This window comes from Roseibium porphyridii, assembly GCF_026191725.2.
GTDB lineage: Bacteria > Pseudomonadota > Alphaproteobacteria > Rhizobiales > Stappiaceae > Roseibium > Roseibium porphyridii.
The window spans coordinates 3,552,502-3,610,172 of sequence record NZ_CP120863.1 but is presented as its reverse complement, the minus strand read 5'-3'; the positions used below and the strand labels follow the sequence as shown (position 1 = coordinate 3,610,172).

47 protein-coding genes and 1 tRNA gene (2 of these 48 only partly in view) are annotated in these 57,671 nt (G+C 54.4%); 30 read left to right on the top strand and 18 right to left on the bottom strand.

Translation table 11 applies throughout. The features are described 5' to 3' along the window. Positions 1 to 432 carry the 5' portion of a pyridoxamine 5'-phosphate oxidase family protein gene (locus tag K1718_RS16775; protein ID WP_265681483.1) on the bottom strand. It extends 177 nt beyond the left edge of the window, so the window shows 432 of its 609 coding nt (coding positions 1-432); it begins with the start codon at positions 430 to 432; its stop codon lies off the left edge, out of view. Positions 433 to 921: 489 nt separating this feature from the next. Here K1718_RS16775 and K1718_RS16770 point away from each other — a divergent pair, with 489 nt between their 5' ends. From K1718_RS16770 to lhpI, 7 genes are all read left to right on the top strand, one after another. Beyond that, positions 922 to 2,277, top strand: coding sequence for a substrate-binding protein (locus K1718_RS16770; protein ID WP_152502043.1), 1,356 nt, complete (start codon positions 922 to 924; stop codon positions 2,275 to 2,277). 106 nt (positions 2,278 to 2,383) lie between these two features. Continuing rightward, on the top strand, positions 2,384 to 3,415 hold the full coding sequence (locus K1718_RS16765; RefSeq protein WP_152502042.1) for a branched-chain amino acid ABC transporter permease: 1,032 nt from the start codon (positions 2,384 to 2,386) through the stop codon (positions 3,413 to 3,415). A gap of 3 nt (positions 3,416 to 3,418) precedes the next feature. After that, positions 3,419 to 4,627 carry a branched-chain amino acid ABC transporter permease gene (locus K1718_RS16760; RefSeq protein ID WP_265681484.1) on the top strand — a complete coding sequence of 403 codons (1,209 nt, stop codon included), beginning with the start codon at positions 3,419 to 3,421 and terminating at the stop codon, positions 4,625 to 4,627. 11 nt (positions 4,628 to 4,638) lie between these two features. Next, positions 4,639 to 5,394, top strand: coding sequence for an ABC transporter ATP-binding protein (locus tag K1718_RS16755; protein WP_152502040.1), 756 nt, complete (start codon positions 4,639 to 4,641; stop codon positions 5,392 to 5,394). After that, positions 5,391 to 6,170, top strand: coding sequence for an ABC transporter ATP-binding protein (locus tag K1718_RS16750; RefSeq protein ID WP_152502039.1), 780 nt, complete (start codon positions 5,391 to 5,393; stop codon positions 6,168 to 6,170). Before K1718_RS16755 ends, K1718_RS16750 begins: the two co-directional genes overlap by 4 nt. Positions 6,171 to 6,332: 162 nt before the next feature. Beyond that, positions 6,333 to 7,415 (top strand): calcium:cation antiporter, encoded by a 1,083-nt coding sequence (locus K1718_RS16745; RefSeq protein WP_265681485.1) that lies wholly within the window; start codon positions 6,333 to 6,335, stop codon positions 7,413 to 7,415. A gap of 100 nt (positions 7,416 to 7,515) precedes the next feature. Next, positions 7,516 to 8,460, top strand: a complete 945-nt coding sequence (gene lhpI / locus K1718_RS16740) for a bifunctional Delta(1)-pyrroline-2-carboxylate/Delta(1)-piperideine-2-carboxylate reductase (RefSeq protein WP_265681486.1) — start codon at positions 7,516 to 7,518, stop codon at positions 8,458 to 8,460. Positions 8,461 to 8,486: 26 nt separating this feature from the next. On the opposite strand, the gene K1718_RS16735 is transcribed toward lhpI, so the two are convergent. Beyond that, positions 8,487 to 9,338 (bottom strand): GNAT family N-acetyltransferase, encoded by an 852-nt coding sequence (locus K1718_RS16735; RefSeq protein WP_265681487.1) that lies wholly within the window; start codon positions 9,336 to 9,338, stop codon positions 8,487 to 8,489. A 280-nt stretch (positions 9,339 to 9,618) separates the two neighbouring features. Between K1718_RS16735 and K1718_RS16730 the strand changes: the two genes are divergently transcribed. The 6 genes from K1718_RS16730 to K1718_RS16705 all read left to right on the top strand — a co-directional run bounded on the left by K1718_RS16730 (position 9,619) and on the right by K1718_RS16705 (position 19,255). Further along, entirely contained in the window at positions 9,619 to 12,330 is a 2,712-nt protein-coding gene (locus K1718_RS16730) for a caspase family protein (protein WP_265681488.1), read from the top strand. A 117-nt stretch (positions 12,331 to 12,447) separates the two neighbouring features. Next, a complete protein-coding gene (locus K1718_RS16725) occupies positions 12,448 to 12,732 on the top strand; it encodes a hypothetical protein (protein ID WP_152502035.1) in 285 nt (94 codons plus the stop codon). A 68-nt stretch (positions 12,733 to 12,800) separates the two neighbouring features. Next, positions 12,801 to 14,372 (top strand): caspase family protein, encoded by a 1,572-nt coding sequence (locus K1718_RS16720; RefSeq protein WP_265681489.1) that lies wholly within the window; start codon positions 12,801 to 12,803, stop codon positions 14,370 to 14,372. A 202-nt stretch (positions 14,373 to 14,574) separates the two neighbouring features. Continuing rightward, the gene (locus tag K1718_RS16715) at positions 14,575 to 15,222 is read left to right on the top strand and encodes a hypothetical protein (RefSeq protein ID WP_265681490.1); all 648 of its coding nucleotides are present in this window, start codon (positions 14,575 to 14,577) and stop codon (positions 15,220 to 15,222) included. Beyond that, positions 15,219 to 17,150: an adenylate/guanylate cyclase domain-containing protein gene (locus K1718_RS16710; RefSeq protein ID WP_265681491.1), complete on the top strand. Its 1,932-nt coding sequence runs from the start codon at positions 15,219 to 15,221 to the stop codon at positions 17,148 to 17,150. Before K1718_RS16715 ends, K1718_RS16710 begins: the two co-directional genes overlap by 4 nt. Positions 17,151 to 17,251: 101 nt before the next feature. Next, positions 17,252 to 19,255, top strand: a complete 2,004-nt coding sequence (locus K1718_RS16705; protein WP_265681492.1) for a M23 family metallopeptidase — start codon at positions 17,252 to 17,254, stop codon at positions 19,253 to 19,255. A gap of 229 nt (positions 19,256 to 19,484) precedes the next feature. On the opposite strand, the gene tssH is transcribed toward K1718_RS16705, so the two are convergent. The 9 genes from tssH to K1718_RS16660 form a co-directional block, all read right to left on the bottom strand. Then, complete coding sequence (gene tssH / locus K1718_RS16700) at positions 19,485 to 22,292, bottom strand: type VI secretion system ATPase TssH (protein WP_152502031.1); 2,808 nt, start codon at positions 22,290 to 22,292, stop codon at positions 19,485 to 19,487. A gap of 25 nt (positions 22,293 to 22,317) precedes the next feature. Beyond that, positions 22,318 to 23,958 carry a type VI secretion system baseplate subunit TssG gene (gene tssG, locus K1718_RS16695; RefSeq protein WP_265681493.1) on the bottom strand — a complete coding sequence of 547 codons (1,641 nt, stop codon included), beginning with the start codon at positions 23,956 to 23,958 and terminating at the stop codon, positions 22,318 to 22,320. Then, positions 23,955 to 25,952: a type VI secretion system baseplate subunit TssF gene (gene tssF, locus K1718_RS16690; protein ID WP_152502029.1), complete on the bottom strand. Its 1,998-nt coding sequence runs from the start codon at positions 25,950 to 25,952 to the stop codon at positions 23,955 to 23,957. The genes tssG and tssF overlap by 4 nt, the downstream gene beginning before the upstream one ends. Then, a complete protein-coding gene (gene tssE, locus K1718_RS16685) occupies positions 25,949 to 26,500 on the bottom strand; it encodes a type VI secretion system baseplate subunit TssE (protein WP_152502028.1) in 552 nt (183 codons plus the stop codon). The genes tssF and tssE overlap by 4 nt, the downstream gene beginning before the upstream one ends. A gap of 144 nt (positions 26,501 to 26,644) precedes the next feature. Continuing rightward, positions 26,645 to 27,130, bottom strand: coding sequence for an Hcp family type VI secretion system effector (locus tag K1718_RS16680; RefSeq protein ID WP_152502027.1), 486 nt, complete (start codon positions 27,128 to 27,130; stop codon positions 26,645 to 26,647). Positions 27,131 to 27,337: 207 nt separating this feature from the next. Then, entirely contained in the window at positions 27,338 to 28,861 is a 1,524-nt protein-coding gene (tssC, locus tag K1718_RS16675) for a type VI secretion system contractile sheath large subunit (RefSeq protein WP_152502026.1), read from the bottom strand. Further along, positions 28,862 to 29,416, bottom strand: a complete 555-nt coding sequence (gene tssB, locus K1718_RS16670) for a type VI secretion system contractile sheath small subunit (protein WP_152502025.1) — start codon at positions 29,414 to 29,416, stop codon at positions 28,862 to 28,864. It lies immediately after the preceding gene. A 274-nt stretch (positions 29,417 to 29,690) separates the two neighbouring features. Then, positions 29,691 to 30,974 (bottom strand): type VI secretion system protein TssA, encoded by a 1,284-nt coding sequence (locus K1718_RS16665; protein WP_152502024.1) that lies wholly within the window; start codon positions 30,972 to 30,974, stop codon positions 29,691 to 29,693. A 79-nt stretch (positions 30,975 to 31,053) separates the two neighbouring features. After that, positions 31,054 to 31,749: an OmpA family protein gene (locus K1718_RS16660; RefSeq protein WP_209006597.1), complete on the bottom strand. Its 696-nt coding sequence runs from the start codon at positions 31,747 to 31,749 to the stop codon at positions 31,054 to 31,056. A 423-nt stretch (positions 31,750 to 32,172) separates the two neighbouring features. Between K1718_RS16660 and K1718_RS16655 the strand changes: the two genes are divergently transcribed. The 11 genes from K1718_RS16655 to K1718_RS16605 all read left to right on the top strand — a co-directional run bounded on the left by K1718_RS16655 (position 32,173) and on the right by K1718_RS16605 (position 48,673). After that, on the top strand, positions 32,173 to 33,966 hold the full coding sequence (locus tag K1718_RS16655; RefSeq protein ID WP_265681494.1) for a type VI secretion system Vgr family protein: 1,794 nt from the start codon (positions 32,173 to 32,175) through the stop codon (positions 33,964 to 33,966). 42 nt (positions 33,967 to 34,008) lie between these two features. Further along, positions 34,009 to 34,599 carry a DUF6931 family protein gene (locus K1718_RS16650; RefSeq protein ID WP_265681495.1) on the top strand — a complete coding sequence of 197 codons (591 nt, stop codon included), beginning with the start codon at positions 34,009 to 34,011 and terminating at the stop codon, positions 34,597 to 34,599. Positions 34,600 to 34,623: 24 nt separating this feature from the next. After that, the gene (tagH, locus tag K1718_RS16645; RefSeq protein WP_265681496.1) at positions 34,624 to 36,378 is read left to right on the top strand and encodes a type VI secretion system-associated FHA domain protein TagH; all 1,755 of its coding nucleotides are present in this window, start codon (positions 34,624 to 34,626) and stop codon (positions 36,376 to 36,378) included. A 68-nt stretch (positions 36,379 to 36,446) separates the two neighbouring features. Beyond that, positions 36,447 to 37,781 (top strand): type VI secretion system baseplate subunit TssK, encoded by a 1,335-nt coding sequence (gene tssK, locus K1718_RS16640; protein WP_152502019.1) that lies wholly within the window; start codon positions 36,447 to 36,449, stop codon positions 37,779 to 37,781. Next, entirely contained in the window at positions 37,781 to 39,391 is a 1,611-nt protein-coding gene (icmH, locus tag K1718_RS16635; protein WP_152502018.1) for a type IVB secretion system protein IcmH/DotU, read from the top strand. The genes tssK and icmH overlap by 1 nt, the downstream gene beginning before the upstream one ends. Before the next feature lie 33 nt (positions 39,392 to 39,424). Further along, on the top strand, positions 39,425 to 43,078 hold the full coding sequence (gene tssM / locus K1718_RS16630) for a type VI secretion system membrane subunit TssM (protein WP_265681497.1): 3,654 nt from the start codon (positions 39,425 to 39,427) through the stop codon (positions 43,076 to 43,078). Between the two features lie 4 nt (positions 43,079 to 43,082). Further along, positions 43,083 to 43,760, top strand: a complete 678-nt coding sequence (gene tagF / locus K1718_RS16625) for a type VI secretion system-associated protein TagF (RefSeq protein ID WP_265681498.1) — start codon at positions 43,083 to 43,085, stop codon at positions 43,758 to 43,760. Continuing rightward, positions 43,757 to 44,506 (top strand): PP2C family protein-serine/threonine phosphatase, encoded by a 750-nt coding sequence (locus tag K1718_RS16620; protein WP_173006040.1) that lies wholly within the window; start codon positions 43,757 to 43,759, stop codon positions 44,504 to 44,506. The genes tagF and K1718_RS16620 overlap by 4 nt, the downstream gene beginning before the upstream one ends. Positions 44,507 to 44,519: 13 nt before the next feature. Next, positions 44,520 to 46,427: a serine/threonine-protein kinase gene (locus K1718_RS16615; protein ID WP_265681499.1), complete on the top strand. Its 1,908-nt coding sequence runs from the start codon at positions 44,520 to 44,522 to the stop codon at positions 46,425 to 46,427. Between the two features lie 30 nt (positions 46,428 to 46,457). Further along, positions 46,458 to 46,880: an ExbD/TolR family protein gene (locus K1718_RS16610; protein ID WP_265681500.1), complete on the top strand. Its 423-nt coding sequence runs from the start codon at positions 46,458 to 46,460 to the stop codon at positions 46,878 to 46,880. Next, on the top strand, positions 46,877 to 48,673 hold the full coding sequence (locus tag K1718_RS16605; RefSeq protein ID WP_265681501.1) for a hypothetical protein: 1,797 nt from the start codon (positions 46,877 to 46,879) through the stop codon (positions 48,671 to 48,673). The genes K1718_RS16610 and K1718_RS16605 overlap by 4 nt, the downstream gene beginning before the upstream one ends. Here K1718_RS16605 and K1718_RS16600 read toward each other — a convergent pair. From K1718_RS16600 to K1718_RS16590, 3 genes are read right to left on the bottom strand one after another with little or no spacing between them, the layout of a single operon-like run. After that, complete coding sequence (locus K1718_RS16600) at positions 48,665 to 49,336, bottom strand: MotA/TolQ/ExbB proton channel family protein (protein WP_152502011.1); 672 nt, start codon at positions 49,334 to 49,336, stop codon at positions 48,665 to 48,667. The genes K1718_RS16605 and K1718_RS16600 overlap by 9 nt on opposite strands. Positions 49,337 to 49,371: 35 nt before the next feature. Further along, positions 49,372 to 49,869, bottom strand: coding sequence for a hypothetical protein (locus K1718_RS16595; protein WP_265681502.1), 498 nt, complete (start codon positions 49,867 to 49,869; stop codon positions 49,372 to 49,374). Further along, positions 49,870 to 50,322 carry a DUF1036 domain-containing protein gene (locus K1718_RS16590; protein WP_265681503.1) on the bottom strand — a complete coding sequence of 151 codons (453 nt, stop codon included), beginning with the start codon at positions 50,320 to 50,322 and terminating at the stop codon, positions 49,870 to 49,872. 137 nt (positions 50,323 to 50,459) lie between these two features. Here K1718_RS16590 and K1718_RS16585 point away from each other — a divergent pair, with 137 nt between their 5' ends. Beyond that, positions 50,460 to 50,885 (top strand): ExbD/TolR family protein, encoded by a 426-nt coding sequence (locus K1718_RS16585; protein ID WP_265681504.1) that lies wholly within the window; start codon positions 50,460 to 50,462, stop codon positions 50,883 to 50,885. A gap of 82 nt (positions 50,886 to 50,967) precedes the next feature. Here the strand turns inward: K1718_RS16585 and K1718_RS16580 are convergent, their stop codons facing one another. Next, positions 50,968 to 52,521, bottom strand: a complete 1,554-nt coding sequence (locus tag K1718_RS16580) for a caspase family protein (protein WP_265681505.1) — start codon at positions 52,519 to 52,521, stop codon at positions 50,968 to 50,970. Positions 52,522 to 53,000: 479 nt separating this feature from the next. On the opposite strand from K1718_RS16580, the gene K1718_RS16575 reads away from it, so the two are divergent. Further along, positions 53,001 to 53,855, top strand: coding sequence for a hypothetical protein (locus K1718_RS16575; RefSeq protein WP_152502006.1), 855 nt, complete (start codon positions 53,001 to 53,003; stop codon positions 53,853 to 53,855). Between the two features lie 43 nt (positions 53,856 to 53,898). Here the strand turns inward: K1718_RS16575 and K1718_RS16570 are convergent. Both K1718_RS16570 and K1718_RS16565 read right to left on the bottom strand, forming a co-directional pair. Then, positions 53,899 to 53,974, bottom strand: a tRNA-Glu gene (locus K1718_RS16570). A gap of 125 nt (positions 53,975 to 54,099) precedes the next feature. Further along, the gene (locus K1718_RS16565; protein WP_152502005.1) at positions 54,100 to 54,540 is read right to left on the bottom strand and encodes a VOC family protein; all 441 of its coding nucleotides are present in this window, start codon (positions 54,538 to 54,540) and stop codon (positions 54,100 to 54,102) included. Positions 54,541 to 54,594: 54 nt separating this feature from the next. On the opposite strand from K1718_RS16565, the gene K1718_RS16560 reads away from it, so the two are divergent. The 3 genes from K1718_RS16560 (at position 54,595) to K1718_RS16550 (ending at position 56,695) form a co-directional block, all read left to right on the top strand. Next, the gene (locus K1718_RS16560; protein ID WP_265681506.1) at positions 54,595 to 55,359 is read left to right on the top strand and encodes an SIR2 family NAD-dependent protein deacylase; all 765 of its coding nucleotides are present in this window, start codon (positions 54,595 to 54,597) and stop codon (positions 55,357 to 55,359) included. Between the two features lie 151 nt (positions 55,360 to 55,510). Then, positions 55,511 to 56,092, top strand: a complete 582-nt coding sequence (locus K1718_RS16555) for a cold-shock protein (RefSeq protein ID WP_274706378.1) — start codon at positions 55,511 to 55,513, stop codon at positions 56,090 to 56,092. A gap of 117 nt (positions 56,093 to 56,209) precedes the next feature. Next, positions 56,210 to 56,695, top strand: coding sequence for a DUF192 domain-containing protein (locus tag K1718_RS16550; RefSeq protein ID WP_265681507.1), 486 nt, complete (start codon positions 56,210 to 56,212; stop codon positions 56,693 to 56,695). A gap of 134 nt (positions 56,696 to 56,829) precedes the next feature. Here K1718_RS16550 and K1718_RS16545 read toward each other — a convergent pair whose 3' ends face one another. Further along, a complete protein-coding gene (locus K1718_RS16545; RefSeq protein WP_265681508.1) occupies positions 56,830 to 57,306 on the bottom strand; it encodes a hypothetical protein in 477 nt (158 codons plus the stop codon). 256 nt (positions 57,307 to 57,562) lie between these two features. Between K1718_RS16545 and K1718_RS16540 the strand changes: the two genes are divergently transcribed. Continuing rightward, on the top strand, positions 57,563 to 57,671 hold the 5' portion of the coding sequence (locus K1718_RS16540) for a hypothetical protein (protein ID WP_152502000.1). It continues 449 nt past the right edge of the window; only the first 109 of its 558 coding nucleotides appear in the window; its start codon is at positions 57,563 to 57,565; its stop codon lies off the right edge, out of view.

Below are 57,671 nucleotides of genomic sequence, written 5' to 3'. Positions count from 1 at the left end.
TGTTTCAATGGTCACAACGATGACTGACCTTGGTTGTTTGTTTTCCTTTTCAAAGGAAGCCAACAGGGTCGCGTCAACTGAAATGGCGGCGCGCCCGTTTACGCGAAGCACATTGTTCCAACCGGGAATCATGAACATCAGCGAGACCCGAGGGTCTCGTATGATATTTCGGAGAGAATCGATGCGATTGTTTCCGCGCCGGTCAGGTAAATGCAGTGTTCTCTCGTCTTCCACCCGAACAACATTTCCCTCATCTCCACGCGGAGAACAATCCAGACCCTCGGGACCACAGGTTGTCAGGGCGCAAAAAGGTGAGACTTCGATGATGTGTCGGTAGGCAGGGCTTAGGTGATCTATTTCTTTGACAAGCGATGCTTCTCCTACGGTTCCGTAGTGCTCGTGAAGCGCGTCCAGAGACGTCAGAAGGGTCATCTTGATGCTGTCCTGATAGGTCGATTCGAAGAATTCAGTGTGCGTTCGGACCTTATCGATTGTGTGGCTTTTCCGTCAAATTCACGTTGCTGACCGAGATCTTGGTTTTGCATCTAAAACTTTGGTCTAACTCCTTGAGTGAATGGTGAGATTGACCATTACGTCAAAGTAATATTGCGGTGCCAAATATTTTCTCAGAAAATCTATGGAATTGCTTTGTAAAAGGGATGTTGCAATGCAATATAAAAGTTCTCTATTTCCCGCATGAAAGTGCGATTACTTCGAAAGTCTAATGACTTAACTGACAGGCACGCGTCGATAGTCGTATTGCTGACCGGTATTGGACTTTTCTACAGTTGCGCCAGCTTGCAGTTTTGGCGCAGTGGATCCGGAATTCCGGACGGGGAACGGGCCAGGATTGCTTGCCGCTGTACAGCTATTCGCAGGCGTATCCGAGGTGGGTGCGCCGTGCCTTTCTGGGAGGAAAGTATGAGCTTTATTCGTAAACCGCTTAACCGCCGTTCTATCCTGCGCGCAGGCGCATTGGGTGGCGCTGCGTTGGCAACCCCGACAATTTTTACCAGCAGAGCCTGGTCTGCCGGCTATCTGAATGAGCCGACCGGTTCGACTGTCACACTTGGTTTCAACGTACCGCAAACAGGCCCCTATGCAGACGAGGGCGCTGATGAATTGCGTGCCTATCAGCTGGCCGTCGAGCATCTGAACGGTGAGGGTGATGGCGGTATGCTGCCCACGTTCTCGTCCAAGGCGCTTAAAGGCAACGGTATCCTGGGCAAGAAAGTGGAATTCGTCACCGGTGACACGCAGACAAAGTCTGATGCTGCCCGCGCGTCGGCGAAGTCGATGATCGAAAAAGACGGCGCCATCATGATTACGGGTGGTTCTTCTTCCGGCGTTGCCGTTGCCGTGCAGGCACTTTGTCAGGAAGCCGGCGTTATCTTCATGGCCGGTCTCACCCACTCAAACGATACAACGGGTAAGGACAAGCGGGCTAACGGCTTCCGGCACTTCTTCAACTCTTATATGTCAGGTGCCGCACTGGCTCCGGTGTTGAAAAATGCCTATGGCGCTGACCGTAAGGCCTATCACCTGACGGCAGACTACAACTGGGGTTACACCACAGAGCAGGCCGTCAAGGAATCGACCGAGGCTCTGGGTTGGGAAACGGTTGAAACCGTCAAGACGCCATTGGCTGCGACCGACTTCTCCGCCTACATCACACCGGTTCTTCAGTCTGATGCTGACGTGCTCGTGTTGAACCACTATGGCGGCAACATGGTGAACTCGCTGACAAACGCGGTTCAGTTCGGCCTGCGCGACAAACTCGTCAACGGAAAGAACTTTGAAATCATTGTTCCGTTGTACTCGCGCCTGATGGCGAAAGGTGCCGGTGCGAACGTTAAAGGCATCTTCGGGTCCACGAACTGGCACTGGTCGCTTCAGGATGAGGGTTCCAAGGCTTTCGTTAAATCCTTCGGCCAGAAGTACGGCTTCCCGCCAAGTCAGGCAGCGCACACAACATACGTGCAGGCAATCCTTTACGCTGATGCATGTGAGCGTGCTGGAACGTTCAATCCTTGCGGCGTTGTCGAAGCCCTGGAAGGCTTTGAGTTTGATGGTCTTGGAAACGGTAAGACTCTCTACCGCGCTGAAGACCACCAGTGCTTCAAGGACGTTCTCGTCGTGAAGGGTAAAGAAAACCCGACTTCCGAGTTCGACCTTCTTGAAATCGTCGAAGTTACCCCGGTCGAGCAGGTCACTTACGCACCTGATCATCCGCAGTTCGCGGGCGGTGCTCTCGGCACTTGTAACCCGGGCGCTTAATACACCAAAAACTGACAGGCAGGGCGGTGCACCGCCCTGCCTGATCCTTTAAACACCGCGCGGTTGGGGGCAGGTCCACACGCGCTTAGGATCCGAGCGAAGAGCGATGGACGCGATACTTCTTCAAATTCTGAACGGGCTCGACAAAGGCTCAGCCTATGCGCTGATTGCGCTGGGGCTGACGCTGATTTTCGGCACCCTTGGCGTGGTCAACTTTGCGCATGGTGCCCTTTTCATGATCGGGGCTTTCTGTGCTGTAACACTCAATCGTCTGCTGAGCCTCTCGTTCACGACTGTCGATCCGGACAGAACCGATTTTCTCGGCAATCCACTGAAAGTGGAAACGCCTTACGTGGAAGCCTGGTTTGGACCCGAGACGGGGGCTGCCATTATTGACTGGTCGGTGCCACTCGCGATCCTCTTCTCAATACCAATCATGGCCCTTGTCGGACTGTTCATGGAACGTGGTCTGATCAAGTATTTCTACAAGCGCCCGCACGCTGACCAGATCCTCGTGACGTTCGGCCTTGCGATTGTTCTCCAGGAAATCATCAAGTATTTTTACGGCGCCAACCCGATCCCGACGCCAGCTCCGGAAGCTTTTTCCGGAAGCTTCGACTTCGGTGTCTTGATTGGCCTCGATCCGAACCTGATCATTTATCCTTACTGGCGGATCGTTTATTTCCTCTTCGCCGCCGGCATCATCAGCGCTGTTTTCGCCTTTCTGCAGTTCACGACGTTCGGAATGGTCGTCAGGGCAGGAATGGCAGACCGTCAGACAGTCGGCCTTCTGGGGATCAACATCGACAAGCGCTTTACCTTCATGTTTGCGCTGGCCGCGGTTGTCGCCGGCCTTGCAGGCGTCATGTACGCTCCAATCAATTCGCCCAACTATCACATGGGCATGGACTTCCTGGTCCTGAGTTTTGTCGTGGTTGTTGTCGGAGGCATGGGGTCGTTGCCAGGCGCTGTCCTGGCCGGGTTCCTCCTCGGCATTCTGGAAAGCTTTGCGTCAATGGCCCAGGTCGTCGCGCTGCTTCCAGGCATCAACCAGATCATCATCTATCTCGTCGCCATCGTAATCCTTCTGACCCGTCCTCGTGGTCTGATGGGGCGCAAAGGCGTCATGGAGAGCTAAGTCATGTTGGGATTGAATAAAAAAGACACCTACATGTTCCTGCTTGTCCTGGCTCTCGTGGTTTTTGCACCTTTCTTGCTGAACCCGTTTCCAGAGAACTCGGAACTGGCCCAGTTTAATGCCGGATATCCTGATCTGATGCAGCGTTTCCTGATCTTTGGGATCTTCGCAATCGGCTTCAATATTCTCTTTGGTTTGACTGGCTATCTCAGCTTTGGCCATGCAGCATTCCTCGGCGTCGGCTCCTATGCCGGTGTCTGGATGATGAAACTGCTCACGATGAACGTCATTCCGGCAATCTTCATGTCTGTTGTTTTTGCCGGACTGTTCTCTTTGCTCGTTGGCTACATCTCGCTCCGGCGTTCGGGGATCTATTTCTCGATCTTGACGCTGGCCTTCGCTCAGATGTCGTTCTCGCTGGCTTATTCCGTGCTGACGCCAATTACGAATGGTGAAACCGGCCTCCAGCTGGCACTGGACGATCCACGGGTCATCGGTGTCAGTCAGGTTGACGGCTCAATCCCGCCTGCGAACTTCTTCGGGATGCCGATGCGGGAAAGCATTGAAATGTCGATGGGCGGGTGGCTCTTCACATTCAACGCTGGGTACTACCTGTGCGCCGTTGTCATGATGATTGCCTTCTATATAGCAATCCGGATCTTCCGTTCACCGTTCGGCATGATGCTGCGCGCCGTGAAGTCTAACCAACAGCGGATGAATTTCACCGGTTTGAACAGCAAGCCGTACACTTTGGCAGCGTTCGTGATTTCAGGCATGTATGCCGGTCTGGCCGGCGGATTGATGGTCGCGATGGATCCACTCGCAGGCGCAGAGCGCATGCAATGGACAGCCTCGGGTGAAGTTGTGCTTATGACGATCCTTGGCGGGGCAGGTACCTTGATCGGACCAGTGCTCGGAGCAGGTTTCATCAAGTATTGTGAAAACATCTTCTCCAAGATCAACGACAACATCCTCTATGACTGGTTTGCAGCGCTGCCGGACGGGTTGGCAGATGTTCTGGTGTTCATCATCCATCCGTTCATTGGTAAGGGCTGGCACCTGACTCTCGGCATCATGTTCATGCTGATCGTGATTTTCCTGCCGGGTGGCATCATGGAAGGCTTGGAGCGTATAGGACGTCTTTTCAAACGGCGGAAGCCGCCCTCACAAGACAAGTCTGCGCCTCAGGCATCCGCGGCCCCTGCAGAATAAGGTGAACTGATATGGAAATCCTACGCGTCGAGGGTGTGAACAAGTCGTTCGGCGGACTGCGGGCCCTCAACAATGTGAACTTCTCCGTAGAAGAAGGGACAGTTCACGCCATTATCGGCCCGAACGGGGCCGGCAAGTCGACCTTTCTGAACTGTATGATCGGACGGCTCGCCCCGGATACCGGAACCGTGATGTTCGGCGACGTTTCTCTTACCGGAATGAAGCCGCATGAAATCAACCAGATCGGCGTTTCGCGTGTTTTTCAGACACCGGAAATTTTCGATGACCTGACATTGCTCGAAAACATCATGATCCCGGCGCTTGCAAAACGCGATGGTGAATTCGCCCTACATGCGTTCGCCCGTGTCGATCAAGACGCGGAGATACATGACAGGGCAATGCACATGCTTGAGGATGTCGGTCTTCAGGACAAGAAGGGAGTGACCGCGAGCTCTTTGTCACGCGGTGACAAACGCCGTCTGGAATTGGCAATGTGCCTTTCTCAAGATCCAAAGCTCCTTTTGCTTGACGAACCAACCGCCGGAATGTCGCGTGCGGATACCAACAACACCATTGATCTTCTCAAACGCATCGGTGATCGCGGCATCACCAAGGTGGTGATCGAGCACGACATGCACGTTGTTTTTTCGCTGGCAGAAAAGGTAACGGTTCTCGCTCAGGGCACTATTATTGCCGAAGGAAAACCTGAAGACATCAAGGGTGATCCACGCGTTCAGGAAGCCTATCTCGGAGGAGCGCATCTGTGACCCTACTTGAAGATCAATTTGCCGGAAAACAAGCGCCAGGGATCAAACCCAAAAAAGCGACAGGCGCTGCACCAGCCTATTTCTCAGCATGGGATTTGCACGCCTACTACGGCGAGAGCTACATCGTGCAGGGTGTCGGGTTCGATGTCCGCGAGGGCGAGATCCTGGCTCTTCTTGGCCGCAACGGCGCGGGAAAAACGTCTACCTTGCGGACAATTGCCCGCATGGACGATCCGCAGCTGACACATGGTGAGGTATGGCTCGATCACAAACCTCTGCACGAAATGAAAAGTTTCGAGGCAGCACGTTGCGGTGTGGGGCTCGTTCCTGAAGACCGGCGCATCATTCCCGGATTGACTGTTCAGGAAAATCTGGAACTTTCTCAGATTGCCGAGCCCAAGGGCTGGTCTATCGAGCGGATTTACGAGCACTTCCCGCGACTTGCCGAGCGGCGGTCGCAGGAGGCCGTAACAATGTCGGGTGGGGAGCAGCAAATGCTTGCTGTGGCCCGTATTCTCGCACGGGACATCAAACTGCTTCTTCTTGATGAACCTTACGAAGGGCTCGCCCCGGTGATTGTTCAAGAAATTGAGCGGATCCTGGAGGGCGTGAAAGAGCTTGGCATGACGACGATCATCGTCGAACAAAACGCAATCGCGGCTCTTCATTTGGCGGATCGTGCCGTCATCCTCGATATGGGTGAAGTGGTGTTTGACGGATCTGCTCAGGAAGTACTCGACAACGCGGAACTGCGTCAGGAATATCTCGCTATTTGATGGCTTCATCATCGAACTGCAAAACCGGCGCTATGCGTCGGTTTTTTTGTATGAACAAACTCAGCTCGTTCTAGCGTATTGCAGCTGACAATGTGAGCAGCCTATAGTTGATTGCAGTTTCCAATCTCTGGTCCCGGGGGCGTGACCTTGCTGAAGTCCGAAATGCCAAGTCTGGCCGGGTTTCTCCTTTTTGCTGCATTTGCGTATCTGGGAGGGTTTTTAAAACCTGACGACATCGGCGTTGGTTCGTCGCTGCTGCTGTTGGCGCTGATCTTTGTCGTTGTCATGTGGTGCGCCTTTTCAGTTGTACGGCATGCGGAATGCCTCGCCACATTGCTTGGCGAGCCTTTTGGTACACTGATACTAACCCTGGCTGTCATCGGCATTGAGGTCGCGCTTATCGTTGCGATCATGTTGTCGGGCGATGCTGCACCGACCATGGCACGAGACACAATGTTTTCAGTCGTGATGATCGTTCTGAATGGATTGATCGGAATTTGTCTTCTTGTCGGCGGATTGCAACACCAAAACCAATCCTACAACCTGGAAGGTGCGAAGGCATTCTTATCGGTTCTCGTGCCACTTGCCATTTTTGCGCTTGTGCTACCGCGCTTCACGCATTCAGCCCCAGGAGGTGAGCTTTCGCCACTCCAGGCGGGTTTTGAAGTGGTCATGTCATTGATGCTGTATGGCGTGTTTCTGGCGATCCAGACCGTCACTCACAGCGATATTTTTCGTCAACCGGACGCAGCCGAAGACGACGACCACGGCCATCATGGCATTGTCGTTCGCTCGATGCCCTTTCATATTGTTGGTCTTCTAGGGGCATTGCTGCCGATAATACTGCTGTCCAAGAAACTGGCGCTTTATGTTGAATTTGGGATTGACGGTCTTGGCGCACCAATTGCGCTGAGTGGATTTATCGTTGCAGCTCTTGTGTTGATGCCGGAAGGGCTCAGTGCATTGCAGGCGGCGAAGGAAAACAAGCTGCAGCGCGCCGTCAATATTTGCCTCGGTTCCGCCGTGGCGACAATCGGGCTGACTGTCCCGGCGGTTCTTTTTGTTGGGTTCTATACCGGGCACACGGTTGAGCTCGGCCTGGAGCCACCAGAGATCGTACTCCTCGCACTGACATTATTCGTCAGTTTGCTGACATTCGGCAGTCGAACCACGAATTATCTACTCGGCGCGGTTCATCTTGCACTCTTTGCAGCTTATGTGATGATGATCTTCGATTTATCCTGAGAAGTTCCCGCTTTTATCTATTGAAAAGATAGTTCTTGGTCCGGGTCGGCGAATATGATTTGTTCCAGCAAGTATTAACAACACTATTGATTGACAAAAGATGCTGCTCCTGAACGAAGACCAGACACGTGATGCGCTTCCATTCCCGGACTTGATAGACGCTCTTGCAGAAATGTTTCGAACCGGGTGCATGATGCCGACGCGACATCATCATGACATGGAGATACCGGGTGAACCAGACGCAACGCTCTTGTTGATGCCTGCCTGGCTGCCAGGCAAATACGCCGGCGTGAAAGTTGCGACAGTTGTACCAGGCAATTCTGAGCGGTCGCTGCCGGCAGTTTCAGCTCAGTACCTGCTCTCCGATGCAGGGACGGGTGAAATGCTGGCCTTGATCGATGGTGGTGAGCTCACAGCGCGGCGAACCGCAGCGGCTTCCGCGTTGGCTGCGCGCTATCTGGCACGTTCAGATGCTCGCCACTTGCTATTGCTTGGGACGGGGCGACTTGTACCGAATTTGATAGCGGCTCACATGGCCATACGCTCGATCGAGGAAGTCACGATTTGGGGGCGCTCAAAGGCGAAAGCGAATGAGCTTGCAACGGAATTGCAGTCTGTTTTTCCCATCACGATCAACTCAGCTGATAGCCTGACGGAAGCGCTTGGACAGGCTGATATTATCAGTGCCGCGACCCTTTCTTCAGAACCTTTGATCAAGGGAAAGGCCCTGAAACCTGGAGCACATGTTGATCTCGTCGGGGCTTTCAAGCCAACAATGCGGGAAAGCGATGATGACCTTATCAAAAGAGCGGAAATTTTTGTCGACACAAGGGACGGATGTCTGACTGAAGGTGGTGATATCGTCCAACCTCTCAAGGCCGGGCTGATATCGCGCGATGACATTCGCGCAGATCTTTATGATCTTTGTCGGACCGATCATCCGGGTCGACAGTCAGACGACGCGATTACGATGTTCAAGTCTGTCGGTGCGGCTCTGGAAGATTTGGCCGGTGCCATGCTTGCATATCGAAATGTCGAACACTGAGTTTGCCCTCAATGCTCTAAAGACGGCTAGCCTAGTTCGAATGTGGTAATTCCGAACATTTGGTCCAGTGGCAGCTCGGGCGCTTTTCCCCGATACATGCGAAAGGTTTCGAATTCGGGAGACAATTCGTATTTCTCTGCAAGCAGAAGTGCCGCTGCATTGGGTTCGGGCGTATCCAGTATCACAAATTGCCCTTTAACCTGACCTGCCAGGGCCCTGAACAAGGTGTCCGCAATCTCTGGAGTGTCGGCGAAAAGGGGACCGATTTTGAAACCTTCATGGCATTGGCGGATCACACCGTAGCCCATCACGATACCGTCTTCGACAAAGGCGAAGCCTTTTCGGGTTTCGCTCATGGGATCTGTCCACCGCTTCAGAAAGTCTTCGCGTTCTGCGGGAAAAAAGCGTTGGTCGTAGTCCCTGATCGACGGGAATATGCCTCGTCCAAGAGGTGCAATGCGCGGATCCATGGGTGTGTCACACGTGGATGTGCCGATTTGCCGGATGTTCCGGTAGATGGACTTGAAGCCGTGCTCTGCGTAACTGGCGGTCTGTTCGTTGACAGCATCAAGACCTATGACGCGCGTTCCCAGATATGACATTGCATGATGCCATATTTGATGGCCGTAGCCTTTTGTCCTGAATTCACGTTTGCAAATATAAAGCCCGATAAAACCATACCCGTTTCCATAACGCACACCTGAGATAACGTTGACGAGCTTGCCATCGATTTCTCCGGCGAAATAGCCAGTTGGATCTGCTGAAAAGAATGCCGGTCCATCCTCCAAACCCGGATTCCATCCTTCCTCCATGGCCATTGAAAGAGGGACGTGGATTTCGTTTTCGGTCAACTGGCGGACTTGGAGCTCGGTGGTCATGGATAATCCGGGTGTCCTGATGTGTGGGTTGTCGAATCTTAGAATGACTCGGTTTGATTGAAAATCTGCGGGTCAACAATTGAAATGGAAAAATGAAAACAGCTTTTGCACCCTAGGCTTGGCTTGCTTCCACGCGGCAAGTGTGCATCACTTTACGCTAGGGCATACTATCGCGGGGCGCTGATCGTATCGGCAAGATCGATCTCCTTGTGAGGTTTGTCACAGTCTGACATCTGCTTGAGCGCTAAAGTATCGTCGAGGTTACAGCGCTGAGGACGTAATGCAAAATCGGAAATCGCATCCAATCGTGCTCCGGTCCGCCGGACCAAAAGCTCCAAAACCACTTGCCAGGCTTCGCAGGGCTGTACGGATCGGATTGATCAGTCTGCCGCTTAGCCTTGCTTTACCCGGCCAATACGCACTTGCGGCACCCACACCGGAAGACGGGCGAAGAGTGGCACTGGTCATCGGTAACCAGGACTATGAGTATGTCGAGCCTTTGGTAAATCCGATCAACGACACGCTGGCAATTTCAAAGGTGCTGCGTGAGGCTGATTTTGATGTCACGATCGGTAAGAACCTTAGCAAGAAAGAGCTTGAGAAAGTCGTTCGGAGGTTTCTTCGTGAACTGAAAGACGGTGATACGGCATTGTTTTATTATTCCGGTCACGCGCTTCAGGTTGGAGAATCCAATTTCATCTTGCCGGTCGATGCGAAATTGACGTCCGAATATGATCTGGAATTTGAAAGTTTGAAGGTTTCGCACCTGCTCGACTACATGAAGGCTGCTTCCAGCCTGCAAATCGTGATGCTGGATGCCTGCCGCGACAATCCGTTTGAAATCGGCAGCTTGTTCTGGGGTGAGGAGGAGTATTCCCTCGGAAAGACCCGTGGGCTCAGACGTATCCCCAATAAGCTCGGCGCATTCATTTCATACGCAACGCGGCCGGGTCAGGTAGCTTTTGACGGCGAGGGGCCCATGAGCCCTTTCACCACGTCTGTGGTTGGCCATGCTCTCAATCCTGCGCTAGAGATCAAGGATCTCATGACCAAGGTGCGCGATGAGGTTGTCAAAAAAACAGGCGGCCAGCAGATCCCTTATGAGGACTCTACGCTCGTCACAAATTTTTACTTTGTTCCGCCAAAGCCGGAACCGATTGTGACAGCCCATCACCGGGTAACGGTTTCCGCCGGTGAGGAAGCAGTGCCGCTCAGAATACCTGAACCTGTGCAACCCGAAGGTGGCAGTCTACAGGCGACTTTGACGCTTTCTCCTGAAAAAGGTGAGTTGCGTTTGCCGGGTGGAGCTGTCGTTTCTGAAGGCGACATCATTGGCGCATCTGAATTGGCCAGTCTGGAATTTGTGCCTGCGCAGTCCGGTACGGGAGACGTCGAGCTGATCGGATATGAGGTCAAGGACCAGTGGGGTGGCACGGCCAACGCAATCGCCTCAATCACGGTTGCCCAGGCAGCAGAGCCTGTTGACGACAACAAGGACCAGGAAGACCGCGCCAAGCGCCTCCAGGACTTGTTGGCCTGGCTGACGGATCAGGCCACCTCCGGTGCCGTTGATGCGGATATCGGAGTTGGACCGGTTCCCGTTTATCCGGAAGCGCCAGCAGACGGCCTGCCGGCAACCAGCGACTGGCTGAAGGTTGTTTCCGTTGATCCGGATCTACAGCTTTCATCAGAAGGAAGGCTTCTTCAAAGTGGCGACCGGTTTCCGGTATCGGCTCTGCCGACGCTGACTGTGCGTCCCCAGATCGGCAGTGAGACCGAGGCCGGAAAGTTCTCGCTCGAATTGCCTGCGGCCGCCGGTCAGTCAGCGACACTCACACAGATTGTCCAGCCGCGTGTCACACAGTGTGATCAGTTGGCGACACAGCCTTTCGATCTCCAGGCCGTTACCGAGGGCCGGTTGGCCAACGACCTGGATCCGGAGGCCGTGGACAAGGCTTGTGCCGCTGCCATGGCTGCCTATCCCGAATTTGGCAGGTTTGTTTTCCAGCGAGGGCGCGGCGCATTTGCCGCCGGAGATCTGGAACAGGCGAGCGCTTATTTTGAGCAGGCCTACCAAATGGGTCATGTCCGAGCAGGTCAGGTTCTGGGACGCATGTATTATCTCGGTGCCGGTATCGATCGGAACCGTGAAAAGGCGGTTGAGCTTTACCGCAAGGCTGCCGAACGTGGTGATGCCTATGCGCTTCATTCTCTCGGCATGGCTGAGATCAGAGGGGAAGGCACTGCCCAAAATGAAGAAGCGGGTCTGGAAAAGCTTCTGCAATCCGTAGAGGCCGGACACACATTTTCTTACAATGCGATCGGCGGATTTTATCTTCGCGGCCAACACGTTGGCGAGAATGTCGATAGGGCTGTCTACTATTACAACAGATCTGCATCTCGCGATGACATCTACGGCTTCCTGAACATGGGGACCCTTTACCGAGAAGGAAAAGGTGTTCCGCAGGACTTTGAAGCCTCTCTCGGTTGGTTCATGAAAGCGCATGACGGTGGTCATCCGGCAGCGGGAACTGCGATTGGACTGCTGTATTTCAACGGCCAAGGCGTGGAAAAAAGTCCCGAAGAGGCAACCAAATGGTTCCGGGAAAGCGCACAACGCGGTGATGCCTGGGGTGCGTTCAACACGGCATTCATGCTCGGCAAGCAGTCCGGTGAGGGTGCTGCACGTGATCGCATCAGGATGCTTGCAATGGCCGTCGCTGTCGATCCCTCTTCGCAAGCAGCCGACAAGGCCACCGGATCGCTGAAAGATGCGGACAAGAGGTTGAAAGCCAAAGTGTTGCAGCAAGCATTGACGGATTTGGGTTTTGCGCCCGGGCCCGTGGATGGTCAGCCTGGCAGGAAAACCCGCGAGGCGCTGGCAGCCTTCTTTGAGGCGAGTGGCCGTGAACCGGTTCAGGGTGACGAGGCCGTCATTTCATTGGTTAAACATCAGTGGGAACAGAGCCGTCCACGTTACGATCTGTTCTAAATTTTCGATTTTCCCAAGTCTATTTGGGAAGGTTTTTGGGTTGATCGACGTTTTTGAGTTGGAGCATTCGGTCAGTTTTTACCGGAGTAATATTTCCGGGGGCTAAGGAGAAAGACGATGAATTCACTACTGCGTTTAATACCTCTGGCTGGGATGGCCGCACTTCTGGTCGCGGGCTGCCAGACGCAGCAGAACCCGAATCCAAACCCGGTTGCACAGCCAGCCGCGGCGAATGCCTCCACCACAACAAGATCGACAACCCGTCCGGTTGTTGACCCGATCAATGACCCGTCACTTCGCGACAGTTCGAACGACAGCGGCGGCGGCGGCGGTGGCAATGACAGCGGCGGCGGCGGTGGCAATGACAGTCCTGGCGGCGGCGGCGGCGGCTCCTGGGGCTAACGCAGTCCTTTTGCGAGTATGACATGAGATCAGCGATCCGACATTTGGGCCGGTTGGGGTTCCAACATATGGCCGCATCTATGCTGTGTCTGTTTGCATTCGCTGCAACAGCCACCGCAGGTGAATGGCGGGCGCTGGTAATCGGTATTGATGCCTATCGTCACGTTTCACCGCTCAAGGGAGCGGTGAACGACGCAAGGGATATTGCCGAGACTCTGACCGCAGCCGGCGTTCAAGATCTGACAACGCTTTTTGATGACGACGCGTCGCGCGCCGCCATTCTAACGTCTTGGCAGGAACTGGTTGCCCGTTCAGGACCCGATGATGTGCTGGTCTTGTCTTATGCAGGTCATGGAGCGCAAGAGGCGGAGTGGCTCGAAGGTTCTGAAGAAGACGGCCTGGACGAGGTTTTTTTGCTCGCAGGGTTTGATGTGTCGGCACCTGGCAACGGAGAACGCCTGAGGGACGACGACATCGCGGCCATGTTGCGTGCGGCCGGACAGCGCAGAGTCATGGTTATTGCCGATAGCTGCCATTCCGGAACAATGACCCGCTCGATTGACCCGCGTGTCACACGGCTGGGAACAAGGCTCATCGGCTTACCGCCATTTGAGAATGACGTCTTGCGCTCCGCACCTGTTCATCCAGTGCTGGTCGAGACCAATTCTGAAGATCTTCAGGAACTGCCCAATGTCATCTATGTTGGGGCGACTGTCGACGGTCAGGTTATTCCCGAATTGATGATTGGTGGCGAACCGCGAGGAGCTTTGAGCTGGGCTTTTGCGCGCGGTGTTGAAGGACGTGCCGATCTCGACCGGGATGGTGGCATCTCAATGGCCGAGCTGAGCCGGTTCTTGCAGGAGACGGTTCGTGTTGCAACCGAAGGCAGGCAATCCCCAAGCCTCAGTGTTGGCGGTGACAGCCGCGCAGCCGTCCTGCCGCGCGTGGAAGACACTTTTCTGGAAGGTCGCGTCTACGAGCTGACACTTTCTGCCAGTGCCGATGCCGCACGTCCGATCCTTGAAAACCTGGCAACGCTTCATTCTGGAAGACTGAAGATTGCAGGCAGTGAAAATGCAGATCTTTTCTGGGACGTTGAAGAGGGAGACGTTCTGACCAAGTTTGGCGACGTTGTTCTTCGCGGTCAGGCACAAAATGCAGATCGATTTGCAAATGTGGTCACAAAATGGGTGCTGCTTTCCGATCTTTATGCGCTTTCTAGGGACGTGCAGCCCATTGAAGGAAAATTGCAGCCTTCCGTTGGTCATATCCCGGAAGGAGCTGCCTTCAAGGTTGGTTTGACGTCCGACGAAGGTGGTTACATGACGGTGTTCGCATTGGAAGCTGACGGGACCATGCGGTTGCTGGCGCCGGACAAGAGAGCAGACCCCTTGGGTAAGGATTCGCTGCTTGATGCAGACAAACCCTATGGCCTCAACTTGCGCGCAGCTTTGCCATTTGGCGCGGATCACATCATTTTGGTGCGGTCGAACAAACCGATGGTGCAGCTTGTTGGCGTTCTGTCTGCGCTTGACGGAAAAGCGCTCAGTCCTGAGCTCCTGCCAAGTCTACTGAAACTGATCAGGACCGCTGCGAGCGGTATCGGGATCGCCGGGGTCTACACTCAGCCAGCTGGATAGATGCGCATCATCTGCACGGTGTTTGCTTGATTTGGCGCGAAAAACTCCTTTGTGTGACCATAGCCACACTCAAATTGCCACACTCTGATATAACTTGTTTCACAAGAACGGCTTTGGCACCTTGTCGCCGACTGCCGAACAGCACTTAACTTGGGAGACCGAGATGACGTATTCATTCAAAAATATTCCTTTGGGACGATGTATGAAGGCTGCCGCTATCGGATCCGTGTTTTCTGTCGGGCTGGTCGCTTCCGTGAGCACTGCCTTTGCTGATCCTGTTGCGCTTGTTCTGGACAAGTCGGAAGGCATTGGTGTTTCCGCATTTGAAGAACTGATGCCGGGTGACGTGATTGATCTTGGCAAGTCTGGCCATATCGATTTGCTCAGCTACGGTGCCTGTCAGGAAGTGCGCTTGATGGCTGGCGTCGTGAATGTTTCTTCAGACGGCTACACTCTTGATGGCGGCGAAGAAAAGCTGCTCAGAGCAGGCAATTGTCTCCAGGCTGAAAGTGGCTCAGGTGATGAGAAGGCCGACAAGGGATTGACGGTAACCCTTCGGGGTCTGACCCTTGAGAACAAGAAAGCGGCGTCCCTGATGCTGCGTTTCGACAACAAGCTGCGTGAAGAATACGACAAGGTTTTCGTTTCCTTCGGCGGTGGTGCTCCCAAGCGGTTTGACGTGCTCGATAACATTCTGACCGAAATGCCGGATCGTGTCGAAGAAGACGAATCCGTCGAAGTCGAACTGTTTCTACAAGGCAAAGCGCCGGACTACGGCGTTGTCATGCGAAAGATCACCATTGATCCCGTTCAGGTTGGACGAGAAACTGCGGTAGTCATCGTGAAATGACCTTTGCGGGCCGGATTGCAGACGCAGCATTCGGCCGGAAACAGCTCATCGTGCTCATTGCATGTGTTGCGATGGCCATCGGTGTTATCGCCGGCCTGTCTGCGAAAAAGGCTATTTGGGAAGGTTGGTTCACTGACCGGCTTTTTCAGATCAGAGCCATTATGGGTGGTGCGCAACCTTCTGCATCAGCACCAGTTGCCGTGATCGGATTGGATCAGACGGCGCTCGATTCAGACCGACTTTCACCCTATCCGCGGGTCTTGATGACACCGGTTTTGGCTGAAACCGGTCAGGCGATACTTGATTCTGGTGCTGTCGCGCTCGGTTTTGATTTTGTTTTCGCCTACAGCGCGGATTCCTTTGTTTATCCCGAGACTGGAGAAGAAAGCCTGCGCGGCTTCGATCTTCCGTTTCAGCGCTTTCTTTTTGCCAATCGCGGCAGGGTTTTTATCGCGCATACCGAGGTCGGTGTGCCGCACAGACGGTTCACTGCCGCAGCTGGCAGTGGTGGTGTCCGCTCCGTTATCATTTCTACCGACAGCGATGGCGTTGTGCGCAGTCACACGCCTCAGCTGCCGCTCGCACAGTCGCCATACTTGATTGATGCCTTGTTGGGGGCGGCAAGGTCTTCAATGTCGGAAACCTACACGGCAATTCCCGATGCCCGACTGTCCTCCTCAATACCCTATCTTTCCATGATCGATGTGTTGACCATGATGGAAAGCGAGGAGGGGCGCGAAAAACTTAAGGAGTTTGCCCGAGGACGGATCATCCTGATCGGTAGTTTGATCCCGTTCGAAGACGAGCATCTATATTCGGACCGTTTCTTGCCGGTTGCCGCGGCCGATCAGGTTGAAACTGGGCAGAGCGGACGGCCCAGAGTACAGGCGCAAACGGCAGGTGTTTTCATCCTGGCCGACCTTGTGGGGGCGGCCCTAACTGGCCGTGTCGCGCTTGAACCGCCAACTGGTCTGCTATGGGGCCTTGCCATCGCATTTGCGATCGCCGGAGCATTTGCCGGTCTCATGTTACCCCTGATGACTTTGCCATTGGTCGCAATTGGAGGGATCGCAGCTGCGCTGGGGATCAGCCTGGCGGGGTTGGAGTTTGGTTTTCTGATCGCACCGGGCGTAGCACCTGTTGCCTGCATCGTGGCGATGGTTGTCGCGGCATCTGGCAAGGTTGCGGTATTACAACGCAAACAGAGATCTTTGGTCAGACTTTTCAGCCACTATCTGGCGCCTGATGTGATCCGGCAGATGGCGCATTCGGAGCAACTTCCGGAATTGGGTGGGGATACGAGAACGGTTGTTGTCGCCTTTATCGACATTGCGGGCTTCACCAAGATGTCCGACAGTCTTGCCGACGGAGAAGTGGTCAAGATGGTCAATACCTGTTTTGACGAGATCGGACGTGTGATAACGGCGCATCACGGCTACATCGACAAATATATCGGTGACGCAATCATGGCAGTCTGGAACGCGCCCAACACGGTTGCCAACCCGGAACAGGCTGCTGTCGACGCATCGCGAGAGATTGTCGGCCTGCTTGATGACCTGCGCCGGAAAACTGGCCAATCCATTCTCGATCTGCGGGTGGCATTGAACGCTGGTCCTGTTCTGGTCGGTGATATCGGTGGGGAGTTCCGCCGGTCCTTCACTGTCATGGGAACGACGGTCAATACGGCCAGCCGAATAGAATCTGTCGCCAAGGACAAGAAGGTTCGTTTGGCTTTTAGCCAATCCGTCGCTCAAAACCTGGCCAGCACATACCCGGTCAAGGAGATCTGGTCAGGCCAGCTGCGAGGCCTGAGCAAGGACATTTCTGTGTTCACTCTGGACATCGCTGAAATGTACATGGAAGACGATTTTTCGACGAAAGACAAATCCAAGCAACAACAGCCGAAGTTGCTTAAGTTCCCGCGTTGACGACTATTTTCAGCCTTTGCATCCTAACTTGCGATCCGGCATGATCAAACTGTTCAGACTTGGTGGTTCCAATGGAACCATGAGGGAGCAAGGAAGGCGGTATGGCCCAATGGCCTGACAATCGAAATCAGGGTGGCAACAGGCCCGAATTCGACCGGACCATCATCCGGCCGGCGGGAAAGCCACAAGCTGCGCAGAGAGCCGAACCCGCGAAGGCTACTCAGGAAGCACCGCGGCAGAAAACACCGCCACGACAAAGCAAATCCTCGCCCAAGCTCGTTTACGCCGGTCTTGCCGTTGGTTTTCTCCTGTTCGGAGGAGTTGTCGGAGGTTTGACGCATTTGTTCACTTCGGGCTCCATTTCGTTTTCTCCGCCGGAAAATTTGCCAGGAAACGATGTTGCCGAACTATCCGACGGTGTTGAGGCGCCAGTCCAGGGCGACACAGATGGCCAAAATGTTCAAGTGACGGAAACTGATAACAAACCGATAGAACTGCCCGCCCCAGAAACAGTGGTTGCAAGCGACGACGAACTGGATGTTCCGGCAGATCCGTTTTTCGATATGGCGTTGTCGGCAGTTATTCCGCTTGCAGGAGACCCGGTGTTGCTCGGCAGTGGAGCTTCAAGCAGGCGCATAGAACTCTCTGAGCGGCCCGTCCCAACAAATGCGAATACCGGCAAAGTTGCGGTCCCCACGCTGACGGCCTTCGTTCTCGACAGTCAGATGCTGGATGCTGACGGGAATCTCGTGATCCGTGCACCAGGCAGTGAAGCCGATTTTCAGTTCGGCAATTTTGGTGGTGGCGAAGATACGGAGGGACTGGTTGTTGAAGAAGATCAGATCAGCGATGGCGGTACGGATCTTCCGGTTTTCCTGAAACCACCCACTGACACATTGGATCTCTTTTTGACAGAGCGTCCGATCGGGCAGGGGCCGAGCAGAATTGAAGTCCGGGAGCGGATCGAAAAGGCAACCTCTCTGACGGACTATTTAAAAGCCAAGGGATTCGATGAAGATGTCTTGAAGCCCTTGCAGGAATTCGCCCAATCAGAATTCAAGAAAGGCGATTTGATCGCGGGCGATGCAATCGCCGTACGTGGTGTGCGAATGCCAAATAAGGTTGGGCGGATCGGTGACTATTACCGTCCTGTGCAGATATCTTTTCATTCCGAGGATGGATACCTTGGAACTGCGGCGTTTTCTCTGAGCCGGGATGGAGACAGCTATGTCCATGGAGCTGACCCCTGGTTCGGGAAAACCATCGTTGAAGAAAAGATCGCGAGCGATAAAGGCGCTGGCGATGGTGGGGCATCTGCCGGCAAGACGCATCGATTGATAGACGGTCTTTATGCAACAGCTGTCCGCAATGCGGTGCCGGCCTCAATCGTGGGTGAAGCCATCGCCTATCTGGCTCCAACGACAGATCTGAAACGGGCGATCAAACCGGATGAACGATTTACCCTTGTGTTCACTGATGCACCAAGAGACGAAAAACGAGGCGGTGGCCGCGTTCTGTTTGCCGGAGTACGCCGAGGCGATGACTGGTCAGTGCGTTGTTATGTGCTCAAGGCTCCTGGGAACAGAGGATTTGCCTGTGTCAGTGAAGGCGGAAAGGTTAGCCTGTCAGGCGCCATGCTTGTTCCGGTAAAAGGGGTTTTGACCTCAAAATTCGGCATGCGTTTTCACCCGATCAAGAAGACGGAGAGACTGCATGCGGGTGTTGACTGGGCTGCACCGACGGGAACACCAATTCGAGCTGCGTTTTCTGGAAAGGTAACTTACCGCGACGTACGTGGAGGGTACGGTAATTTCATCGAGCTCACACACAAGGATGGAATTACGACCAGATATGCTCATATGCACGAATATGGGGATGGCATCGAAAAAGGGACGGTCGTCCAGGCCGGAGATCTGATCGGCTATGTTGGCACGACAGGACTGTCTACCGGTCCGCACCTGCATTTTGAGATCCGGCAACGCGGTGAACCGACCGACCCGCTCGCATTCGAAATGGAAACCGGATCAGACGCACCGCAATCCGTTGCGAGTAAGGATCTCAAAGACTATCGCTCTGTTGTCGGCGAAATCTTGAGCGTACAATAGACACGTATTCAATCAGTTCTTGAAAGACACAGAGCTTCAACTCTGATGTGGATTGTGTTCCCCGGAAGCTGAACTGAACAATCCAGCTTTCCGCTCTAGTTTCGAGGCCCCAAGAGATATGCGAGATCAAGTTTCCCATGTCTCGCATATCCGTGAACCATTCTTCCTGGCGTCGATCATCCAAAAACCAAAAGCTGAGCGCAGGGTGAAATTGAGTTCTTGGTTCAACTCAGTCTGTCGTGACGCTCAGCTCTCCATCAGATGCGTGCACTGTTGCCGTCTTGATTTCCTGACCATTCATCTGGGCTGTCAGGAAGGCTCTGGAGAGTTTCGGCAGCAGGTCGTTGGTCAGAATGTTATCGATCATACGCCCACCGCTGTCAGGATCGCGGCAAAGAGACACGATATGCGCGACCACGTCGTCTCCATAGACAAGTTCCGCATTTTGGTTCTGTTTTACACGCTTTACGACGCGGTTAAGCTGCAACCTGATGATGAAGCCGAGCACAGATGGCGACAGCGGGAAATAGGGGATCGTAACAATACGGCCAAGCAGAGCAGGTGGGAAAACGTCCAGCAAAGCAGGCCGTAGGTCTTCAGCAAGTTTTTCCGGATCAGGCGCATTTGGGTCAACCGCTGCAACAGTCGGATCGTCAGAAATCGGCTGGTCAAGTATGTGGCCCGCAGCATCCATGATCTGATCCGTGCCCACGTTTGACGTCAACAGGATCAGTGTGTTGCGGAAGTCGATCTTCCGGCCCATTCCATCTTCCATCCAGCCCTTGTCGAAGACCTGGAAGAATATTTCATGCACGTCCGGGTGCGCTTTTTCCACCTCGTCCAGCAGCACCACGGAATAGGGCTTACGGCGCACGGCCTCTGTCAGCCGGCCACCTTCGCCATATCCGACATATCCGGGAGGCGCCCCTTTCAGGCCGGACACTGAATGCGCTTCCTGAAATTCCGACATGTTGATCGTGATCAGGTTGTCTTCGCCGCCGTAGAGAGCTTCAGCGAGTGCAATCGCCGTTTCGGTCTTGCCGACACCGGATGGGCCGCAAAGCATGAAGACGCCGATCGGTTTGTCCGGATTGCCCAGTTGAGCGCGACTGGTTTCAATCCTTTTGGAAATCATGCCAAGTCCATGTGCCTGCCCAATCACGCGCTTGTTCAGTGTGTCGGAGAGACTGAGGATCGTCTCCATTTCATCCTGAACCATGCGACCAACAGGAATGCCGGTCCAGTCGGCTATGATCGTGGCGACTGCATCGTCATCGACATAGGCAAAGACCATCCGGTCTTCTTCGGGGATCTCCGCAAGTGCTTCCCGATTTTCCTTGAGAGCTGTCCGGATCGCTTCTTCGTCCTCAAGATCGACATCAAGGTCGAGATCCAGGTCGTCGATTGGAACAAGGGCAGGCGCGTCGCCGTTCTCAGCTTCTTCAGGAGCACTTTCCGGCATGGGGGCCGGTTCACCGTTCTTCAGCCGGGCAAGCGCGGCATTCAGGCTGCGGATGCTGGCCACCAATTTGCGCTCTTTCTCCCATGCTTCCTGAACCTCTCCGATGGCTGTTTCCGTGTCCGCAATCGCTTCATCGATTGCTTCGAGTTGCTCAGCACCGTCGTGGCCAAGTTCGGCATCGTTCAGGAGGGCCTGTTTTTCCGTTTCCAGAAAACCCTTCTTGGCGACAAGGTCAGAAAGGCGAGCAGGATGAGCTGCTTGCGAAATGTTGACCTTGGCGGAGGCCGTATCCAGGACGCTGACTGCTTTGTCAGGCAATTGTCGGGCAGGGATGTAGCGGCGAGACAGGGAAACCGCAGCTTTCACTGCGCTGTCAAGAATGCGCACCTGATGATGGTCTTCCATCGGGCCGAGTAGACCACGCACCATGGTAAAACACTTCTCTTCGTCCGGCTCATCCACCTGTACCGGCTGGAAGCGACGTGTCAGTGCGGGGTCTTTTTCAAAATGCTGCCGGTATTCGGACCAGGTGGTGGCTGCCACTGTCCGCAGTGTCCCGCGGGCAAGCGCGGGTTTCAACAAGTTGGCAGCATCGCCTGTTCCTGCTGCACCGCCCGCACCAACAAGTGTATGCGCTTCGTCAATGAAGAGGATGGTTGGCACAATGGAGGCATGAACGGCATCGATGACCGCGCGCAGGCGTTTTTCGAATTCACCCTTCATGGAGGCCCCGGCCTGCAGCAGCCCGAGATCCAGAGCGCACAATCTTGTTCCGAGCAGTGCGGGTGGGACGTCGCCTGACACAATTTTTTGGGCGAAACCTTCAACAATTGCGGTTTTACCGACGCCGGCTTCGCCGGTCAGGATTGGATTGTTCTGGCGACGGCGCATCAGAACATCGATAACCTGACGGATTTCTTCATCTCGTCCGACAATGGGATCAAATTCGTCAGCTCGTGCACGGGCTGTGAAATCGACCGTAAACTGGGTAAGGGCATCCTCGCCGACGCCGCTGCCCGGCGATGCCTCGGCGGCCTCGCCAGGGGCTGCACCTGCGGCAGCCTTTGGGCCGGACCCATCGATTGGCCGCGCACCGGTTTCAGAGGACGCGCCTGCAATGGATTCAAACTCACGGATGATTTCATCCTTGTTGAGCGTTTCCAGGGCGGAGGAGTATCTGCAAAGCTGACGCCAGGAGCTTTTGTCGCCCATGACCGCAAGCAGCACATAAGCTGAGCGGATTTTATAGTCGCCGAAGCGCAGCGTCCCTTCAAACCAGGCGCGCTCCAGCGCTTCCTGAAAAGGTGCCGACATGGATGGCAATTCGGTCTGGTTGATCTTGAGATCCGAAATGGCCTGCTGAAGATCCGCGTGAACAGCTCCAAGGTCGATCCCGTAGTGGCGGAGAATATGCGTCAGATCTGTATTCTCGTCCCGGATCAGATAGTAGAGCCAGTGCAGGATTTCTAAGTGCCGGTGACCGGAACTTTTGGTCAGCCGCATGGCCTTTTCCAGGCACTCGTAGCTTACCGTGGTGAGTTTGTTGGCAACAGTTTCAACCAGAATGTCACTCATAACATCGGCCTTTCAAATTAGAGACCTATTGATAGACGGTAGTATGGCGGCGCACAGGCCGGAAACGGGTGTCGGTCAGCATTTCCTCATCTTCAAACTCGAACTTTTCCTCGTCTGTTTCCTCTGAGGAAGGGGGCTTCAGCCAGCCAATGTGCCCCAATGTTGCAGAACTGCTGCTGTTCATCTGAACCGCAGAAGCACATCGTTTGGGCAGGGCCAATTCGATCTCGTATTCAATTTCCAGACCGAGATAAAAATCGATCAGATCGAAGAGCTTTTCAGTCCAAAGATTTGGCTTTGTCCGGGTCGGCGGCAAAAACTTGCGGTATTCTTCCAAGGAGCTGGTGAAGATCCTTATGCGGATCTTGTCACTGACGCTGTACACCTTGGCACCAACGATCGTGTCTGCCCCCAACTGTCCAGCGCCCCCCGGACCAAAACCGCCGAGGCTGAGTTGGTCGTCCTTGTCCAGGTGCAGCCAGGTGCCGACACATTGATCAATTTCGACTTCTACGCCAAAAACGCCGGTGATCAGCGCCTTAAGGCGGGCGGCGCTTTTCGTCTTTGCAGATGTCAGGCCTGCATAAAGAAGCTTGAGGCGATCATCGATATGGTCGAGGTCGCGGAAAATCGGCGAACCGATCCCGATTGGCGCTCCCAGATAGGCAAGGAAACGGTCATCGTCGGGTCGGTCGTGTTGGACAATCGGGCGTGCGTCGGCCCATGCACGATAAAACAGCTGAACAAAGCGATTGTTGAAGACATCGAGAAAGCGCGGAAAACTGTCCTCGCCACGCAGGCCGCGCATGATGGCTTCGTCGGTATAAGCAGCCGGCAACGCACCGTGAGGCCCGAGCATACCCAGGAAACGCTCCAGCAGCACTAGTCCACCATCAGCATCGCGCGTAGCACGTTCAATCGTTGATGGAGCATATTCGCTGGAAGGATCTTGCCCAAAACGAACAATGTCTTCCATGGATCTGCGGCTTTTTCCGATCCGGGGTGGGGCGGGTTCATCAGCCTTTTTCTTCGGATTCATGCCTGCCGGAGCTTGCGCGCCGGGTGCGGTTTGCCCCTCGAGCATACGCAGCACCGCCAAGAGGTCATGACCACCAGGATGTTTTTCGATACGGGCACTTAATGCGGCCAGAAGAGATGCATATTGCTGCTGAACGGGAACTTCTATTCTCGGTTCTTCGTTCGGGACCGGCTCTGCGTCCAGGTCAGACTGTTGGTCAGACGGCGCCGCGAGCGGCTCCACCGTGTCACCATTGCTTTGGTCAGGAACATCTTCTGAGGTGGATTTCTGTTCCGGTTCGCGGCTGTCTTCCTGTGGCTTGGCAGTATCCTGGTGCTTTGCACTGATGACAGTTTTATCGGGCTCATTGGACACAGGATCTGTGGCTGCGTCGCGCGGCGTTTCGGTTTTTTCCTGAAAAACGCTTTCGTTGTGAACAGGTGCTGTTTCTGGCCAGGGTGTTTCCAGGTCAGCGGGATCAAGCGTAAGCGTTTCAACACTATCTTGCTGAACGTCGGTACTCTCTTCGGCTGCTTGCCAATCAGCCGGTTTTTGCGCCCCGATTTGAACAACCGTCTTGTCCGCGGCAGGTTTCCGGTCAGGCTTTTTCTTTTTCCCGCGTGTGCTTTTGTCGTCCTTGCCGCTCATAGGATCCCCTTTGCGCCGATCCTTGGCGGCCATTTCATGATCGTTCCACGTTCGGTGGTGGCAATTACGCATTGGGTGAAGTGATTGATGGACGCATATTCTGCAAGGAACCGATCAAGCACAGCTCCCATCAGAAAGGCGCTCGCTCCTTCGAATGCCTTGTCATCCAGCGTGATCGTGATCTCCAGACCCCTGGCAACGCCGGTGCCTGACTTCTGCTGAAGCCTTCGAACAACCGGACGGGTTGAGACTGAGCGAACCGACTGGGCCTGACGGTCGGAGGCGTTGTCAGACAACGGGGCAAAGACGCTCAAAAGGTCACGGAAAGATCTTCCATCTTCTCCAGCCGCATCGTGCACCAGTCCGGTGTGGTTGAGCGCCAGGATATTGATGAGCCTCCAGGCGATTGCTCCGGAATGCCCATCTTCACCAAGGCGTTCATTGTATGACAGCAACGGCGGCCTTGGTGCGGTTGGGCCGGCGACACAATCGACTTTCAGGCTGACATCCTCAAGAATGCGGAAATCGCCGACGGCCGCCTTGTCGGGATTGGACCCGACCGGAAGATCTGCCGCAAGCGAGCGGTTCGATGCCATCACCTTCAATGAGAGCTCCGCCAGCCGCTTGTCGCCACTTTGCAAAAGGGCCGTTGCCTGAGCGCCGCTGGAAATGGAAATGAAAGTCTCGGTCCCAATGTATGGGCTTGGCTGCATGCGCCGGAGTTCCGATGAGGACTGTCTGCGCGGCAAGCGACGTATGGTGTAGAACCACTCATGTCCTGCCTTCTCGGTATCGGGAGCAACGCTATAAAGCGGTTCCACAGCCCGTTTCTGTCCGCCCGAGAAGTGGGCATTCACTTCTGTAACTGCGTGCACCTCGTAGTCCAGTGGACGTGTTCTGTCCGCAATGACCGCAAATTCATGCTGGCCTTTCTTGATCGGAACGCGATCGGTCTGTCGTTCGAACAGATTGACAGCCGGTGCGGTGTGTAGAGCGAAAATCTTGTGCTCGACATGCGCAGGCAAACGGGTTTCCGCTTCGTCGAACACGAAGACGAGTTCAAAGGACTTCGCATTGATCCGGTCGAGATAGCGACGCAGGCCAGTGAGGCGGAAGCCCAGGAAACTGCGCGGGAAGTTGAAATAGTCGCGAATGTGGTCGAAGCCGACGAAAAGGCGGCGGTCATTATGCAAAAGCGCGTCTTCTTCATCAAACCCGAGTTGCTCGATAGCATTTACGGGGACCCGGTGAAGGGTGGCCTGACCGTATGAGTCTTCTGTTCTCAGATAAAGCGCGATTGTGTGTCCGAAGATCTGCTCATACACTTTTGCAGCAAGATCCATCGGGCCGACCAGGCGGATCGGCAGCTCGTTTATCCTGCAGCCCGCAACCTGATATTCAGGTTTCTTCTGCGCTTCTTCCGCCGAGACCTCATTTTCAGGATCCTCCGCCATGCGGTGGGTGAGGGTGATCGAAAGGCCTGCGCGCGCACGTTTGTCTTCGGCCATTTCGGCGCCGAGACCAGAGATTTGGGCCGCGGAACTCAGATATTTGGCATCTGTAAGTTCAAGAGGGGTCATCGTGATCGGCGCGCACAGCGTAAAACGGCACCTGACTTCACCCCTCCGTTCCCGGAAAACGGCTTCCATGGGGGCATGGCGCGCGATCTTGATACCGTTGCGCAGGTTCGCGTCGCCGTATTTTGGCTTTACCCGGGCAAGCACCATCGAAGGTATTGGAGCAAGCGCGGTTGGATAGAGCTGTTCAAAAAGATTGGAAGTGAACTCTGAAAACTCGTGCTTCATCTTCAACTGGACGCGCGCTGCCAGAAACGCGGTGCCTTCCAGCAAGCCTGAAAGCATCGGATCGGATCTGTCTTCCAGAAGGCCGCCAAGCCGTTCTGCAACAGCCGGATATGCCTCAGCGAAGGCGACACCCTGTTCACGCAGATAGGTGAGCTCCTGATTGTAAAGATCTAGAAATTCCCGGTTCATCCAGCCGCCCCAACTATCTTAATTCGGCCGAAGGCAGGATCGACATCCGCGACGAATTCACTGCCCACGCGCACCGGATCGCACCGGATTTCTGCCTTAATCAAAAAACGCACCTTGAAGGTTTCGCTACTGTCGCTTTCATCGCGCACAACTTGGAGCGTACGCGGGTCCATTCGTGGCTCAAAACGAATGAGTGCCTGCCGGATATCCTCGGCAAGTTGGTTGATCCTGATTGTGTCGACCACATGGACTGACAAATCAGGCAAGCCATAATTCAGAATTGAGTTTTCGACTTCGGGGTAATCGGAGAGATCCTGGGTCGAATTCAGATTGACCGTGTTCAAAAGCGCTTGAAGGTCCCGGCGAACTTCGGCGAGCAAGGTATGTTCAGAAACACCGTAGGAGCGTGAAAGCCGTCGGCCGGATTTGAGATTACGGCCCTTTTCAGCTTCCTTTTGCTTCGCTTGAGCAGCCTTGTAGTCCGGGTCATCCATGGCCCGAAAAGCCCACATCAGCGGAGAATGCATTTTCACGGTCGATTTAGCCATTGGCTATGCCCACGCTGGAGGCCCAGTTACGCTTATTAGTTGATCAAGTTTGCCGCACTGTTGGAATGGAAACGTGTGTCACGCCACGGCAAAAAAGGACCGGCTGCCGCACCATGAGAGCGGCAGCCGGTTCGGCGAAATGCCTTACTTCTTTTCGTTTGCAGCGATGTCCCATGCAAACTCTGGAGCCGCGCCTTTGGAGCCATCCGGCTTCTGCTCGGTGTAGATGAACTTGTATTCACCAAAGTTGAGCGTTGCGCTTTCCGTGATCCGGTCGTCGGAACCACTGCCACCGGTCGAGACGTTGGTGACGATGATGTCCTTCATTTCCAGCTTGATGTATTCCAGTGGGCTATCGCCAGCTGCTTTGCGGACGAACAGCGTACCCTTGGCAATGTGCTTGCCGGTGGACACATGCTGAAGAAAAACCGGTGTCGATTTGTCGACATACTTGGTAATGCTCAAATCCTGGAAGAAAGCCTTACCGGAGCCGGAGCCACCACCCATATGCGTGGTACCGGACTGGGACGCTCCCCAGGACCAGGACAACACATCAATTTCGTCCTTGTGGGACTTGTCCTGAGATTCACCATTGATTCCATCAAGTTTCAGAAAAAAATCGACAGCCATTTTAAAAGATCCTCTTGGTTGTTGACGGCCAGGAAAAAATGCCTGGCATTACGTCTACTATTCTTGACAACTACCTCGGACCATACGGTCCAAACCCCTAGGCGCGTTCGCGTCTCGTTTGCACCTCCACCCGGTGAAACCGGGTTGCATCCGATTGGGATGCCTGCCGGAAGAACGGGCCAACGCCCTTCCGGCAATTCTTGTCAATCAGCTTGCGTCTTGCGGAATGCGGGACGCCAGGCTCATGCCAATGTCCATGCCTTCCAGCTGATAGTGTGGACGCAGGAAGAACTGAGCTCTGTAGTAGCCCGGGTTTTCCTCGTCAGCGACAATGGTCACCTTGGCTTCCCTCAGCGGCTTACGCGCTTTGGTTTCCTCGGTTGAATTGTCAGGATCACCATCGACATAGTCCATGATCCAGTCGTTCAGCCAACGTTGCAGCTGTGCTGCTTCTTTGGTCGAACCAATCTTGTTGCGCACCATGACCTTCAGGTAATGGGCAAAACGCGTGGTCGCGAACATGTAGGGCAGACGCGCGGACAGATTGTCCGATGCGGTTGCATCCTTGCCGTCCGGGCCCGAGAACTGCCGCGGTTTGAAGACGGACTGTGCGCCCAGGAAGGCAGCCTGGTCCGTGTTCTTGCGGTGGATCAGCGGGATCAGTCCCAAACGGGAAATCTCGTGTTCACGGCGATCGGAGATCGCAACTTCGGCCGGGCATTTCTGGTCGACACCACCGTCATCTGTCTCAAATACGTGCGTTGGTAGGTCTTCCACAAGGCCGCCGCTTTCCACGCCGCGGATACGAACTGTCCAGCCGTATTCCTTGTAGGCGCGGTTGACATTGGCAGCCATTGCATAGGCCGAGTTCATCCAGGCGTAGTTCTGGTGAGTGTCTTCACCGAACTCTTCCTCGAACGCGAACTCTTCAACCGGGTCGGACTTTGCACCATAGGGCTGCCGCGCCAGTACGCGAGGCATGGTCAGGCCCAGATAGCGAGCATCTTCCGATTCCCGCAAAGTCCGCCATTGTGCGTGGATCTCCGTATCGAAAATCTTGGATAGATCCCGTTTTGCGGGAAGTTCAGTCCAGTCATCCATTTGCATCAGTTGCGGATTGGCTGCTGCAAGGAACGGCGCGTGAGCCGCTGATGCAATCTTTGCCATGCCGCGCAATACGGTGATGTCCTGCGGCTCGTAGGAGAACTCGTAGTCACCAACAAGGCACCCGTATGGCTGGCCGCCAAGCTGACCGAACTCAGCTTCATAGATCTGCTTGAACAGCGGGCTCTGGTCCCACTTGGCACCACGGTAACTCTTGAAGACACCTGCCAGTTCCTTTTTAGAGATATTCAGGAACTGAAGCTTCAGGGTCGCGTCCGTCTCGGACTGGTGAACCAGATAGTCAAGTCCACGCCAGGCACTCTCCAGCGTCTGGAACTCAGGCGCGTGAATGATCTCATTCACCTGTTCCGTCAGCTTCTCGTCCAGCTTTGCGATCATCTCATCGATGGTGTCATAGACATCATCCTTTATGAGCGCCTGGTCGGTAAGTGCTTCCGAAAGGAAGGTCGACATGGCGTTGTCGACGAGTTCGTTGGCGGTGTCGTTCTCGTTCTTGATGCGGAAATTCTGCTTCAAGATAGAGGCAAATTCTTCTGGGCTTTTTTCACCCGCGACTTCGCCCGCTGCTGCGCCGCTCGTTTGGGCGCTTGTATCAGTGTTGCTCATTTACGCCTCCTCCGTATCGTCGCCTTTGTCTGCACCGTCGGGTGACTTTGCCTTGTCGGCTTCGATTTTCTGAGCAAGAGCCTGCATCAATGCCGGATCCCGTGTCAGTTCTTCCAGCTGAGAGATAGCCTGTACGCGTCCATCCATCATGGTGCGCAGCGCTGCAAGACTGCGACGTGCTTCCAGAAGCTTGTTGAGCGCCGGAACCTGTTCGGCAACTTTACCCGGAGTAAAATCGTCCATGCTCTTGAAGCGGAGTTGAACGCTCATCTTGGAATTGTCTTCACCAGACAGTTTGTCTTTTACAGTGAAGGACGTGCCAGGCTCGATGGCTTCCATGCGCTTGGTGAAGTTGTCCATGTCGATGTCGAGAAGTTTGCGATCATCGATATCCGGTTTTTCGACACCAGGACTATCGCCGGACAGGTCGGCCATAATGCCCATCACGAAGGGAAGTTCTACTTTCTCTTCTGCATCAAAGGGATCTTCATAAAAAATATGGACCCGGGGAGGTCTATTGCGCTTAATAAAGCTTTGCCCGCTACTCTTTGCCATTGTACTTGCCTTTCACGTTTCTGACCGAATAGTCACTGGCCAAATCTAGTCAAATACTAACGCAGGGCGTCTTCTTATTGATTCGTTGTTTTGGGTCTGCGTTGTGTCTTGTTGATCTTTATGTACTTCGATTGCCGGGTTCAGGAAGTGATCACAGTCACATGATCGCTGGTTTACATTTTTTCTTTCAAATATTGAGGACCTGTTGGGCTGTTGAGTCAAGGAAGAAGCTGAAAACGTTGGGGTAGTTTCGCCAGATCGATTCGTCTTTCCGTCAATCGTCTTCAGGCCGCAAGAACAGATTGAGCAATCCAGCAAAGGATCCCGCGCTCATATTCTGGGCTTCGTCCAACAACAACGGGATCGGGCTCGTCGGTTCGTGGGACGTATAATATCCCTTGACCGCCGCGATGCCCTTCATCGCGTCGTTCCTGTTTTCAACAACCAGGACAGAAAAATCGTCGATATCGCCCAGATCGTGATCGCTGCCGTCATTCAGATCGACCAGTCGGTCGTTGGAGAGCTGCAACCCGCTTGCTCCAAGAATGAGAGACACTTCGTCAAATCGGCGAGGCATCAGGATCTTCAGCGCATCCAGATAGGATTTGCCAACGAGGCCACGTGCTTCCCGGACAAGAAAAAGGGCAGGGTGAGACGGCTCACGCGATGCAAAATACTCTTCCACAGCATCCAGTATCAGTTTTGCCTGAGCAGCATTCTTAATGTCAGCAGGCCCTGATGACACCTGATCCTGGACAGTGTCTTGCCCATCGGCTTCTTCCGTGTCCTCACTTGCGGCATCTTCAGGAGAAAGTTTTCCGAGGCGAACATTCAACTCGCGACCCATGTCGCGAACAAGCGTGATCAGCTTCTCATAATCCGGAGGACTGGCCTTCGCTTCGCTTTCTTTCAGCTTCTCCGTGCAGGCGTCTGCAATGCCTTGAAGGTCGTCTGGCAGGTCGGCCAGGTCTTTCAGAACTTCGTCAATGACATCCTGTTCCAATTCACCGGATGTAAGCGCGGCGTCGATGGCGCCCAGAGAAATTGTGTGTTCGTCCGCTCTTGCCGTCTCTTCGCCCAGAGCGATCTGAATGGCACGATAGCTGATTGGTCCGCTGCGACGCGTCTTCAATAGCGGAGCGGCCTCAAGTGGAAGTATCACGGTCGGTCGATTGTTGAGCGCTTCGAGTGCACCTAGGCGTTCCATGTGATCGAAGTCCGCGTCGTCAGGATTGACCTGCGACCAATGGTTTTCGACCAGCCTTCGAATGATCCGCACTGCATTTGCAAATACATGAAGTTGTCCGTTGAGCAGACCCAGCTGCGCCATCAGCACCAACAGGCGAAGATCGCGGGACTGCTTCAGAAAGCCGTCCATTTGTTTGAAGAGATCGGTGAATTCAATTTCAGAACGGTCAAACTCGCTAAACCGTTCAGGAAGCATTTCTTCGCAAGAGTCCATGAGCGCGGCAAATGCCGGCTCCGTATCGTAAAGGTCGGGACCACATCCAGCGCCGGGTGATACTTCGGTGCCGTAGACTTCCGGATCAAAATTCATGTGCGCTTCCCGGCCCAGACTTTTTTGTTTTGGTCCGGCCGAATTTTGATCCGGCCGGAAAAAGCTATTCTGCGTGTGCTTATTCGAGAACCAGCTTGCTCTCTACACGACGGTTGGCCGGGTCATTGATATCGGCAACCTTCGGCCGCGATTCGCCATAAGCCACCGTCTTGAGGCGGTTCTGGCTCACTCCGAGTGAAATCAGGAACTGAGTAACGGCTTGCGCCCGATCTTCAGACAGTCGCTGATTATAGGATATGGAGCCGATGCCGTCGGTGTGGCCTTCGATGACAAACTTTGCACCTTCCAAATCGGCAACATTTATGCCCTTGGCAAATTCACGCAGGTTGGCCTTCGCGGAATTGCTCAAACGCGCAGAGGCGTATTCAAAGGAAACAAGCAGATTGAATGCGTCATCGATTGCTTGGGTTTCCGGATCAACGACCAGCGTTTCTGCTGTTTCTGTTTCTGCGGATCCTTCAGGCGACACCGCAACCTGACCACCGCCTTCATTGGAAGCGTTGGGATTGCATTCGTCACGCGTGCCGATGCATAGCGCGCGCGTTGCGCCAGTCGGTTTCAAAGAACGGGTTTTCAGCTGCTTGAAGTGTTTGCTGACTTCTTCAGCGGAATAGGTCGGGTCTTGCGCAGCGGCCGGTTCGAACCCGCCTGGTAGTGTGATTATGGCAAGTGCGAGAACACCTGCACATAAGGAATGTCTCAAGCTGTTTTGCAGAGGCGCATGTCTCAGCGGTTGGTTGGTCTTCGGGGTCACGATTTCAATCCTCCCTTGTGGAGTGTTCGAATACAGTTTCGAAATGGGCTTCGAATGGCATCGTGCCTTAACTTAAAGAATATGAGTGTGGCGAAAGTCACTAAAGTGCGGTTTGATGTCAGTATGTCTTTTTATCGTGATTTATCAAGAGCAGAGGTGAACTCTAAGCGTATTGAGCCGCATAAATAATAGTGATGAACCCCACCTAAGTTAGTAGACAATTGGGTAAGCCAGTCTAAAACGTTTGGGAACGTGGGGCGCTGTTTTTTGTATTTGCAACAATTGTGTTGTTGAGCACATTATTTTCGGCCGAAACGCCATAGTTATCTGAAGAACGGTGGCTCTACTGCTGCCTTAGTCAGGAACTTCTGTATTTCGAAGGAGAACTTCGTGGCCCAGGGACAACTAAAACAAGCGAATCGTATGGCCGAATTGAAATCGGTCTTCGGTCAAGACGAGCTTTCCGTTGTTACCGTTGAGTGCGATGAAGGCCTGAGCGATGATTTTGTAATCCGCCTGGAAGTGGTCAGCCAACAGGAAGATCTGGATTTCGACCAAGCCATTGCCACGCATATGACAGTCAAGGTGGTTACCAACAATGGCGACACGCGCCATTTTGACGGACTTCTGACCGATGCCAAGTGGCTTGGTCATCGCGATTCATATTATCGCTACAGGCTGACGTTGCGTCCTTGGTTCTGGCTTTTGACGAAAAATGCCAATTGCAGGATTTTCAAGGATAAGTCAGCACCCGACATCATTTCAGAAGTGCTTGGTGAACACGATTTTGCTGATCACCGCAAAAACCTGACCGAAAGCTACGAACCCATCCACTACTGCGTACAGTACCGGGAATCGGATTACGATTTCTGTTGTCGCCTGATGGAAGAGTTCGGCATTTCCTATTTCTTCGAACACGAAGACGGAAAACACACCATGGTTTTGGCTGACGCGAAATCGTCCTACAGCCCGATCACAGGTGACAGCAATATACCGTTCATACCGCTCGGCGGGGACAGCCAGCGAGACAAGGAACACCTTTACCACTGGGTTCCGAGCCGTCGCTTTCGCACCGGCAAATTTGCCATGAACGACTATGATTTTGAAAAACCGAGTGCGTCGCTCGAAGCGGATCGCGATGCGGGGTCATCTTATAGAGCTGGGTCGCTTGAAAGTTATGACTATCCCGGTCGGTACACAGAGAAGGACAAAGGTGGCACCTTCAGCAACATTCGTCTGGAGGCCGAACAAGCAGCAGACAAACGTATTGAAACGGCTGGAGAAGTTCCGCGCCTGTTTGCAGGCGGGTTGTTCACTTTGCAAGACCATCCCCACGGTCCGCAAAACCGCGAATATCTGGTCATCAGGGCCAGTCACCAGATCATCACCGAACAGTATCGCTCGGGCGGCGGTGGCGCTCAAGGTGAAGCCTATACAGGTACCTATGATGTGCTATCGACAGATATTCCTTTCCGTACTCCGGCAATTACACCGAAACCGCGTATCCCCGGACCACAAACCGCGAAGGTCGTGGGACAGGGCGAAATCGATGTCGATGAGTACGGTCAGATCATGGTCGAGTTTCACTGGGACCGTGACAAGACGCAGTCAAGGCGCGTGCGTGTCGCTCAGGTCTGGTCCGGCAAGAATTGGGGTGGCATCTACATTCCGCGCGTAGACCAGGAAGTGATCGTGCAATTCCTGGAAGGCGATCCAGACCAGCCGATCGTTATCGGAACGGTCTACAACGCCGACAACATGCCCCCATATTCCTTGCCTGGCGAAAAGAACAAGGCCGGTATCAAGTCCGACTCGACGATGGGGGGAGGTGGCTACAACGAGTTTGTGCTCGATGATTCCAAAGGACAGGAAGAAATCGGCATTCATGCGCAAAAAGACATGAACACCGTCATCGAGAACAATGAAACCCTTCATGTGAAGAACTGCCGTGACACCAAGATTGATGTCAACAGAACCGAAAAAGTCGGCATGAACACGACTGAAGAAATCGGAATGGTCTGGAAGGCGAAAGCCGGCATGATGATCGAGTTCGAAGTCGGTGCGAGCAAGATCACGATGACCCCGGCTATGATCAACATCAAGTCTCCAATGATCAATATCGAGGCTGATGCGATGTTGAACGCTAAAGGCACTTTGACCACCGTCACCGGAAGCGCATTCTTGACGCTGAAAGGTGGACTTGTTCTGATCAATTAATGCCGTTGAGCGCACGACGGAAACAGAAACGGAGTTGGGTTGATGGGATCTCGTATCCGCTTCACGAAAGCCAAGCAGGTGTTTGAAACATATCCAGAATTGTCCGATAATGTTGTCGAACCAACATCGGATGTTGCACCTCAAGATTATGTGCGTGCGTTGCAGGAAGGCGAAAGCCCGCTCACCTCAATCTGTTATTTCGCGCACGCTTTGCCGAAAAGAGAGTCCGTCTGGTGGGGAATGAAATGTGTTTCTGGCCTTGGTGCTGTCAAGACCGACACCGACAGGCACATATTGGAACTATGCGAACACTGGGTACGCGAGGGCGATGAAGAAGCCCGGTCAGCGGTCCAAGCAGCAGCGGAAGCTGCAAAGCCTGACAGTGCCGCAGTATGGATCGGAATGGCAGCTGGATGGTCCGGTGGATCGTTGTCGCCAAATCCCGATCACCGGGTTGATATGCCGGCTGATCTGACGGCCAAAGCCGTCAATGCGGGCATCATGATCGCGATGGGGCATGTCGAGCCGCCGAATCGCGATAATGCTCTCGATACCTGCATTTCTGCGGGACTGTCGTTTGCCGAAGGTGGGTCGATGCCAACAGTCAGCCTGCGCGAACCGGCAGCATTGTAAACTGAATTGGAAGGTCCGGTGGGCATGCGTATCACGCTGCAGATTGAGAATGTTGATCGGCTGGAAACCGGAGGGCAGGTATCCTATAGCTGCGCCGACCGGGGTTTCGATATTGGCCGACACGAACATCTTGATTGGAGCCTGCCTGATCCTCAACGTGTCATTTCCGGAAGACACTGCGAAGTACGATATGAGGGCGGGCAATTTGTTCTCTATGACGTCTCAACAAATGGAACGTTTTTGAACGGCAGCCCAAACCGTATGGACAAGGAACATGTCCTGCGTCCTGGCGACAAGGTGATGATTGGCGACTACATTATCGTTGTGTCGCTCGATGCTGACCAAAGTCTTGGCAGCCCGGCAAGTGTTTCACCAAATCCAGCCCCTCCGCAATGGCAAGCTCCGCAGCCTGCAGCTCCTGCAATGCCTGACCCGGCATGGCCCTCAGCACCGCCTGCACATCAGCAAGCACCTTATCCTGTCGAGCAGCAAGGTGGTCCGTGGGCGTCCGGTCCCCCAGGCATGGAAGGACGGCATGCTCCCCCATCTTCTGCGCCAGGCATAGGCACACCCGCTGATGACGTTTGGAGCCAACAGGGGCACGGTTGGGGAAGCGCTGACCCGTCTCTCTATGATCCACAGGCGAGAGCTCCTGAACCAGAGCAGGTGCGGCCTGCTTTGGCTGATCCCATGGAACACCTGGCGGATCAACCGCATCTCAACAGACCGGAAATGGCCGTTGCCACTCCGGCCTTTCCGCAACAGGAAGAGCCACAACAGGATCTCGGCAGCTCGCCTTTTCCTGCCCTGAGTGACGGACCGGCTGGAGCAGCAGAAGAAAAACCGCTTTTCAATATGCCGGACCTCGGTGCAGCTGATGTGGAGGTTGAAACCCCTCAGGCACCACCTCCGCCTCAACCTGAACCTGTGGCAATTGCGGACAGCCCAAGCGTTTCTGAAGCTGAGCCTGAACCCCAAACAGATGCACCTTTTCCGGAAGCCCCGGATTGGGCTGCCGCGCAAATCGTCGAAAAAGCCGGCAATGCTGCAGAGGCAGCGCCCGAGACACTTCCGGAAGCCCAAAAAGTTGAAACGGCTGTTACTCCGGTTGAACATCCGAACGAGCCTGTTGTCGAACCTACCGTTGAAACATCTTCGCCCAAGGCAATTTCTGAAGTTTCAGTCGATTTCATCAAGGCATTTGCAGAAGGTGCAGGTATTCCCGAAGGTGTTCTGGAAGGCAGGGATCAGGAAGAATTTGCGCGAGAGCTCGGTGTCATCATGCAAGGCATAACGAGCGACCTGATGGGGCTGCTGCAGGCACGCAGTCAGGTTAAAGCCATGACACGCAATGCCAACCGAACCCTGATCAGTCGCAGCGGCAACAACGCATTGAAGTTTTCGCCGACGCCTCAGATGGCCTTGCAGACTATGCTGTCTCAAGGCGCTGAGGATAACGGGTATTTGCCGATGGATCGTGCGATGACCGCGGCGTTCAAGGACATTCAAAAACACCATGTCTGGACCTATGCCGCGATGCAAAAAGCTGCGGCGCGATTTGATGAAACGCTATCGCCCAATGCCATCGAGGCAGAAGGCCAGGTGGCCAAGAGTACCTTTGGCAATCAAAAAGCAAAGCTCTGGGAGCGCATGCAGGAGCGCTGGACTTCCTTGTCCGGTGCTTACGACGATGGTTTGGTCGGCGTGTTCACTCAGTATTTCACTGAGAGTTACGAAGAGCTGACAAGTGAAGATCCGGAACAAAATTCCGGAATGTAATTGAATTGAATTTTTGCATTGCGTTCAATGTCTTTGAACGCTGAAAGAGTTAAGGGAGCAGAGCCTTAATGTCGTGGTATAGCAAGGTTGCATGGACCGAAGGCTTGTTTTTGCGGCCGCACCACCTTCAGCAGAGCGACCGTTATGGCGAGCACCTGCTCGATGAACGGGTTCGCTTGGCGTCTCCTTATCCCTGGGGCTTCTCGGAAATTGAAATTGACCAGGATGTCGGCCAGCAATGCCGCTTCGCACTTAGGTATGGGCGCGGAATTTTCCCGGACGGCACGGTTTTCAACTTTCCAGCCGATGGAACACCGCCGCCGGCAATCGATGTGCCGGAAGATGCGGCGGGGCAGATCGTCTGGCTCGGAATCCCCGAGACCACAGTCAACGCGGTCGAGGTTGCGAGTGGTCGTGACGATGCCGCCACACGCTATATTCAGGGGCGTGAGACCATCATCGATTCCACATCTGCAATTCGGCAGGAGGAGGAGATCGATGTTGCGCACCCAAGGTTGATGTACTCGATCAGATCCACGCCTCATCCGGGACACGTTTGTTTGCCGGTTGCCCGGATCACAGAGATCAAGGATCGCATCGTCATCACTGACGGGACATTTGCACCGCCCGTGCTGGCCTGTCATGTGCACCCCGCAGTTACGGGCTGGATCGATTCAGTGATTGGTTGGGTTGAGCGCAAGTTGAGCGAATTGGCGCGCTATGCGGCAGACACTTCGGCCGGTGGCGGATTGCAAAACTTTGATTACCTGACCTTGCAGATGCTGAACAGGATCCATCCGATGCTGATGCATCTGCGCAAATCTGCCTATATCCATCCAGAGCGCCTTTATTCGGAGTTTCTGCAAATCGCCGGCGAACTGGCGACCTTCGCGACGGAGGAACGCCGAGCACGCAATTATCCTGTTTACGACCACGACAAGCTGCATGAGATCTTCAAGCCGGTGATGTCCGACATCCAGGCTTTCTTGTCGGCAGGGTACGATCGCCGTGCGATCAGGCTTCCTCTGGAACAACTGGCGCCCAATGCCTTCAAGTCGACGATTGTCGATCGCAATTTGTTTTCACAAGCAAGCTTTGTCATCGAGGTGGCTGCCCGTCGTCCGCTTACCGAGATCCAGAACGAGTTCCCGAAACTGTTCAAGGTCGGCCCGTTCGGCCAGATGCGGCAGATTGTTTATTCCAACTTGCCGGGCATCCCGTTGATTCACATGCCGGTTCCACCTGCACAGATTCGGGCGTTGACTGATCGGGTTTATTTCAGGCTCGACAAGACAACGCCACTTTGGCGCGAGTTCAGTCAGGATTCGGCAGTCGGTCTGCAATTCTCGGGCAATTGGCCTGATTTGCAGCTTGAGTTCTACGCTATTCGGGAGGGCCGCTGATGTCGGATAACGACGATCCCTTTGGCGTTTCCAAACGCAAGGGAAAAACCATAGTTCGGCCCAATCCCGGCGGACGATGGAGCGAGACCCAGCAAGGCAGCCCGCCTGGGCAGCCGGGCCAGCCCCCTCAAGCGCCGCCAGGCCAGGTTCCACCGCAGGCCCCGCCGCCACAAGCGCGTCCGGGCGGGGCTCCGGATCCGTGGCAAGGAGGTCAAGGTTCCGGGCCGGACCCTTATGCGCCGACACCGACCGGCTATGAATACGGTCAGCAACAAGCCCCGGACCTCCGGACACCACCACCTCAGCAACCCCAGCATCCGGTGCCACCGCAACAGCCTGCGCCACCGCCAGCTGGAACCCCTGCGCCCGGAGCAGGGCAGCTGGAACACACTCCAGATATCAATGAGATCCGGGTCGCCAACCGCAATCCGATTTCAAGGGCTGCAGCCCCTCTGCTTCTGCTACTGGGGCGCTTGCATCTGACCATGACGGATGCCCAGTTCGATGCTTTGATGCGCGATGTCTACAACTCTATCAAAACATTCGAAAAAGACCTCAGAAACGCAGGCATAACGGACGACCAGATCCAGTCCGCAGCTTACGCCTTATGCGCGACATCCGACGACATCGTCCAAAACCTTCCCTCTGCCGGACGACATCAATGGACGCAATACTCCATGCTGACCCAGTTTTTCGGGCAGGCGACCGGCGGTGTCGAGTTTTTTCAACTGCTTGAAAAGGCAAAGCAGGATCCAGGACGCAACTACGGCGTTCTGGAGGTCATGCATTCGTGTTTGTCTCTTGGTTTTTACGGAAAGTATCGAGCCATCCAGGGCGGTCAACAGGGACTTGAGCGCGAACGCCGGGATCTGCATGAAATCTTGCGGCGGGTAAGGCCTCGACCCGGTGACGACCTGTCTCCACACTGGCGCGGGCTGGAACTGCTCCAAAGGCGCACAGGTTTTTCCATCCCGATCTGGTCAGTTGCGGCCGTTGCAGGCGCGTTGCTGCTCGGCGGATATGTGACGCTCATGCTGCTATTGGCGAGTGGCAGCGAAGTCATTGCAAGTCGCGCAACAGCGCTTTACCCCACAGGTCCTGTCGAACTCGCTCGCGAGGGCTATCAGCCGAAACCTCCACCAGCACCTGAGCCCCCGGCAGATGCCACGATAGACACGGTCTCCGAACAGCTGGCTGGTTTGGAAGGCGTCGAAATTCAGCAGGCAGGCCCTGCGATCATGTTGCGTATGCGTGCTCAGTTTGATGTGGCAGCTGCCACGTTGCGACCCGAGTTTCAGTTGCTGGTCGAACAGGTCGGTCAGACCTTGGATGGCGTCGACGGCGAGATTCTCGTTGTCGGGCACACGGACAGTGATCCTATCCGCAACAATCCGAGGTTTCCGACCAATTGGCACCTTTCAGTGGAACGCGCCAAATCGGTTGCCGCAGTGATGCAATCCATTTTGCAGCAGCCCGATAGGGTGGCGGTGGAAGGGCGCGGTGCAGATGAACCGATCGCACCCAATACAAGCCGTGACGGCAAGGCCCTCAACCGCAGGGTGGAAGTTTTCTTGAAACCGCCGACCAAAGGTCTGGTGATCAACAATTAGTTTCCGGGGCAACCGAATAACAAGGCTGTATAAATGAAATTCTGGCTCGGTATTACGGCAATATTTATAGGCATTCTTGCCTTGATCGCCCTGATCTGGTTTGGCGGCCCGTTTTTGGCGATCGCAGGCGTTCGCCCGTTCGAACCACTTTGGGTGCGGCTGCTGCTGGCTTCTATCATCTTGCTGACAATCGGCGGCTGGCAGGTTTACCGGATCTACAAACGCATTGCGGCCAATCGCGCGCTTGAGCAGGAAATTCTGCAACCCAAAGCAAGTGACGAAGACATCCAGATCATGTCTGAGCGCATGAAGGATGCCCTGAAGACGCTCAAGACGGCCAGTGGCAACACGCGCACGTATCTTTACGACTTGCCCTGGTACTTGATGATCGGGCCACCAGGCTCAGGCAAAACCACAGCTTTGATGCATTCTGGCCTGAAATTCGCAAATTCTCGCGGCAAGGGCGAAGCGCAGAAGCTCGAAGGACTGGGGGGAACTCGCTACTGCGACTGGTGGTTCGCCGAAAATGCCGTGCTGATCGATACCGCCGGGCGATACACAACACAGGATTCCGACGAAGAGCACGATCGGGACGCCTGGTTGGGATTCCTCAAGATCCTGCGAAAAGCCCGCCCGCGGCAGCCGGTCAATGGCGTGATGGTGTCGATCAGTTTGGAAGACTTGATGACGCTATCCGAAGCGGAGCTCAAGCTTCACACGGACGCGATCAGAACCCGTCTGATCGAGCTTTATAAGACGCTGAAAATCGACTTTCCGGTCTATGTGATCTTCACCAAGGCCGATACCGTTGCGGGTTTCATGGAGTTCTTTGGCTCTTATCCGGAAAGCCGGCGCAACCTTGTCTGGGGTGCAACATTCCAGACACGGGAAAAGAACAAGAACATGGTCGCCGAAACACCAGCGGAGTTCGATCTATTGATCGAGCGTTTGAACGAGGAAATGGCGGACCGCCTGCAGGAAGAACCTGATCCGCGTGCTCGCCTGATGCTTTATGGCTTTCCAACCCAGGTTGCCGCGCTCAAAGACCGGATTACCGGCTTCCTCAATGCCATTTTCGAGCCGAGCCGGTATTATCCAAACGCTGTCCTCCGAGGTTTCTATTTTACATCCGGCACCCAGACCGGCACCGCGATTGACCGGGTGATTGGCTCTATGAACCAGGCATTCGGCACGGCTTATCAGCAGGCTGCTCTGTCGGGTCAGGGCAAAAGCTATTTCCTGCGAGACTTGCTGACGAAGGTCATCATTGGCGAGGCAGGCTGGGTTACGCACAACCGACAAGTGGTGCGATGGGCAACAGCCACCAGGATTGCGGCTTATTCTGTGATCGTGCTGGCAACGCTTGGACTCGGCAGCATCTGGACCATAAGCTATTTCAACAACAGGGCTCTCATCGATGAGACAGCCAAGGCGGTCGCAGCTGTGCGCGCTGAAGGTGAGGGGGTCCTGGAACAACGTATCGTGCGCGATGATAGCCTGCGCGACACAGCGTATATCCTCTCTCTCTTGCGTGGATTGCCGGCTGGTTACGATACCCGCAATGACCCGACACCGATGATGGAAAAGTTCGGTCTCAGTCAGCGCGAGAGGCTTCAGGCTGCAGGTATCACTTCCTATCGCAGCGGATTGGAAAGGCTGCTCCGCCCGCGTCTGTTGCTGCGAATTGAAGAACAAATGACCGATGTCCTGGACAACCGCACGGCTCCAGGTGGTGAAGCCATCGATCAGCTATACAATCTTGCCAAGCTCTATCGAATGGTGGCGGGAGATGCGCCTGAAATTGACAAGGACCAGATCAAAAACTCCTTCCGTGCGGACTTCCTGCAAAGTTTCCCTGGACCGCAAGGCGAAGTTCTGCGCAACGAGCTAAATACTCACGTCACCGCGATGTTGGATCTGGATTTCGGTGGCAACGTCATGACGGACCAGCTCGACGGTGTGCTGGTGGCCGAAGTGCAACGTGAACTGGCGCGGGTCAGTCTCGCTGAACGGGGATATGCATTGTTGAAGTCGCGCGCCAAAGGACTGGCCAGCGACAACTGGATTGCCGAACAGCGTGGCGGACCGGATATGGTGACGGTGTTCGAGACCGTCAACGGAGACACTCTGGACACTGTCGTCGTCGACAAATTTTACACGTACCCTGGTTTCCATCTGTCCGTATTGCCGAACCTTGCCGGCATTCGGGAAGAACTGGAGCGAGACAAGTGGGTGTTTGGCGACATTGGCGAGGCCAATGCCTTTTCCGACCAGTATCAGTCGCTGCCCAGCGAGATCCTTGGGCTCTATACCAAAGACTTCATCGAAGCCTGGGAAGAAGCTCTGGGGAACCTCAAGTTCAAATCTATGAGGGCTGACAAGCCGCTCTATACGACTTTGCAGGCGGTTTCCGCGCCAACGTCCCCTGTTGTCCAGCTTCTGGAAAGCATCCGAAACGAAACGTTGCTGACACAAGACCTGTCCAGTCCAACTCTTGCAGGTGCGGTTGCCGACGGCAGCGCTGCAAATGCAGGAGCAGAAGCTGCGCAAAAAGTGTTCCAGCGTTACGTGTTCGACGCTGCTGGCGGACTGAAACGCATCGGTATTGAGGCGGGTCTGAAGGTTCTGGCTCCCGGTGGCATTGCAGATGCCGTAGGAGGGACAGGTGGCAACAGTGGGCCGACCATCATTCCGGGCAAGGCTATAGAAGACCATTTCCGGCCGTATCATGTGCTCATAGAAGGCGAAAACAGCCGCAAGATCGATGCCTTGTTGCTGAACTTCAAAAACATTCTGGACAATCTCCTGGTCGTTGCCAACAACCCGCTTCAAAGTGAAACCGCGAATTCAAATGTCCAGATCCAGGCTTCACTCCTTAGAAGCAATGCTACGCGCTTCCCCAATCCGTTTGATCAGTTGATCCTGCAGTCGGCCAAGGAATTCGATGAGGAATTCAAGGAAACGTCGATTACCCAACTGAATGAAAAACTGAAGTCGCAAGTCGTTGAACAGTGCCGACAGATCGTTGGCAGAAACTATCCGTTCTCCAATGGCCGCTCTGAAGTGCCCATGACGGAGTTTGCAAAGCTGTTTTCACCGGCCGGCATCATGCAGCGATTTTTCGATGAAAATCTGAAGCCACTGGTAGACACCTCTTCAAGGCCTTGGAACTGGAAGCCGGAAGTCTCGCAGGCAGACCGGCTTTCCAATGCGACGCTGCGCCAATTCGAACGGGCAGATCTTATCAAGCAGGCCTTTTTCCCGACAGGCAACGCGTTCCCTTCAGTTGGTCTTCAGGTTGTTCCACGGGCATTGTCGCAACAGGCCGATGCTGCCAGCCTGGAGGTAAATGGCAACCTTGTGCTGGTCACACGTGGCCCGGGATTCAATGCGGATATTGAGCCATTGCCGGCGAGCTTCGATTGGCCGAGCAATACGGCGACCCCACGCGTTGTGCTGGTGATCCAGCCTGAGGTGCCGGGATATCGTTCACGTCAGGAAATCCACGGTGATTGGGCATTTTACCGCTTTGTCAGAGCCAATCGGGTGAGCTCGGGCCAGAACAAGTTTGTCATTCGGAAAACACTCGGCGGTCGTCAGGTCGCCTTTACCGTGACACTGCGTTCCAAACCCAATCCGTTCTTTTTGTCTGCGGTCGGCGACTTCAGCTGCCCCACGAGCTTCTGAGCGCATGGGGGCCGGGTATTTTGGAAAACTGGCGGCACGGGCGGATTTTGTTGTTGCGAATTGTCCAGCTGGTTTCATGAGATTGTGGGAGCCCTTTCTCATGAAGGGGCTGGCGCAGTCACGGCTGGATTTAAAAGAAGCCTGGGAGGAGGCCTATATGACCATGCCGGTCTGGCGGTTCTGGTTGACGCCGGCTCAGAGCGACAGCGACCTTGGCGCTGCCGTTGCCGGTGCATTCATGCCGAGCATCGACAAGGTTGGGCGCGAATTCCCGCTTACAGTGGCCGCGTCGGCCGAATCTGGTTTGGGAGGACCTCCCTCCTCAGGTTGGTATGACAAGGCCGAGGACGTTCTTCTAGAGACATTGGAAGAAGATGCGACGCTTGAGGCCTTTCAATCTGGCGTCAAAAGGCTCGATGCGCCCGACGGTCTGAACGGCGTGTTCCGTGAAACGGACCAAGTTGCACTTGATGCAGCACCGGGCACGGGAGAACATCTGATCTCGCAGTTTCGCTGCCAGGCTGGAGATCGGCCGATAGAGTTCAGCTGTCAGGGACTGCCGGACGCGAGTGCGTTTCAATGGCTCATATTGCCGGAGCAGCACAAGATAGGCGGAGGAGACGAGGAAGAAGAGGTGGGAGGAAATCATGGGCGATACCATCCGGAGGATCATCGAACATGACCGAAAAAACACAAGGAGCCCTTAGAAGCTTCGCGGTCGGACAGACACATGTAGGACGGGTGCGGGAGGAAAACGAGGACGCGTATCTGGTTGACGAAGGCAAAGGTGTCTTCGCCGTAATGGACGGGGCCGGGGGCATGCACTGTGGTGCAATGGCATCTGGTCTGGTGAAGGAGGCGCTCACAAGCATTACACCCCCGCGCAGCGCCGAGGACCTTCTTGAACAATTTGAAGGCCGGCTGATTGTCGCAAAGGACAGAATAGAGCGCGCCTCAGCCAAAGCTGACGGTGCAGCAATGGGGACGACGATTGTCGCTTTGTTGACGTATGCGGGCGCATTTGCCTGTCTTTGGGCCGGTGACAGCCGTGTCTATCGATTTCGTGGCGGAATGCTGGAGCAACTGACGACAGATCACACTGAGGCGCAGGAGCTCGTCGACCAGAACGTTCTGACCGAAGAAGAGGCTCGAAACTTTTCGCGGCGACATGTGATTACGCGAGCAATTGGGTCTGGCCTTGAACTGGAATTGGAACTGGTGTCTGGAAATCTGAGACCCGGTGATCGTTTTCTGCTTTGTTCCGACGGCTTGACCGGTCATCTGGACGATGCGGTGATCAAGACGATGCTGATGAACGGTGCGCCTGACATGACGGCACGAAGTCTGATCAATGGTGCACTTGAGGGCGGCGGAAGCGACAACGTGACCGTCGTAATCGTGGATTTTGACCGCAACGTAGCGGTTTGAGGAGCAGCTGCTGATGAACCCGGCCGACAATTTGCTGCCGCAAGGAACGCGTCTCAACAATCTCTATGAGATTGAGGAGCACATTGCCGACGGGGGTATCGGAACGGTCTATCGCGCACGCGACGTGGAAAGTGGCGACCCCGTCGCGATCAAAGTCCTGCTGGCAAGCTTTTCCCGGGACACGATGATTGTCGACCTCTTCAAGCGGGAAGCCAAAATCCTCCGGAATCTCAAGCACGACGCTTTGACGCAATACTATGTCTTCGCCAAAGAGCCGACTTTGGGCGTTTACTACCTGGCCATGGAGTTTGTCAGTGGCCCCTCGTTGCACTCGCGCCTGGAATCCGGGCCGCTAGAGCCTGAAGCGGTTTACAGACTTGTCCAGCGGCTGGCTTCTGCACTGCAGGCGGTTCACGACAAGGAAGTCATTCACCGCGATCTGTCTCCCGACAATATTATTCTGCAAAACAGTGATGTCGGGCAGGCCAAGATAATCGACTTCGGTATTTCACGCGCCAATACGGGAGGACCGACAATCATTGGCGACGGCTTTGCCGGAAAGGTCAATTATGTCTCGCCGGAACAGGTCGGCATATTCGACGGCAAGGTCACAGCTCGAAGCGATATCTATTCCCTCGGCCTTGTGATTGCAGAAGCCTTGACGGGCAAGCAGATTGACATGGGGGGTACGCAGGCGCAGATCGTTGAGAAGCGACGGATTGTGCCTTCGCTGGACGGCATCGACAATCGTTTCCGTCCGCTGCTTGAAGCAATGCTGCAGCCCGACCCGGCGAACCGTCCTGCCAGCATGGCTGAGATCGCCGATTGGACGCTCGGAGCACCTCTGGGCCGCCAGATGCCAGACAAGACGGTGATCAGGACATCGTCACCGCCGCCGGAACAGTCCGCACTTGATTACGAAGCACCGCCCGCCAATTGGGGACGGCGTATTCTTGTCGCTCTTTCACTGCTTGGTTTTGCCGGACTTGGAGCAGGCGGCGTCTATTTTATTGTTGGTCAGTCAGTGCCTGATCAGGATCAAAAACCTGTTCTGGTTGCTCCGCCACGAGACAATGCACCTGAAGCGCCAACACAGCCGACGGACCTGACGCCAGATGATGGATCGTCAGGCGAATCCTCTGGCAAGGAGACGTCGTCAACTACAGATGACGCGAAAAATACGGTTCCGGACATTCCGATACCTGACAACCAGGATCAACGTCCCCCGGTAAATGGCAATGAAACTGATATCAATGTGCCACCTCCGATCACGCCGCAACAGGATCAATCTCAAGAGGCTTTGAAACCCGAGGACAGAATTCGAAATTTTGTCAGCAGTTATCAGGCTGGCGATTGCATGTATCTCCAGCCCGTCGAGATTGCGAGCCGGTCGGCAGAAATTGAAGGTTTTGCCTCACGGACCCCGCCGTTTATCGCTTTTGACAGCGATTTCACGCAGTCTCAGGGGTTTGAGGCCAAGATTCAGGTTAACCTGGTCAGCGATGATCAGTGTCCGGCCGTGGCATTCCTCAGAGGCACACCTGAGGGGAACGCCAAGACAGAACTTCATCTCGACATGCAGCGCACCGTCATTCCGAACGGAAGCAATATGGCTGGCCGAATTTCCGGTTATGATCCGACAACCGGGGAGCTCGGCTTGCTCTATGTTGGCAGCAAGGGAGAAGTCGTGAACCTGTCACCATTCCTTCAGACCGACAATGGCGGTGCGGGATTTGTAGTTCCACTGAGCTTGAAAAGCGCTGTGGAAGAAACTGGCCTGGTGATCGCCATGGTTGGACCTGACGTCGCGCAGTCACTTTCAAACCGATCGGAGAAACAGGCGTCGGCCTTTTTTGACAACCTCATGCAGGAAGTTGCGGTCTTGCGTGCAACGGCTACGACCGTCAAGGTGGTTCCATAAAGGACCGTCGCCGATGAGTGTGAATTTGTAGTGAAGCGCTATACGAAACCGATACATCTTCAAGAGCTGATCCCACAGCGGAGAGCTGATGCTTCGCTGGCGCTTATCAATGTTGTTTTTCTGTTGTTGTTGTTTTTGCTGGTCGCGGGAACACTTCGTCCACCTTTGCCGGATGACTTTCAATGGGCAGAAACCGTCAGTGACGAAGGGAGCGGAAGCATTCAAGGCAGTCTTGCTCTCGATAAATCGGGCGAGATTTGGCTTGATGGCAACAGGTTGGGGGCAGACGAGCTCGCGGCCTTTCTCAAGAGCAGTGCTGACGTATCCGATAAACTGACCCTTCAGGTTGATCGACGCACCAAAATGGGAGATCTGACAGCGCTTGCCGAGGATCTCAAGGCAGGTGGGATTCGAAAGATAACGCTTGTCACCATCGAGGCGGATGGCACGTGACAACGGTCCTCTACAATCAGGATGGACACTGGGGCATCCCTGGCTATATCTGGCCGGCTGTATTGGGAACGTCGTTAGCTGCACATGTTTCAATTGTTCTGTTTGGGCTGGAGGATTTCTCCTGGAAAGTTCAGGAACCGGCGGTTCCACCTGAAGCGGAAATCGTGCTTGAAAGCGGTGGTCTGGAATTTGAGGCAATATCCGCTGTCGCAACAGCTCCAAAGGAGATGATCGCACCTGACAACGTCTCGGTCGTCAAAGCGACGGAACCTTCGCAACCCATACTTCAACAACCGTCCTCGATTGTTTCTCAGCCGATTGAAAGTACAGCTCTCCAACCAGTGCAAACGCCGACTGTGCAGGTCTCCAGTTTACCGGCCACCCCGCTTGCCATGGTTGACGCGAGCGGTGCGATGGTTGTTGAGGCTGAGGAAAAAAGTGCAACTGAAAGTGATCCGCTGCCGCTCAACCGGACCGAACCGACATCGGTGGAAACAGTTGATCCCAGTGTTGGCGAGGCTTCAACCACAGTTCCTTCGACCGTGACCGAAGCTGCACAGGTAGCGCCCCCGACTAGCACCGTGGCATCGCTCGCACCTGTTGCAGCAACGGCCGTGATTACACCAACTAGTGCACCACCACCCGCGAGTTCAGGATCAAACGCAGCCACGGTCAATTCTGCACCTGTTACCGAACCGACAAGTATCGTTAGTCCTGTGACGGCGAGTTCTGTTTCGACTGAGATCGATGGTGTTGTCGCCTCCGATGAGCCTTTAGTTGAAGTGGCGGTGCCCGTCACGGCTGTTACGCCCTCTCAAAGCGAGAACGATGCGTTCGCCGTCACATCTGTTGAAGCAGCTTCAACGCAAACTGTGTCACCTCTGGTGCCTTCGCCCCAAGGGGGGGCTGTAAGCAACACCGTTGAACCCAGTTCGGTCACAGTAGCGACGCCCACGACCTCAGTTCAAACGGTGCAACCGGCGGAGCAACAACTCGCGGCCATTCGTCCTTCGGAGACGGAGCTTTCAGCAATTTCACCAAGCGAACCTCAACAGTCAGCCATATCCGCATCGCCGCAGTCCTCAGACCCAACACCGAATGTTCCGCCCGTTGAACTTGCGAGCATCGATCCACTGGCAAAGGTCACGAACTATGTCGCTGGCTATGATGCCGGAGAGTGCGCACATCTTTCGGTGATGTCTGCAGGAACGGACACGGCATCAGTAACTGCCTTCGGAGCAGGCATCGCACCATTTGCGGTTTTCGACCAGAGTTTCGCGGCAAGCCAGGGCTATGAGGCCAATATCGAATTGCGGCTCGTGACACGGCCCCAATGTGCTCTGCTGGATGCCATCGGGTTTTCTAACGGTATTGAGGCGGCAGGTTTGGTTGAGCTTGAAAGGACCGTCGTCAAAAGCGGATCCAGTGTTTCCGGGCTCATCCAACGCGATTTGCCGATTGAACGGATCGCCGCGGCTGAAACAGCTGGACTGGAGTTGAACGGTAAGGGACCGCCGGAAATCTATCTGATTGACGACGCCGGAAGCATTCATGACGGCCGTGAGTTCGTCTTACCAGCATCGAACGCCGTGACGGCAGGCGGATGGCGATTTGCCATTCCTGTAACGCTGATCTCAAGGGTCGAAGAAGAAACGGCCCTTTTGCTGGCGATCTGGAACCGCCCCAAAGATCGGCAACCACGCCGCTTCAGCAAACTCGGGGCAAACAGGATTGCCGAGGTGCTTGAAGCACCAGGGGTTTATTCGCTGTCAGCGTTCAAAGTTCTACGTTGAAGCAACGGTCGAAGAGCTGCCAGCGGTAAAAACACCGGTCAAAAGCACTTCAAGAGCTGCTCGTTCTTTTTCCAACCGGGTCTCGAACCATGTCACCGCAACAGAGACTGGTATGGCCACCGCGAGCCCACAAGCGGTCGTCAACAGAGCCACCCAAATTCCGCCGGCAAGTGTTGCCGGATTTGCTGCAGCGCCGGATTCCTGCAGCGTTTGAAAGGTATCGATCATACCGAGAACCGTGCCGAACAGTCCCAGCAGCGGCGCAATCTGCGTGACGAGATCGAGCGCTTTCAGCCAGCTGGCCAGTGCGAAAAGGCGGTCCGCAGCACGCGCCGAAATCTCCTCCCGCAATCGTTCCTCACGAATGTCTCGTTCTTGTGACGAGAGCGGCTGCTGGTCCAGCATCTGAATGGCATCCATTGCATTGCGCACCAAGGCGGCTGAAAGCGAGCGGTCCTTGATAAGGTTCTGAGCAGCCGTATTTCGCTCGCCGGTCCGCCACTGGGTCACTGCTTGGCGAACCAGTCCGTGCCGGCCGACGCGCGCACTGGCAAACTGAAACACTTTGGCCAGAATCACAGCAAGTGCGGCGATCGAAATGACAAGCAGTATGAGGACTACCGGTCCGCCCAGCTCCAAAAGAGAAGAAAATGTATCACCCATAAATTGGTCGGGTCCCGTTGTCGGCAGACAATCGCTTAGTCACCGAATTGAATCTCGGTGCGGTTTTTCAAATCCAGTAAATCCGGACAATAAACATCTGAAATGGCCGGCGGTACGCAGTTCAGAACGTCGTTTATATGCAGCCTGGAGAGGCTGTCACAGGCTTTACCTGCAAGATCGAATTGAAGAACTTTAGTCTTCCCGGCTGAAATACGAGTGAAATCAAGGCGCAGAAATTGATCGACAAGGCCATCCTTATTGAAGGCGACCATTTCCAAGCCAAGCTGGTTCATTGGTCTTTCCAGGCCATTTGTCGCGATAATGGAAAGGCGGCACCCACCATCCGCTGTCGGCTGCGTGTGGTTGAGTTCCAGACCGATCTTTCCGCCGGTGTCCTGTGCCAGGACAGGGTTTGCGAAAGCAATTCCTAACAGAGCCAGCATGGCAGTCCGAACAATTTTTTGCATATACACCCCCCAAAATAATGCACCGGTGAAACCGCCTGATCGGAACCCAGTAAAGTGAGATCTCATTCAGTCATAAGACAGCAGGACGGTCCAGTCTTCAGCTCCTCCGGTTTCAATCTGAAAAAAGTCTGCTTCGATTAAACCGCGTTGCCAGCATTGGTCACCATCATACACAACGAATTTTTCTTCACGAATGCAAAGAGTAATGTCGCCGACAAGTCTGCCTTCACCGAATCCATCTGCCACATGAAGAAAGTACCCGGCGCTTTTAAGCGGTTCCTGCAGAACCTGGCTGCAGGCATTCGAGGTGATCGTCCACCAGCCTTCCGTTCTAATGCCTTCATCGGTTTCATAGCCGATCGCAACATTCACAAGGTCGACAGAGCCATTGCACACCCTCAAACCTGCTTCCGCCTTCTGAGGCAGAGCAAAGCACGCCAGACAGGCAAACACGCCGAGCAGAGTGTATTTGCGAAAGATGTCTCTATCGCTAAGTTCTGTGTTTTGTGCTTGCGACATCAAGCGGTTACCTAATTTCTTGCTTCCCAGCACAACGCTAAGGAAATGCGTGATCCGGGTCAAATCAGGGATTAGGATTGTACATCTTAAAAGAATACGAGACATTGGTGCCCAAAGTGCCAACGAAGCTAATATAGATGCTGTCCATTCAGACGCCGCTTGCAAAACGCAGGCGCATTCCTCTAACGCCATTGATCGACGTGATCTTTATCTTGATCATGTTCTTCCTGTTGTCCTCCACTTTCGGTGTCTGGCGACCGCTCGATGTTGGTATTGGCAGCGAGCCGGCAGAAAAGACAAACGATCAGCAGATAAACGACGGTGCTCCTTCTGTTTTAATTCAGATCGGGCAGGGCGATGGAGTAGAAGGATCAACCATTGTCGTCAATGGAAGCACGTTGAAACTGGAGGAGCTGTCGGGCGAATTGAACCGCTTGGCAGGGCTTGGCGCGGATAGCGCTATTCTGCTTCCTGCAAAAGGCACCGAATTTCAGAGTGTGATTGAGATACTCGATGAGGCCCGCACATCCAATCTCAAGCGGATCAGCCTTAAACTGAACTGAGGCAGGCCTTGCGACACCGAGTCTTTCACGAAAAAAGCCCGGCCTTTTGAGCCGGGCTTTTTTGTCTTGGATGTCGGTTTCGTCAGCGGCCGATTGCGCCACCGATAATGCCACCGACAACACCGCCAATGAACGCTGCACCGGCCGGGTTTACACCGCCACCGTTGTTGCTGCGCCGTGTGGTCGTGGTGTTGTTGTTACGACGGGTCGTTGTCGACCTGCTAGTGCTGCTGCGCGAGGCTGCTGCGGCCTGTTGCTTGCGCCGCACTTCTGCTTGATAGGCAGCGTACTGAGTAGCTGTTTGCGTCGTTAGCAGAGCATATTGCGCAGGCGTGAAGAAGCCAGTCGGTACGATGCCGTTAGCTGTCTGCCAACCAGTGACACCTGCGCGGGTCTTTGGCCCGAAAGCGCCATCCGGACGGCCCACGTCAAATCCTGCAAGGTTGAGACGGGTTTGCACTTCACGACGAGCAGTCCGGTTCCAGCCAAGCGAAGATTCGGTTGCCTGTGTACCTGGGATGGCCTTTTGCGGGTCAGGCATAGTCGAGACAACACCTGCTTGACCTGGAACAGCCGTGGCACCTGGGTTGACTGCAGCCACCTGACTTCCGGATTGCAAGCGCTTGATGCTGTTACGAGCAAAGTTCGTGAAAGTGCCATTCGGATAGGCATCGAGGTACGACTGGTAATCGTCAACCGTATTGCTTGCCTTGGCCGTTTCCCAGATCAGCTTTTCACGCTCCCAGTCAATTGTGGACTGCGTGGTTGCAGCAACTGAGGGAGTTGTCGCGACGGGCTGAGGTGTCGTCGTAGGCGTTGTGCCGAGCGACGCAACTTCGGTCGTCGGTCCGCTTGCCACCGCAGCCTGCTTGTTGAGGAACACTTCGCCAATCAGGGAAGCATTGACCCAAGGACGCTGACGTTTTTCAGTTTCCTGGTAGACGTCGCCGGTAACACGGGTCATGACGGTTTGGATCGATGCGTTCGGTGTATCGATATGCCGGATCAATGCGGAGGTGAACGGAGAGTTCGTACCTTCACCGTCAAGAGCGACATCGCCAGGACTGGTTGCAAATGCGATTACCGAACCTTCGCCACCGGTTTCTTCAATCTTGATTTCAGCAAGACCCTGACCAACGCTTCCTGAGCGTGTCGGTCCCATGCGCCGTGACAGCGTGCGCGCAAGCGGGTTATCGCGGCATGCGTCAAGGAACACCATCTGCACTTTCACGTCCTTGGACATCTGGCGCATGATGAAATCGACCGTGATGGTCTCGAAATCCAGAGAGGTTTCGTCTTCAATCGTGGCGTCGATAGGCACAAGGTGGTTCTGGCCGCCGACCTGGAGGCCATGCCCCGCGTAAAACAGAATCGCAATCTCTGCGCCATAAGCCTTCTTTGCGAAGTTCATGACGGATCTGCGCATGTCATTATAGGTCTGATCCTGACCTGCAACGACATCAAAACCCAGGCTACGCAGTTTGGTAGCCATCTGTTCTGCATCGTTGGCAGGATTGGGTAGCGGTACTGTGTGTTCGTATGCGCCGTTGCCGAGAACCAGGGCAACACGCTTCGCGAGCGCCGGAGCTGTCCCTGCGATCATTATTGCCAGCACGGCGATCATTCGTGTGAACATTTCAATGTCCTCTCGTCGATCTTAGGTTGCCTGTCGGGTGAGCCGATCTTGTTTTCGAGGTCTTCGTCCTCTTGAAAGAAGACGTACCCCCTTTGGCAATTCAATTCTGTAATAAACGTCACAGGAACTGGAATTCCGAGTTCCCCAACCCCTGCACGCGGGAACCCGCTTGTCTCAAATGGCAAAGCTCCCTGGAATCCAGCCACGACTATAGACAATCAAGTATGAGAACGCCACGATTGCACGCACAATTTACCAGCAAATTTTGCAATGGGTTAAGCTGGGTGCCCCAAGGGCAGGGTGTTGCGACAAAGAGTGAGTACCTGAGCTGGGTCTTATGTCGCTGTTATGAGCGCTGACCACTGATTTGTGACTGCTGTCACGTTTTTGGCCATGACAGCTCTGCTAGCCTAGCAGCATTGCAATTGTTCTGTCCGGCAGGCTCTGACGATGAGCCCGCAAGATAGGGAGACCGTTAGATGGCTGGAAGTGCTGATATCCTCAAACACATGCTTGAAGAGCATGTCGAAGTGTTTCGCGAAGCAGCAATGCTCTATGAAGCTGCGATTTTGGTTCGGCGCACAAATACGGCAACGCTTCAACATATCGGCAAGGACTATGCGTTGCCAAAGCGTCTCGATTGTAAGGCGAAGACAGCAGATTTTGATGTCTTGCCATTGGGGAGCAAACCGTCGGCGACAAAACGCGGCTGCATTGCTGGTCTGGTTGTTGATCCCACACTTTTCGGCCCGTCCGCTTACAAGGAAGGGCGCTATCCCAAGGCTGTTGGAGAATGGAACAACTTCAAAGCTCGGCTGCGACCGGAAATGGACAGCTTCTTTCAACAGCAAACACTGACTTACATTCCCCATGGCGGGCTTTATTTCGTCGAACTCAATCCGAAGGATCCTTACTACGGATGCGTGAAATTCGCCGCAAATTCTCTAATACGAGCAGGAAAGTGCATTCACGGTGACTTTGACCTTTATGGCATCGTGGACATGAAAGAGCCCGAAAGGCTGCTGCGTGTGCGGGAGGAACGGCTGGGTATGGAGCACGCGCGATCGCCGAAATTCTTCGATGTGCAGCACTATGTGAACAACAAGATCGGCGTCACCATGGTTCTTCACGGTTCACAGGAAACATACGCCAGCGAACATGAAGACGATGAACTGGATATCTTCTTTCCAAACGGCCGGATCGCTTTTGCAGGGCCGACAGGGGCGGATATCGCCGAGTTTTACCAGACTGAATTTCCGGGAAGAACACTGTTCAGAAAAGATGATCCGGCCATTGAGATCAAAAGACGGTATGTTTCTCCGGGTGAGTTCTGACATCACACCGAGCAAAACGTCTCAAATTTCCCTGTAAGAAAAATGGCACGCCCAACGGGACTCGAACCCGTGTTTCCGCCGTGAAAGGGCGGCGTCCTAGACCGCTAGACGATGGGCGCGCGGTCGACACAGTTGCGTCGTGGGGAGGCTTATAGGCGGGAATGCTCACGCCCGCAAGAGCCTTGACGACAATTTTTTGCAAGCCCGGGAAACCGGGCTTGCAGATGTTGAAAACCGACGTGAATTACCACTCGCCCGTATTACCCATCGAGGCCCAAGGCTCTTTGATTTCAAGGGCTTCACCTTTTTGCAGCAACTCAATCGAAATGTTGTCCGGCGAACGAACAAATGCCATGCGGCCATCGCGTGGTGGCCGGTTGATCGTGACGCCCTGTTTCTGGAGGTTGTCGCAGAAATCGTAAATATCATCGACTTCGAAAGCGAGGTGACCGAAGTTTCGCCCACCATCATATTCTTCCGGATCCCAATTGTAGGTCAGTTCCAAAAGTGGCGCGGCGTTGGCCTTGCCGGCGTCAACATCTTCAGAGCCGGCTAGAAAGATAAGGGTGAAACGGCCCTTTTCACTTTCATGGCGGCGGAGTTCAGTCATGCCCATCTTGTTGCAGTAAAAATCAAGGGAATCGTCAACATTGGTGACCCGAACCATTGTGTGCAAATAACGCATATCCTACCCTTTTCCCAATCGAATGAGGTTGTCTGAAAGGCGAGTGACCGACCCATGAAGACCATCACAGGACTGGCCGAAGCTCGCAACTATGTCGCACAATTCAAGCGCGGTGCCTACCACCGGATCGTCGCTCTGACGGGTGCTGGCATTTCGACAGAATCCGGCATTCCGGATTTTCGTTCGCCCGGCGGGATATGGTCCAAACGACAACCGGTTCAATACCAGGATTTTGTAAGGTCGGAAGAAAGTCGTCTGGAAGACTGGGATCGACGCTTTGAAATGCAGGACTTTTTTCAAAAAGCTGAACCCAATGCAGCCCATTTGGCACTGACGTCGTTGGCCACAAATGGGTATATGCGGTGTCTGGTCACGCAAAACGTGGATGGGCTTCATCAGAAAGCTGGATTTCCTGACGACAGGCTGATTGAGATACATGGGAATTCAACCTTCGCCACATGCCTATCCTGCGGTGCGCGCGCGGAGCTGGAAGACCAAAGACAAACAGTTGAAACCGGGCGTAGTCCTAATTGTGTTAAATGTGGCGGGTTGTTGAAGGCCGCAGTCATCAGTTTTGGTCAGCAGATGCCGGAAGCAGCCTTGCAAAACGCTGCGGCGGCAGCGCAGGAATGCGATCTCTTTCTGGTTCTCGGATCGTCACTGGTTGTTCACCCGGCAGCTCAACTTCCTGCTTTGGCGGCAGAGGCTGGGGCAGAATTGGTGATTCTCAATGGAGAAGAAACGCCACTCGATTCTTATGCTTCGACAGTCATACGCACACCCTTGGCACAGACTTTTGCCGAATTTCATGAAGAATAACGGAAAATCGAGCAAATGGTCTGTGGTTAGTCCGACAATTTCCCTTCTCGACACAAAGCGCAATGTTATCCTTTTGTTAGGAATCAGCTAATGGGCGAGTCGAATTCTGCCCTTAGTTGAATGATGCGGACCAGAGACGGGACAAATGGCTATGGGGGTTAAAACCGCAGGGGAACCCCGCGCACTCGATACAATGACGGAAGATGTTGCCGTTGATGTTTTCGAGATCGCCGGAACGATTAAATGGTTCGATGTCGGTAAGGGCTACGGCTTCATTGTGCCGGACAGCGGTGAAAACGACATCCTGCTTCACGTTACCTGCCTCAGGCGGGATGGATACCAAACCGCCTATGAAGGCGCACGCGTTGTGTGTGAGGTGCTTGATCGGCCTCGAGGACTGCAGGCGTTCCGCATCCTTTCCATGGATGAAACGTCGGCAACACATCCCTCGCAGCTGCCTCCGTCCAGAACACATGTTCAGGTGGTTCCGGAAGGCGGATTTGAAAAAGCGACCGTCAAATGGTTCAACCGCGTGAAAGGCTTCGGTTTCCTGACCCAGGGAGAGGGGTCTGAAGACATCTTCATCCATATGGAAACGCTGCGCCGGTTCGGAATCACGGAGTTGCGACCTGGTCAGGACGTACTGGTCAGGTTCGGGACCGGACCTAAAGGGCGTATGGCGGCTGAAATCCGGCCGATGGGTGCTGGAACCCATATCCCGGCGTCTCATTGACAAATAGGCAGCTTTTTTGATTTCAAGGGCCGGACATGTTCCGGCCTTTTTGTTTGGCAACGGTCTTTCTATGTATTCCAGTGTTGCAACATTTGCCGGTGAACGGAGCCCAAACGTATGATTTCCCACACTGTGGCTCACTCGGTCGTCTTGTCGTTTTTGTTGTTGTTTACTGCGACTGGCCTTTCTCCTGCTACCGCTCAAGACGAAGTCGCGCCTTTGCCGACAGAAACATTGGTCGTTCGCTCCGGCGACAAAGAACACACATTCACGGTAGAAGTCGCCTCCACGGATAGGCAGAGAGCCCGGGGGCTCATGTTCCGTGAAGAGATGGCCACCGATCACGGCATGCTGTTTGTTTTCGAAGGCGAGGGGGACCGATTTTTCTGGATGAAGAACACACCGCTGCCACTCGATATCATCTACATCGATGCCAAGGGATGGATCGTGTCAATCGCGGCCGACACGACCCCGTTTTCTGAAGCGGTCATTCCGTCGCGTGAGCCGGCAAAATACGTGCTTGAACTCAATGCCGGTATTTCCGCTGAACTGGGCCTTGAGCCCGGTGACGGCGTTTCCAGCCCTTCTATGATGGCTGAATAGTTTCTTCTGGATAATGCAGACGAGGCGTGTAGCGGAAACTTTGCGCGTATCGCTGCTTAAGCGTCACTTTCACGCTTACGGAGCGTATTGCCTTAGGCCGCTTTCCCTCGTGAATATTCCGAATTGGAACCAGGTCAGTCTTTGGGCCTCGGCATCAGGAAATTTGTGATTTCAATCACCATTTTATTCGACCTGGCAATGCTACGTTCGCCGTGTTGATCAACAGATTGTTGGTCACGCCGTTTGCGGCACCTTACCCATAGAACAATCATCGAATGCCAGCTTAAGCAGGCAAGTTCCTGGCTGGCAAAACACCTGGCTGTTCGCGCATGAATTGAAGCCGCGATCCCATAGATGATTTTGAGAATCAGAGCTTCTTTCTGGTGCCGAGTTCGACCGACTTTTTTGTATTTGAGAGTAAGCAACATGAGTTCCATTTTTCCCGGTGCCGCCCGTAGCCCTGCACCCGGCGCGCCCAAGATGAAAAAACCGAAGTCCTTGATCTCAACCTGGCCGCCGAAAGACGCCGCTGCTGCCAGATGGGCAACCGACGGAAACTTCTGGACGCATGCACGCGCCGTTGGGCGCCAGAACCCCTGGGACTTGATCATTTTCAACTTCCAGACCCAGGACCCGCTCGAAGTGAATTGGTACTTACAAAACGCGGTCGGATGCTGGCGCCTTGACCCCAGCGGGAATTTCAAATTTGACAGTTCTCTAACGGCTGATGGCAAGGACGGAATAATATACGTCCCATCATCCAGTTGGGTCCCACCTGCACATTTCAGCAAAGGGTCCGGGGCTGCAACTTTCATGGCAGGTGTAAACAATTCTGCCGCAACAATTCTTAGGGATTTGTCCCGAAGAATGCCCACGATCAGTCATGGTGCGACGACCATGCGTGCGCAGGACTATCGGAAGATTGCCGAACTGATTGAAACCAATGCAATTACAATTGACGTCAATCCTGACCTGG

Bases quoted from the DNA above. Each gene is read 5' to 3' on its own strand.
- K1718_RS16770 (WP_152502043.1), top strand. From the start codon at position 922: ATGAGCTTTATTCGTAAACCGCTTAACCGCCGTTCTATCCTGCGCGCA.
- K1718_RS16765 (WP_152502042.1), top strand. From the start codon at position 2,384: ATGGACGCGATACTTCTTCAAATTCTGAACGGGCTCGACAAAGGCTCA.
- K1718_RS16760 (WP_265681484.1), top strand. From the start codon at position 3,419: ATGTTGGGATTGAATAAAAAAGACACCTACATGTTCCTGCTTGTCCTG.
- K1718_RS16755 (WP_152502040.1), top strand. From the start codon at position 4,639: ATGGAAATCCTACGCGTCGAGGGTGTGAACAAGTCGTTCGGCGGACTG.
- K1718_RS16745 (WP_265681485.1), top strand. From the start codon at position 6,333: ATGCCAAGTCTGGCCGGGTTTCTCCTTTTTGCTGCATTTGCGTATCTG.
- lhpI (WP_265681486.1), top strand. From the start codon at position 7,516: ATGCTGCTCCTGAACGAAGACCAGACACGTGATGCGCTTCCATTCCCG.
- K1718_RS16735 (WP_265681487.1), bottom strand. From the start codon at position 9,338: ATGACCACCGAGCTCCAAGTCCGCCAGTTGACCGAAAACGAAATCCAC.
- K1718_RS16730 (WP_265681488.1), top strand. From the start codon at position 9,619: ATGCAAAATCGGAAATCGCATCCAATCGTGCTCCGGTCCGCCGGACCA.
- K1718_RS16725 (WP_152502035.1), top strand. From the start codon at position 12,448: ATGAATTCACTACTGCGTTTAATACCTCTGGCTGGGATGGCCGCACTT.
- K1718_RS16720 (WP_265681489.1), top strand. From the start codon at position 12,801: ATGGCCGCATCTATGCTGTGTCTGTTTGCATTCGCTGCAACAGCCACC.
- K1718_RS16715 (WP_265681490.1), top strand. From the start codon at position 14,575: ATGAAGGCTGCCGCTATCGGATCCGTGTTTTCTGTCGGGCTGGTCGCT.
- K1718_RS16710 (WP_265681491.1), top strand. From the start codon at position 15,219: ATGACCTTTGCGGGCCGGATTGCAGACGCAGCATTCGGCCGGAAACAG.
- K1718_RS16705 (WP_265681492.1), top strand. From the start codon at position 17,252: ATGGCCCAATGGCCTGACAATCGAAATCAGGGTGGCAACAGGCCCGAA.
- tssH (WP_152502031.1), bottom strand. From the start codon at position 22,292: ATGAGTGACATTCTGGTTGAAACTGTTGCCAACAAACTCACCACGGTA.
- tssG (WP_265681493.1), bottom strand. From the start codon at position 23,958: ATGAGCGGCAAGGACGACAAAAGCACACGCGGGAAAAAGAAAAAGCCT.
- tssF (WP_152502029.1), bottom strand. From the start codon at position 25,952: ATGAACCGGGAATTTCTAGATCTTTACAATCAGGAGCTCACCTATCTG.
- tssE (WP_152502028.1), bottom strand. From the start codon at position 26,500: ATGGCTAAATCGACCGTGAAAATGCATTCTCCGCTGATGTGGGCTTTT.
- K1718_RS16680 (WP_152502027.1), bottom strand. From the start codon at position 27,130: ATGGCTGTCGATTTTTTTCTGAAACTTGATGGAATCAATGGTGAATCT.
- tssC (WP_152502026.1), bottom strand. From the start codon at position 28,861: ATGAGCAACACTGATACAAGCGCCCAAACGAGCGGCGCAGCAGCGGGC.
- tssB (WP_152502025.1), bottom strand. From the start codon at position 29,416: ATGGCAAAGAGTAGCGGGCAAAGCTTTATTAAGCGCAATAGACCTCCC.
- K1718_RS16665 (WP_152502024.1), bottom strand. From the start codon at position 30,974: ATGAATTTTGATCCGGAAGTCTACGGCACCGAAGTATCACCCGGCGCT.
- K1718_RS16655 (WP_265681494.1), top strand. From the start codon at position 32,173: ATGGCCGAATTGAAATCGGTCTTCGGTCAAGACGAGCTTTCCGTTGTT.
- K1718_RS16650 (WP_265681495.1), top strand. From the start codon at position 34,009: ATGGGATCTCGTATCCGCTTCACGAAAGCCAAGCAGGTGTTTGAAACA.
- tagH (WP_265681496.1), top strand. From the start codon at position 34,624: ATGCGTATCACGCTGCAGATTGAGAATGTTGATCGGCTGGAAACCGGA.
- tssK (WP_152502019.1), top strand. From the start codon at position 36,447: ATGTCGTGGTATAGCAAGGTTGCATGGACCGAAGGCTTGTTTTTGCGG.
- icmH (WP_152502018.1), top strand. From the start codon at position 37,781: ATGTCGGATAACGACGATCCCTTTGGCGTTTCCAAACGCAAGGGAAAA.
- tssM (WP_265681497.1), top strand. From the start codon at position 39,425: ATGAAATTCTGGCTCGGTATTACGGCAATATTTATAGGCATTCTTGCC.
- tagF (WP_265681498.1), top strand. From the start codon at position 43,083: ATGGGGGCCGGGTATTTTGGAAAACTGGCGGCACGGGCGGATTTTGTT.
- K1718_RS16620 (WP_173006040.1), top strand. From the start codon at position 43,757: ATGACCGAAAAAACACAAGGAGCCCTTAGAAGCTTCGCGGTCGGACAG.
- K1718_RS16615 (WP_265681499.1), top strand. From the start codon at position 44,520: ATGAACCCGGCCGACAATTTGCTGCCGCAAGGAACGCGTCTCAACAAT.
- K1718_RS16600 (WP_152502011.1), bottom strand. From the start codon at position 49,336: ATGGGTGATACATTTTCTTCTCTTTTGGAGCTGGGCGGACCGGTAGTC.
- K1718_RS16595 (WP_265681502.1), bottom strand. From the start codon at position 49,869: ATGAGATCTCACTTTACTGGGTTCCGATCAGGCGGTTTCACCGGTGCA.
- K1718_RS16590 (WP_265681503.1), bottom strand. From the start codon at position 50,322: ATGTCGCAAGCACAAAACACAGAACTTAGCGATAGAGACATCTTTCGC.
- K1718_RS16585 (WP_265681504.1), top strand. From the start codon at position 50,460: ATGCTGTCCATTCAGACGCCGCTTGCAAAACGCAGGCGCATTCCTCTA.
- K1718_RS16580 (WP_265681505.1), bottom strand. From the start codon at position 52,521: ATGTTCACACGAATGATCGCCGTGCTGGCAATAATGATCGCAGGGACA.
- K1718_RS16575 (WP_152502006.1), top strand. From the start codon at position 53,001: ATGGCTGGAAGTGCTGATATCCTCAAACACATGCTTGAAGAGCATGTC.
- K1718_RS16565 (WP_152502005.1), bottom strand. From the start codon at position 54,540: ATGCGTTATTTGCACACAATGGTTCGGGTCACCAATGTTGACGATTCC.
- K1718_RS16560 (WP_265681506.1), top strand. From the start codon at position 54,595: ATGAAGACCATCACAGGACTGGCCGAAGCTCGCAACTATGTCGCACAA.
- K1718_RS16555 (WP_274706378.1), top strand. From the start codon at position 55,511: ATGGGGGTTAAAACCGCAGGGGAACCCCGCGCACTCGATACAATGACG.
- K1718_RS16550 (WP_265681507.1), top strand. From the start codon at position 56,210: ATGATTTCCCACACTGTGGCTCACTCGGTCGTCTTGTCGTTTTTGTTG.
- K1718_RS16545 (WP_265681508.1), bottom strand. From the start codon at position 57,306: ATGATCAAGTCCCAGGGGTTCTGGCGCCCAACGGCGCGTGCATGCGTC.